Consider the following 57671-nt stretch of genomic DNA (forward strand, 5'->3'; position numbering starts at 1 on the left):
CCGGTGAATCCGCGCCGGTCATTCGTGAATCCGGTGGTGATTTCGCCTCCGTCACCGGCGGGACCCGCATCCTCTCCGACTGGCTGGTGATTGAATGTAGCGTAAACCCTGGTGAAACGTTCCTCGACCGAATGATCGCCATGGTTGAAGGCGCGCAGCGGCGTAAAACGCCGAATGAAATCGCCCTGACGATCCTTTTAATAGCCCTGACCATCGTTTTTCTGCTGGCGACCGCCACGCTGTGGCCGTTTTCCGCCTGGGGTGGTAGCGCGGTCAGCGTCACGGTACTGGTTGCCCTGCTGGTGTGTCTGATCCCCACCACCATCGGCGGGCTACTCTCCGCAATTGGCGTCGCCGGGATGAGCCGCATGCTGGGCGCGAACGTCATCGCCACCAGCGGACGTGCAGTAGAGGCCGCGGGCGACGTGGACGTACTGCTGCTGGACAAAACCGGCACCATTACGCTGGGTAACCGCCAGGCTTCAGATTTCCTGCCCGCCCAGGGCGTGGACGAAAAAACGCTGGCCGACGCCGCGCAGCTTTCATCTCTGGCCGATGAAACCCCTGAAGGCCGCAGTATCGTGATTCTGGCAAAACAGCGCTTTAATCTGCGTATTCGCGACGTGCAATCGCTACACGCCACCTTTGTACCGTTTACCGCCCAAAGTCGGATGAGCGGGATCAACATCGACAACCGCATGATCCGCAAAGGGTCGGTCGATGCTATTCGTCGTCACGTCGAAGCCAACGGCGGCCACTTCCCTGCCGACGTGGAGCAGAAGGTCGAAAACGTCGCACGCCTAGGCGCTACACCGCTGGTGGTTGCCGAAGGCTCCCACGTACTGGGCGTGATTGCCCTGAAAGATATCGTAAAAGGCGGAATCAAAGAACGTTTTGCCCAACTACGCAAAATGGGCATCAAAACGGTGATGATCACCGGCGATAACCGTTTAACCGCCGCCGCGATTGCGGCAGAAGCCGGGGTAGATGACTTCTTAGCTGAAGCCACGCCGGAAGCCAAGCTGGCGCTGATTCGTCAGTATCAGGCGGAAGGTCGTCTGGTAGCGATGACCGGCGACGGAACCAATGACGCCCCGGCGCTGGCGCAAGCCGACGTGGCGGTCGCCATGAACTCCGGGACCCAGGCGGCGAAGGAAGCAGGCAACATGGTGGATCTCGACTCTAACCCCACCAAGCTGATTGAAGTGGTGCACATTGGTAAACAGATGCTGATGACGCGTGGTTCGCTGACCACCTTCAGTATTGCCAACGACGTGGCGAAGTATTTCGCCATTATCCCGGCCGCGTTCGCCGCCACCTACCCGCAGCTCAATGCACTTAACGTGATGGGGCTGCATTCGCCGGATTCGGCGATCCTCAGCGCGGTTATCTTTAATGCGCTGGTTATCGTCTTTCTGATCCCGCTGGCGCTTAAAGGCGTGAGCTACAAACCGTTATCCGCATCCGCAATGCTGCGCCGTAATTTGTGGATCTATGGTCTGGGTGGTCTGGTTGTGCCGTTTATCGGTATCAAAGCAATTGATTTACTGCTGACCCTGCTGGGTCTGGTGTGAGGTTTCAGATGAGTGGATTACGTCCTGCATTATCAACATTGATTTTCCTGATGCTTATCACCGGCGGGGCTTACCCGTTGTTGACCACCGCGTTGGGGCTGTGGTGGTTTCCCCACCAGGCTAACGGCTCGCTTCTACGCGAAGGTCAGGTCGTTCGCGGCTCTGCGCTCATTGGGCAACATTTTACCGCGGCCGGTTATTTTCAGGGACGTCCGTCTGCTACAGCAGAAATGCCCTATAATCCAATGGCTTCAGGCGGCAGTAACCTGGCAGCCAGCAACCCGGAACTGGATAAACAGTTGCAAAGCCGGATAGCCGCGCTGCGTGCAGCTAACCCGCAGGCAAATGCTGTCGTTCCGGTAGAGCTGGTAACGGCTTCTGCCAGCGGGCTGGACAACAACCTGACACCCGCCGCGGTGGCCTGGCAAATCCCCCGCGTGGCGCAGGCTCGCAACCTCAGCATTGAAGAGGTCACGCGCCTGGTTGCACAATACACGCAAAAGCCGTTGGTCAGTTTTATCGGCCAGCCGGTGGTGAACCTGGTGGAACTTAATTTAGCGCTGGATAAGCACTGAGAAAAAGGACATGCATAACGAACCCTTACGCCCCGACCCCGATCGCCTGCTGGAGCAGACCGCTGCCCCGCACCGCGGAAAACTGAAAATTTTCTTCGGCGCGTGTGCAGGCGTCGGTAAAACCTGGGCCATGCTGGCAGAGGCCCAGCGGCTGCGGGCGCAGGGGTTAGATGTGCTGATTGGCGTGGTGGAAACCCACGGACGCAAAGAGACCGCCGCGCTACTGGACGGTCTCAGCATCCTACCGCTAAAGAGACAGGCGCGCCATGGTCGTCATATCAGCGAGTTCGATCTCGACGCGGCGCTGGCCCGCCGTCCGGCGCTCATTTTGATGGATGAACTGGCGCACAGTAATGCGCCTGGCTCACGCCACCCTAAGCGTTGGCAAGATATTGAAGAACTGCTCGAAGCCGGCATTGACGTTTTTACTACCGTCAACGTGCAGCATCTGGAAAGCCTCAATGATGTGGTCAGCGGCGTCACCGGCATTCAGGTTCGCGAAACCGTCCCCGATCCTTTTTTCGATGCCGCCGACGATGTGGTGCTTGTCGATCTTCCCCCCGACGATTTGCGCCAACGCCTGAACGAAGGCAAGGTCTATATCGCCGGTCAGGCGGAAAGAGCCATCGAGCATTTCTTTCGCAAAGGGAACTTGATCGCGCTACGTGAGCTGGCCCTGCGCCGCACGGCCGATCGGGTTGACGATCAGATGCGTGCCTGGCGAGGGCGTCCGGGGGAAGAAAAAGTCTGGCATACCCGTGACGCCATTTTACTGTGCATTGGACACAATACCGGCAGCGAAAAGCTGGTGCGTGCTGCCGCGCGTCTGGCAGCGCGCCTCGGCAGCGTCTGGCATGCAGTGTATGTCGAAACGCCAGCGCTGCACCAACTGCCCGAAAAACAGCGCCGGGCAATCCTAAGCGCTCTGCGGTTAGCCCAGGAGCTGGGTGCAGAAACCGCCACCCTTTCCGATCCCGCTGAAGACAAGGCGGTAATCCGCTACGCTCGTGAGCATAATCTGGGAAAAATTGTCCTCGGACGTCCGACTACACGACGCTGGTGGCGCAGTGATTCCTTTGCTGACAAACTGGCCCATCGCGCACCGGATCTCGACCTGATGATTGTTGCGCTCGATGAGCCACCTTCGCGCCCTGTGCTACAAACTGCAGATAACCGCACCTTTAAGGATAAATGGCGGGTACAAATTCAGGGTTGTGTGGTTGCCGTCGCGCTGTGCGCCATCATTACGTTGATTGCCATGCAGTGGTTGATGGCCTTTGACGCCGCCAACCTGGTGATGATCTATTTATTGGGCGTGGTGGTTATCGCCCTCTTTTACGGACGCTGGCCGTCGGTGCTGGCAACTTTTATTAACGTCGCCAGCTTCGATCTCTTCTTTATTGCTCCGCGTGGCACGCTGGCCGTTTCCGACGTCCAGTACCTGCTCACCTTCGCCGTGATGCTAACGGTAGGGCTGGTAATCGGTAATCTGACCGCCGGAGTGCGTTATCAGGCGCGGGTGGCCCGTTATCGTGAACAACGTACGCGCCATTTGTATGAGATGTCGAAAGCGCTGGCCGTCGGACGGAGTCAGCAAGATATCGCAGCCACCAGCGAACAGTTTATTGCCTCAACGTTCCAGGCCCGCAGCCAGGTTTTACTACCCGGTGAGAACGGTAAGCTGGCCCCTCTCACCCATCAACAGGGCATGACGCCGTGGGATGATGCCATTGCCCAATGGAGCTTTGATAAAGGGCAACCGGCTGGCGCAGGTACTGACACGTTGCCAGGTGTGCCGTATCAAATTTTACCGTTAAAAAGTGCTGACAAAACGCATGGGCTGCTGGTTGTGGAACCAGGAAATTTACGCCAGTTGATGATCCCCGAACAGCAACGCCTGCTGGAAACTTTTACTTTACTGGTCGCCAGTGCGCTGGAGCGTCTGACGCTGACTGCCAGCGAAGAGCAAGCCCGGTTTGCCAGCGAGCGCGAAAGCATTCGCAACGCGCTGCTCGCCGCCCTTTCCCACGATTTACGTACGCCGCTAACGGTGCTGTTTGGTCAGGCAGAGATCTTAACGTTGGATCTGGCAAGCGAAGGATCGCCGCACGCGCGCCAGGCCAGTGAGATTCGCCAGCACGTCCTGAATACGACCCGACTGGTTAATAACCTGCTGGATATGGCGCGAATTCAGTCTGGCGGCTTTAATCTTAAGAAGGAGTGGTTAACACTGGAAGAGGTGGTCGGCAGCGCCCTGCAGATGCTGGAGCCAGGACTCTCTGCTCCTATTAATTTGTCGCTACCAGCACCGTTGACGCTGATCCACGTCGATGGCCCACTCTTTGAACGGGTGCTGATTAATCTGCTGGAAAACGCCGTTAAATACGCAGGTCCAGCGGCGCAAATCGGTATTGATGCCAGCGTCGATGGCGAGCACCTGCAACTGGACGTCTGGGATAATGGTCCCGGCATTCCATCGGGTATGGAGCAGCGAGTTTTTGACAAGTTTTCCCGGGGAAACAAAGAGTCATCGGTACCGGGCGTTGGGCTGGGGCTGGCAATCTGTCAGGCCATTGTGGACGTGCACGGCGGTACGATTTCCGTCCACAATCGCGCACAGGGAGGAGCATGTTTCCGTGTTACACTGCCCCAGGAAATCCCCCCTGAACTTGAAGATTTTCATGAGGATATGTGACGAACGTACTGATTGTTGAAGATGAACAGGCTATCCGTCGCTTTCTGCGCACCGCGCTGGAAGCCGATGGTCTGCGTGTATATGAAGCGGAAACGCTGCAACGTGGTCTGCTGGAAGCCGCCACGCGAAAACCCGATCTCATCATTCTCGATCTCGGTCTGCCGGACGGTGACGGCATTGATTTTATTCGTGACCTGCGACAATGGAGCGCGATACCGGTAATTGTGCTCTCAGCCCGCAGCGAAGAAAGCGATAAAATCGCTGCCCTGGATGCCGGTGCCGATGACTATCTCAGTAAACCCTTTGGTATTGGCGAGCTACAGGCGCGATTACGCGTGGCATTGCGCCGCCACGCCAGCGGCGCGTCTCCGGAGCCGGTGGTGCATTTTTCCAACGTAAAAGTAGATATCGCCGCCCGGCTCGTACATCGTGGCGATGAAGAGATTCATTTGACGCCGATTGAGTTTCGCCTGTTAGCGGTACTGCTGAATAATGCCGGAAAGGTACTAACGCAACGCCAGTTGCTAAATCAGGTTTGGGGACCAAACGCCGTCGAACACAGTCACTATCTGCGAATTTACATGGGACACCTGCGCCAGAAGCTGGAACAGGACCCGGCGCGTCCGCGTCATTTTCTGACCGAAACCGGGATTGGTTATCGGTTTATGCCGTGAATCTAAGCCGAATAAAAAAAGCCGGATCAGCGCAAAGCTATCCGGCTTTTTAATTCATGCCGGATAGCGTCGCTAGCGTCTTATCCGGTCTACTGTTTACGCGTTTTTCAGCACTTCGCTGACGATCTCAACCGCTTCTTTTTCGATCTGCTTGCGGTGTTCTTCACCGAGGAAGCTCTCGCAATAGATTTTATAAGCGTCTTCGGTGCCGGACGGACGAGCGGCAAACCAGCCGTTGTCAGTCATCACTTTCAGACCGCCGATAGAAGCACCGTTGCCCGGTGCCGCCGTCAGACGTGCGGTGATCGGGTCGCCCGCCAGCGTGCTGGCACTCACCATTTCCGGAGACAGCTTAGACAGCGCCGCTTTCTGCGCGGAGGTCGCACTTGCCTGCAGGCGGTTGTAGCTCGGCGCACCAAAGCGGGCAGCCAGTTCGTTGTAGTGCTCCTGCGGATTTTTACCGGTCACTGCGGTAATTTCTGCCGCCAACAGGCACATGATGATGCCGTCTTTGTCGGTCGACCACGGTGTACCGTCGAAACGCAGGAAAGATGCCCCCGCGCTCTCTTCACCACCAAAGCCAAAGCTGCCGTCGAACAGACCGTCAACAAACCATTTAAAGCCAACCGGCACTTCGACCAGTTTACGCCCTAAATCATTCACCACGCGATCAATCATCGCCGAGGACACCAGCGTCTTACCAACGGCAACGTCTTTGCCCCACTGCGGACGATGCTGGAACAGGTAGTTGATCGCCACCGCCAGATAGTGGTTCGGATTCATCAGCCCTGCCGGGGTGACGATACCGTGACGGTCGTAGTCTGGGTCGTTGGCAAAGGCCAGATCGAACTTGTCGCGCAGCGCCAGCAGGCCCGCCATCGCGCACTCGGAGGAGCAGTCCATGCGGATTGCGCCATCTTTGTCGAGATGCATAAAGCGGAAAGTCTGATCAACGTGATCGTTAACGATAGTCAGGTTCAGGTTGTAGTGCTTAGCAATACGCTTCCAGTATTCGATACCGGAACCGCCCAGCGGATCGACACCCAGCGTCAGACCCGCTTTTTGGATCGCCGCCATGTCGACGATGTCAGCCAGTCCTTCAACAAACGGCTGAACCAGATCCTGCTCTGTTACATGACCAGATGCCAGCGCAGCGTCCAGCGACATGCGCTTCACGCCTTGCAGACCGTCAGCCAGCAGCGCGTTGGCTCTGTCTTCCACCACTTTGGTGACGTTGGTATCTGCCGGACCACCGTTTGGCGGGTTGTATTTAATGCCGCCATCTTCCGGCGGGTTGTGGGACGGCGTGATCACAATGCCGTCAGCCAGCGGGCCGCCTTTTTTATTGTGGACCAGGATAGCATTCGACACAGCAGGGGTTGGCGTAAAGCCGTTATTTTCCTGCACGATGACGTCAACGCCGTTCGCCGCCAGCACTTCCAGTACAGAGATAAAAGCCGGTTCAGACAGCGCGTGGGTATCCTTGCCCACATAGCACGGGCCAGTAATCCCGTTTTTCGCACGTTCTTCAGCAATCGCCTGAGCGATAGCCAGAATATGCGGCTCGTTAAAACTATGACGACCTGCACTGCCGCGATGTCCGGACGTACCGAACTTAACGGCGTGCTCAGCGTTCCCTGCTGTTGGTTTCAGTACATAGTACTGTGCCGTCAGTTGGGCGACGTTAATCAAATCACTCTGTTGCGCAGGTTGACCTGCACGGTTGTGGATTGCCATTGCCTGGTCCTTCTAATGCAAGGATTAAATTGTTCCGCAAACCTTTTCAATCAATTCCGCAGGGAATTGCATTGACTGCATGATGTGTTCAACCATGCTGCATTTACGGCCGGTATTGGTGTTGGTGATCACCCAGTACGGCGTGCCTGGCACGTGTTTCGGTTTGGTTTGATTACCATTTTTCAGCAGCGTCTGTTCATCCGCTGCAAAATAAACGCGCGTACGGCCATGCAACGATTCCGTTGCTTCGGCGAACGCGTTTTGATCCAGTGAATAGAGTGTAGACAGCACCAGCATAAAGCGATTTACTGCTTTCTTCTGTTCCGCGTATTCGTCGGACAGCAGCAGTTCACGCATCGCGCGCACTTTATCTTTTACGGGGTTAACCGGCTTAGCTTCCACGACAGGTTGCACAGCGCGGACTTCTTTGACTACCGGAGTGACAGGCTGTGATGCGGCGGAAAATTTCAACATACGCCGTAAAATGTCGGATGCGCTCTCGCCAATATGCTTGGTGTGGCTGGCAATATAGCTATAGAGTTCATCATCAACTTCAATCGTTTTCATCTTAATCCAGTGCAGTGTTTAGCTGAATACAAGTTGTCGGGGTAAACACACGTAGTGTAAAGGCAAATCCCAACAGCGGATAGCGTCAAGCCTGGTGGCCAGCAAAACTCAGAGTAACCGTAGTTGTTGCAGCCATGTGGCAGAATGGTCAACATGATACCCTAACCCGTGAGTGTGAAAAAAAGAACTTTGCCATGAAATTGAATATCCGAGCGCAATCTGCGCAAAACCTGCACAATAATTCTCCCATCGTCCTGGTTCACGGCCTGTTTGGCAGTCTGGATAACCTGGGGATCCTGGCACGCGATCTGGTGGTCGATCACGATATCATCCAGGTCGATATGCGAAATCATGGCCTCTCCCCTCGTTCCCCTGAGATGAATTATCCGGCCATGGCGCAAGATTTGCTGGATACGCTGGAGGCTCAGCAAATAGAAAAGGCGACCTTTATTGGTCACTCGATGGGGGGGAAAGCCGTCATGGCGTTAACCGCGCTGGCTCCTGATCGTATCGATCGACTGGTGGCCATTGATATTGCGCCGGTCGACTATCATGTTCGCCGTCACGATGCGATCTTTACCGCTATTAATGCCGTAACCGATGCCCAGGCCACTTCGCGTCAGCAGGCGGCCAGCGTCATGCGTCAACATCTGCATGAGGAAGGCGTAATCCAGTTTCTGCTGAAATCTTTCGTCGACGGCGAATGGCGTTTTAACGTTCCCGTGCTGTGGGATCAATATCCTCATATCGTCGGTTGGGAAACCATTCCTGCGTGGGAGCACCCGGCGCTGTTTATCCCTGGCGGCAACTCACCGTATGTTACCGAAGCGTATCGCGAACAACTGCTGGCGCAATTCCCACAGGCTCGGGCGCATGTTATTGCTGGAGCCGGTCATTGGGTGCATGCGGAAAAACCGGAGGCGGTGCTGCGCGCCATCCGTCGTTATCTGAACGAACAGGCTAACTGATTAAAAACTCAGCGTCTGCGCGCGATTACGCGCGTGGGCGTTGGCGTGTCCCCCCTGCTGATGTATTATGGCGCGCTATCCATCCGGGCAGACGCCTGGCTGATTGTTTCCCCGAAGTCACCAAGATCATGGCCAAAGAACAAACGGACCGTACGACATTAGATCTGTTCGCGCAGGAGCGTCGCCCGGGACGACCCAAAACTAATCCGCTCTCGCGTGATGAACAGTTACGTATTAATAAACGTAATCAGCTTAAGCGTGACAAAGTTCGCGGGCTTAAGCGTGTCGAACTGAAACTGAACGCTGATGCCGTTGACGCTCTGAACGAGCTGGCTGAGGCGCGTAACATGAGTCGCAGTGAACTCATCGAAGAGATGCTGATGACCCAACTCAGCACATTGCGCGGTCAGGCATAGTCTGAATTTCTGCTCTAAATCATAAATCGTGTAGCACAGAGTGCAGTCCTGCGTGTTTGCTGTTTCCGCATGCCTGACTGTTCTGCTATGATTGCCCTTATCCGTGGGCAATGCGCCACCACCATTTCAATAAGTTTCAAGAGGTTATTTTACTCATGGCAATCACTGGCATCTTTTTCGGCAGCGACACCGGTAATACCGAAAACATCGCAAAAATGATTCAAAAACAGCTTGGTAAAGACGTTGCCGATGTTCATGACATTGCAAAAAGCAGCAAAGAAGACCTCGAAGGTTATGACATTCTGCTGCTCGGCATCCCAACCTGGTACTACGGTGAAGCTCAGTGTGACTGGGACGACTTCTTCCCTACCCTCGAAGACATTGATTTTAATGGCAAACTGGTTGCATTGTTCGGCTGCGGCGACCAGGAAGATTACGCAGAATATTTCTGCGATGCGTTAGGGACCATTCGCGACATCATCGAACCGCGCGGCGCAACCATCGTTGGTCACTGGCCGACGGCGGGTTATCACTTTGAAGCGTCTAAAGGCCTGGCTGACGACGACCACTTTGTCGGTCTGGCTATCGATGAAGATCGCCAGCCAGAACTGACAGCAGAACGCGTAGAAAAATGGGTTAAGCAGATCTCTGAAGAGCTGCACCTCGACGAAATCATTAATGCCTGATTTCGTGCGGCGTAGATTTCCATCTGCGCCGCATCAATAGATAAAACCAATCAAAATAATTGCTACAAATTTGTAACTTTTTCGTCTGACCCTGTACAATGGCTGGATGCCAATCGGGTGTTGCACAGTGTGTTTGTCGGCGATACCACGTTTTGATTAACAATATATGCCAGAGACTTGCAGTTTTCATTTAGCCATGGCAGTTCTATAATGATACGCATTATCTCAAGTGCAATTTCTGTCACTTCTGTTAATGAAGTGAATCGTTTAGCTACAGGACAGATTCCGCATGACTGACAACAATACCGCATTAAAGAAGGCTGGCCTGAAAGTAACGCTTCCTCGTTTAAAAATTCTGGAAGTTCTTCAGGAACCGGATAACCATCACGTCAGTGCGGAAGATTTATACAAACGCCTGATCGATATGGGTGAAGAGATTGGTCTGGCGACCGTGTATCGTGTGCTGAACCAGTTTGATGATGCCGGTATCGTGACTCGCCATAATTTTGAAGGTGGTAAATCCGTCTTCGAACTGACTCAACAGCATCACCACGATCACCTCATTTGCCTCGACTGCGGCAAAGTGGTCGAGTTCAGCGATGATTCCATCGAAGCGCGCCAGCGTGAGATTGCGGCTAAACATGGTATTCGTTTAACCAACCATAGTCTCTATCTCTACGGCCACTGCGCTGAAGGCGATTGCCGCGAAGATGAGCATGCCCACGACGGCAAATAATGTAATGCTTTTTGAAAAGCCAACCTTCCGGTTGGCTTTTTTTATGGGCATTACCTGCCCTTTTCCCCTTCCCTCCGCTCCTGTGTTGCTTTAATGTAAAAATCAATTGCCCCTTCCGGAGAGTCGAAATGGAACTTCGCCAGCTACGCTATTTTGTGCGCATTGTAGAAACCGGCAGCTTGGGTAGCGCGGCGCTCGATCTCAATATCGGGGTTTCGGCACTCAGCCAGCAAATGTCGCGTCTGGAAAACGAACTCGCTATTCGCCTGCTGCAGCGCACCTCGCGAGGCGTGACGCCCACCAGCGCCGGGCTGGCTTTTTACTCCCAGGCGCAGCTGGCGCTTCGTCACGCAGACGACGCGATCCTCGCCGCACGCGAGTCCCGGCTTTCCGGGCACGTCAGCGTCGGCATGGCTCCCAGTACCGCTTCCGTTCTCGGAATGCCGTTTATCAACGCCATGCGGGAAAGCTACAGTGATGTCCGTCTGCATGTGGTGGAAAGCCTCTCTGGCAATCTGGAGCGGATGATTAATACCCGCCAGATTGATCTGGCTGTCGTGTTTCAGAAAGAAAAGATCCTGCGCTGGAGCGCCATACCGATTCTCGAAGAGCGGCTGTTTTTGATTGGGACTCATGCCTTACTGGCTGATATTGCCGATGACAATATTGCTCCAGCCCAGCTGGCAAGTATCCCATTGATAATGCCAAGCCCGGGCCACGGTCTGCGCGGCCGGCTGGAAGCGATTTGTCAGGAACACGCGCTGAACATTGAGATCGCCACGGAAATTGATGGTCTGGCGCTACTCATGCGCGCCGTGCGCAGTGGCATTGGTGCCACTCTCCAGCCCGGCGCGGCAATTTCCCATCTAGATAAAGAGACGCTAAGAGTGATCGGCGTTCACAATCCAATACTTAGCCGCCCCAACTTTCTGGTGAGTCTCTCAGACGATGAACTCACCCCGGCAGGCCTCGCGGCCCGCGTGGTGCTGACGAAAGTGATGCATCAACTGGTGGAAGCAGGAAGCTGGCCTGGCGCCACCCTTTACAATAACTAAAGTACCGTTTAGCACCACGTCATAGCGCCCGCACAAGCCGTGCGTATACATTTCAATTACAAATTTAACAAATGGTTAAATGGTAATGGAGTATACGATGGTTGATGTTCTGGTGATTGGTGGTGGCAATGCCGCGTTATGCGCTGCCTTGTCCGCCCGCGAGCAAGGAGCTTCGGTACTCCTGCTCGAAGCGGCTCCCCGTGAATGGCGCGGAGGAAACTCCCAACACACGCGTAATCTGCGCTGTATGCATGATGCGCCGCAGGATGTGCTGGTGGAAAGCTATCCGGAAGAGGAGTTCTGGCAGGATCTGCGCCGCGTCACGGAAGGAAATACCAACGAAGCCCTGGCGCGTCTGGTGATCCGTACCTCTTCCCAATGCCGCGACTGGATGCGCCAGCACGGCGTTAACTTTCAGCCTCCTCTCTCTGGCGCTTTGCACGTGGCGCGGACCAACGCCTTTTTTATGGGCGGCGGAAAAGCCCTGGTGAATGCCTATTACCGCAGCGCAGAAAAGTTGGGCGTGCAAATCCGCTATGACACTCCCGTTCAGGCGCTTGAACTGCACAACGGCGAGTTCGTGGCGGCGCTGTCAGGCAACGAGCGTATCACAGCGAAATCCTGCGTGCTTGCCGCTGGCGGATTCGAATCTAACCGGGAGTGGCTGCGAGAAGCCTGGGGAGAAAATGCCCGCGGCGAGTGGCCTGCGGATAACTTTCTGATTCGCGGCACGCGTTTTAATCAGGGCGTACTGCTCAAATTTATGATGGATGCTGGCGCAGACATTATCGGCGATCCCTCCCAGTCACACTGTGTGGCAATTGATGCCAGAGCGCCATTATATGACGGCGGGATTTGCACCCGCGTGGACTGCGTTTCGCTCGGTATTGTGGTGAACCGGGACGCTGAGCGTTTTTATGATGAAGGTGAAGATTTCTGGCCCAAACGCTACGCCATCTGGGGACGTCTGGTTGCTCAACAGCCAGGACAGATTGGCTACTCCATCATCGACAGTAAAGCTATCGGACACTTCATGCCTCCGGTCTTTCCCGGCACGCAGGCCAATACGCTGGCTGAACTGGCCTTTCAGTTAGGACTGGATGCCGAACGCTTTACCCACACCGTGACAGAGTACAACAACGCCTGCCAGCCAGGTCAGTTCGACCATACCGTTCTGGATAACTGCGCCACTAAAGATTTGCTACCCGAGAAAACGCATTGGGCGCGACCGCTGGATCAACCGCCTTACTACGGCTACGCCCTGCGGCCAGGAATCACCTTCACTTATCTTGGGTTAAAAGTGAACGAACGCGCCGCTGTGCATTTTGCAGGGCTTCCAAGCCGTAACCTGTTCGTCGCCGGAGAGATGATGGCGGGTAACGTGCTGGGCAAGGGTTACACCGCAGGCGTGGGGATGTCGATCGGCACGACCTTTGGCCGCATTGCCGGAAAAGAAGCCGCGCTGGCTGCACATAAGGAGACACGTCATGAAGCAGCTTGAGAAACTGATCATCGAAGCGCAAATTATCACCGAACCGGAAGCTGAAGTTGAACGCGTGATGCAGGTGTGTAACGCCTGCCGCTATTGCGAAGGCTTTTGCGCCGTGTTCCCGGCCATGACTCAGCGTCTGGAATTCGGTAAAGCGGATATCAATTATCTGGCAAACTTGTGCCATAACTGCGGCGCTTGCCTGCACGCGTGTCAGTATGCCCCGCCTCATGAATTTGCCATCAACGTGCCGAAGGCGATGGCGGAAGTCCGGCTCGAAACCTATCAGCATTACGCGCAGCCCGCCGCTTTTGGAGCGCTATATCGTCGCGCAGGCGTAACCGTGACGCTGGCGCTGGTATTCGGTCTGATCCTGTTTTTACTCCTCGCTATAGGCTTGAAAGGTTCACTATTCCATCCTCCGCTGGCCGGGGATTTCTATCAAATTTTCCCGCATAACCTGCTGGCCTGGATGTTTGGTTCGGTCTTTGTTCTGGCGATCGGTTTGCTGATGGCAGGCGTTATCCGCTTCTGGCGCGAGATTTCTCCGGACATGCCGCGTTCCGCCGAGATTGCTGAAGCCTCACACAATGCACTGACGCTGAAGTATCTCGATGGAGGCCATGGCAAAGGTTGTAACGAAGCGGATGATGCTTTCACCCTGATGCGTCGCCGTTTCCACCACTTTACCTTCTATGGTTTTATGCTCTGCTTTGCCGCCACCGTGGTGGCAACGGGCTATCACTACTTTGCAGGCATAGAAGCACCCTACCCGTTCTTCAGCGTTCCGGTCATGCTGGGCACGTTGGGTGGCATTGGCCTGGTTGTCGGCCCGGCTGGCTTGCTATGGCTTAATCTTAAGCGCTCACCGCTACATGGCGACGCACGGCAAAAACCGATGGATCGCGGTTTTATTTTGCTGCTGCTGCTGACCAGTCTGACCGGTCTGGCGCTGCTGGCGGGAAGGGACACTTCATGGATGGCTATTTTACTGGCCATTCATCTCGGTGTGGTCATGGCGCTTTTTCTGACCATTCCTTACGGAAAATTTGCCCACGGATTTTACCGCTGCGCAGCCTTACTCAAGTGGGCGATTGAGAAACGGCGCGGCAAACAGGCGGGGGTCACAGGCGACTAACCCGCAAACTCTTACCTCTATAAATATTATGATAAGACAGTGGAGCAAACCCAATGACACAACAACCATCGCGCGCCGGAACTTTCGGCGCAATACTGCGGGTAACCAGCGGTAATTTTCTCGAACAGTTCGACTTTTTTCTGTTCGGGTTTTACGCCACCTATATTGCAAAGACGTTCTTCCCCGCTGAGAGTGAGTTTGCCGGGCTCATGTTGACCTTTGCGGTTTTCGGTTCGGGTTTTTTAATGCGGCCCGTTGGCGCAATCGTGCTGGGTGCTTATATCGACAGAATTGGTCGCCGCAAAGGACTGATGGTGACGCTGGCGATCATGGGCTGCGGGACCCTGCTGATTGCCCTGGTTCCCGGTTATCAAAGTATTGGCCTGCTGGCTCCTGTGCTGGTATTAGTCGGTCGATTATTGCAGGGATTCTCTGCGGGCGTGGAACTGGGAGGCGTTTCGGTTTATCTTTCTGAAATCGCCACGCCTGGCAATAAAGGTTTCTACACCAGCTGGCAGTCCGCCAGCCAACAGGTTGCCATTGTGGTGGCAGCGCTGATTGGCTACGGCCTGAATGCCACGCTGGGGCACGATGAAATCTCTGAATGGGGCTGGCGCATTCCGTTCTTTATTGGTTGTATGATTATTCCGTTGATCTTCGTCCTGCGCCGCTCGCTTCAGGAAACGGACGCATTTTTACAACGTACACACCGTCCCGACACCAGGGAAATTTTCACCACTATCATCAAAAACTGGCGTCTGATCTCAGCGGGTACACTGCTGGTGGCGATGACCACAACGACGTTTTACTTTATTACCGTCTATACCCCGACCTATGGCAGGGCCGTACTCCATCTGAGCGCTCGCGACAGCCTGGTCGTCACCATGCTGGTCGGTATTTCTAACTTTATCTGGCTGCCGATTGGCGGAGCGATTTCTGACCGAATTGGTCGCCGCCCGGTGTTGATGGGGATTACCGTACTCGCACTGCTCACCACCTGGCCGGTCATGCACTGGCTCACCGCCGCGCCAGATTTTATGCGCATGACGTTGGTTCTGCTTTGGTTCTCGTTCTTTTTTGGTATGTACAATGGGGCAATGGTCGCAGCACTCACCGAGGTGATGCCTGTCTATGTCCGTACGGTGGGTTTTTCACTGGCCTTCAGTCTGGCTACGGCGATTTTTGGCGGTCTGACACCCGTCATATCCACGGCGCTGGTCCAGCTAACCGGAGATAAAAGCTCGCCGGGATGGTGGCTGATGTGCGCGGCACTTTGCGGACTCGCCGCCACGGCAATGTTGTTTGTCCGCCTGAGTCGTCATTATCAACCGGCCGAACAGAAACTCTGACATGCAAACGGGCGGAGAATTCTCCGCCCGTTGTATTTTCATTTTTCGATTTACTGCGCAGTATTCTTACTGCGTATTTCCTGCCAGACCTTGTCACAATCAGCATTGACGGACTGACCGTTACCCGTGCGCGTGGCCTGGATACACTGCTGATAATCCAGCACGCGTACGCTTTCTTCATTGGCAAACTGTTGGTGCTGTTTTTCTTTCTTCAGCACATTCAACACGCTTTGGCAGGCTTCAATTTTCTCCGGCGATCCCTGCGCGGTATTAATACACGCGCTGTAGGCTTCTTTCAGACGGCTGTCCTCTTTCGGCGCAGGAGATTGCGCACACGCCACCAGCCCTGATGCCATAACGGCGATGAGTATCAGTTTTTTCATAGCACTTTCCTCAACGAGGCGGCAGGCACCCGGCCTGCCGCTGTTGGCATTAGAAGATGGTGAACGGAGCAATAACGATGAACTTCACGTCGCGCTCATCCTGGAACATGTTGCCGTAGCCACCGCCCCAGCTCGGAATGTCTGAATGGTTGTCGTACTGAGTGAAGTGCAGCTTAAACATGGTGCCCTTCGCACGACCTTCCTGCAGGGTGTAGACCGCATCCAGGCTGTAAGAAGATTCTTCGATAGTCCGGTTTTTGTCGTAGTATGCATCCGGGTTGAGCTGCCAGGTTGATGGCTTAGCATCCCATGCGTAAACGTAGGACGCGCCTACCGCCCAGCCCGGCAGATTCCAGTTCTTCAGGTCATACATTGCGCCGAAGAAGACTGCCTTTTCACCGTTGGCGTTGAAGTCAGAACGGTTATCCCACCAGACATCCAGACGACCGTTTGAAGAGGCGTAGGTTGGGGTCATACGCTGCAGGAAGTAACCCTGCTGGCCGTCCGCTTTAACCCAGGTCCCTTCCAGACGAAGGTCAACGACTTCTGCCACTTTGTAGCCAAAGGTCAACGCCTGCAACCAGGCAGTGCCATCATAAATATCGTTCACGGTACGATCATCAACCTTGTCGCGTGCACCGTAGAACTGGTAGCTGGTGGTAAATGGGTTACCGCCTAAATCGAATTTGTAGCTGGCTTTTGCGAAGTACTGATCGACGTAACCTTCAGACTGACCAAATGCCGCTTCCAGTAACAGGTTATTTTTGAAGTCATATTTCGCGCCAATTGAGTGCAGGTAATCAACGCTGGTCTTTTTATCAGCCTGATAGAATTTATCGACTTCGGTGTGCCACGGTGCTTTATATTCGTTAGCCCACATATAGGAGAAGCTCAGTGCGCCAGCATCACCGTAATCGAAGTTGGCACCGGCTTCAGCACCCTGATAGGTACCTGGCATAAAGCTCCAATGCGGTGCCAGCAGAGTCTGCCCGGTTGGTTGAATGTAACCGGCGCGCGCCCAGGTTGGGCCGTATTTAAATTTAGCTGCTGCTTTATAAAGGCTAATCCCGCTCTTATCGCCGGAGTAATCCTCGTCATAGCCTTTATTTTTGGAAGAGAATGCGATTTCGTTTGGATGGCCGCTTTCGCTACTTTCGTTCATTTCAATAGCGGTAAATGCCGCGATATCAATACCAAACATATCGGCCGCGTAACCGGACTGGAAGTCGAGGTTAGCGTTCCAGGTGGAGTGAGAAAGGTTGGTTTTATATTTGTCATGATCGGTCACATCTTTACGGTCACGCTCACGCTGCCAGTAATAGATGCCACCTGTTAAGGTTGAGTCATCAATAAATCCTTCGGCGTGTACCTGCGGAGCGACAACAAAACCCGACATTGCTGTGATACCGGCGATAGCCAGCGCCAGCGTACTACGTTTGCCACTAAACGTACGCATATGTTAATCCTCTTTGACGTATAAAATGCTGCCGACAAAAGCGGACAGCGAAAAAACAAAAAATAAAAAAGTAGCGCTAAGAAAACCTCAGTGACTACAATGAATAGACTATTTTTCGCGACGCGAATTATCAATCTCTTTCTGTAACGAGTATGTAATAGTATGAGCAACCGCACATATTTGATTGCTTTCTGTTACATTTTCATTGGAAGATAAAAAAGCGTTGAAAAAATGAAAAAATCGCTTGTTTTCCATGGAGATGAAATCGGTTTCAACCCATTTCATATTGAGGTAAGTTATTTAAACGTAAAAACATTCGCCCAGTCCATTATTACGGACATGTAATTAATTCGCTCCGCAAACGGAGCCTGGAACACGGTTTTTTTGCGAAAAAAAACGCCGCATGAAGCGGCGTTTAGAGAGGATGTGTTGCGGCTTATTCGCCCGCTTTAGCCCACGTGTCACGTAGACCAACGGTACGGTTAAACACCAGCTTGTCAGCCGTTGCATAACGACTGTCCAGGCAGAAGTAACCTTCACGCTCAAACTGGAACGCTTTACCTGCAACCGCTGCCTTCAGCGACGGCTCACCGTAACCCTGCTTAATGACCAGCGATTCCGGGTTAATAACGGACAGGAAGTCTTCCGCCGCGCCTGGATTTGGCACGCTAAACAGACGATCGTACAAGCGGATTTCAATCGGCAGTGCATGGGACGCGCTCACCCAGTGAATAACGCCTTTGACTTTACGACCATCGGCCGGGTCTTTGCTCAGGGTGTCGGCATCGTAGGTGCAGAAAATGGTGGTGATATTCCCTTCCGCATCTTTCTCAACACGTTCGGCCTTGATCACATAAGCATTGCGCAGACGTACTTCTTTGCCCATCACCAGACGCTTGTACTGCTTGTTCGCTTCTTCACGGAAGTCTGCGCTATCGATCCAAATTTCACCGCTAAATGGCACTTCGCGGCTGCCCATTTCCGGTTTGTTCGGATGGTTAGGCATGGTGACCAATTCGCTTTCGCCCTGCGGATAGTTTTCGATAACCAGTTTAACCGGATCGATAACCGCCATCGCGCGCGGGGCGTTTTCGTTCAGATCTTCGCGGATACAGGATTCCAGAGAAGCAATCTCAATGGTGTTGTCTTGCTTGGTCACGCCAATGCGTTTGCAGAACTCACGGATCGCGGCAGCGGTGTAACCGCGACGACGCAGGCCAGAAATCGTCGGCATACGCGGATCGTCCCAGCCTTCAACGTGCTTGTCGGTCACCAGCAGATTCAGCTTACGCTTGGACATCACGGTATATTCCAGATTCAGGCGCGAGAATTCGTACTGACGCGGATGAACCGGAATGGTGATGTTGTCCAGAACCCAGTCGTACAGACGACGGTTATCCTGGAACTCCAGCGTACACAGGGAATGCGTAATGCCTTCCAGCGCATCGCTGATGCAGTGGGTAAAGTCGTACATCGGGTAGATGCACCACTTGTTGCCGGTCTGGTGGTGTTCGGCGAACTTAATACGGTACAGCACCGGATCGCGCATCACGATAAACGGCGACGCCATGTCGATTTTCGCACGCAGGCAGGCTTTACCTTCTTCAAAACCACCGGCACGCATTTTTTCGAACAGCGCCAGGTTCTCTTCGACGCTACGATCGCGGTACGGGCTATTTTTGCCAGGCTGAGTCAGCGTGCCGCGGTATTCACGGATTTCGTCCGCTGACAGTTCGTCAACGTACGCCAGGCCTTTATTAATAAGCTCTACCGCATAGGCGTGAAGCTGATCGAAGTAATCCGAAGAGTAGCGAATGTCGCCAGTCCAGTGGAAACCTAACCATTCAACGTCGTTTTTAATCGACTCAACGTACTCGATATCTTCTTTAACCGGGTTCGTATCATCAAAACGCAGGTTGCACTGGCCCTGGTAATCTTGCGCAATGCCAAAGTTCAGACAAATGGATTTCGCGTGGCCAATGTGCAGATAGCCATTTGGCTCCGGCGGAAAACGGGTATGGATAGTGGTGTGCTTACCACTGGCCAGATCTTCATCGATGATCTGACGAATAAAGTTACTCGGGCGGGCTTCAGCCTCACTCATCGTGGATTCCTCAAAGCGTAAACAACGTATAACGGAGTATGATCTTATAAGCGACGTCAGGAGACAACTATTAGTTGCACAAAAAAGGTGTTTCAACAGGATATATGAGGGCATTTGCTGCAAAAAAAAGCGGCGGAGGAATATCCCCCGCCGCTTAAGGCACTTAACTCACTTTACTCAGGAGCAGTTATTTACCTTTAATCTCATACAGTGGTGTTTGACCGGCAACCACATGACCTTCGGCTTTAATAACCAGAGCGCCGAAATCATCGCTGTTGCTGCACACAACCGGGCTTATCATCGAACGTGCGTTAGCGTTCAGGAACTCCAGATCCATTTCCAGAATCGGTTGGCCTGCAGTAACTTCCGCACCTTCTTCAACCAGACGCTTAAAGCCTTTGCCTTCCAGCGCTACGGTATCGATGCCCATATGGACCACGATTTCCGCGCCTTTAACAGTTTCCAGGCAGAACGCATGGTTAGTGTTGAAGATTTTCACGATGGTGCCCGCAGCCGGAGCAACCACGATTTTATCCGTTGGTTTCACTGCCACGCCGTCGCCTACTGCTTTGCTGGCGAAGGCTTCATCAGGAACCTGTTCCAGCGCAACTACGTCACCAGTAATCGGAGAAACCAGCGCTTCAACGGTGACTGCATTCGCTACAGCCTGCGGTTTTGCTACTGGGGCCGCTGCTGCTGGTGCACTTTCACCAGATGCTGCTGCCACCGGGCCACGCGCGACAACTTTCTTCATTTCGTCGCCGATGGATTCGGCTTTCGCACCCACGATGACCTGGATAGTTTGCTTGTTCAGCTTAACTACTCCAGATGCACCTAAACGCTTACACATCGCATCGTTTACGCGACCGGAGTCGGCAACGGTCAGACGCAGACGAGTGATACAGGCATCAATCGCTTTCAGGTTATCAGTACCGCCAACCGCTGCAATGTAGTTGGTTGCCAGTTGAGCCAAACCTTCTTCAGTGTTGCTGTTGGCTTCTTCAGTAACGATATCGTCTTCTTTATCTTCGCGGCCCGGCGTTTTCAGGTTAAACATACGGATAACCGCGCTGAACAGCACAAAGTAGATAACGAAGAACACCAGCCCCATCACCACCAGCATCCAGACGTTCTTGCTTGCTGCTGGCAGGTTGTACATCAACACGTAGTCGATAGCACCTGCGGAGAAGGAGAAGCCTGCGTGGATCCCCAGCAGTGTTGCAACGAACAGGCTGATACCCGTTAACAGTGCGTGCAGGAGGTACAGCAGTGGAGCCAGGAACATGAACAGGAATTCAAGCGGCTCGGTAACACCGGTCAGGAACGCGGTGATCGCAACGGACAGCAGCATACCGCCAACCATCGGACGACGTGCTTTCGGAGCCGCGAAGTACATCGCCAGCGCCGCACCCGGCAGACCAAACATCATGATTGGGAAGAAGCCAGACATGAACATACCCGCAGTGCCGTCACCCGCGTAGAAGCGGTTGATGTCACCGTGGAATACGGTACCTGCAGCGTTAGTAAATTCGCCAATCTGGAACCAGGCGATGGTGTTCAGCACCTGATGCAGACCGGTTGGGATCAGCAGACGGTTGATGAAACCAAAGATACCGGAACCCAGCGCGCCAGCGCCCACGATCCACTCACCACCCGCATGGATGGCGTTCTGCACCGGCGGCCACACGTAGCCGAAGATAGCAGCCAGCACCAGACAGAAGAAGCCAGTGGCGATCGGCACAAAGCGTTTGCCGCCAAAGAAGCTCAGGAAGTCAGGCAGTTTGATACCAGACCAGCGGTTATACACGGCACCGCCGACCAGACCGGTGATGATACCAGCCAGCACGCCCATATTGATTGCAGGGTTAATGGTAACCATTGCTTTGGTCAATATGAAATAACCGACCGCACCTGCCAGCGCTGCTGCACCTGCGCTGTCTTTTGACCAGCTGGAAGCAACACCGATCGCAAAAATTAACGCGAGGTTATCAAAGATGGCCCCACCCGCTTGCGCGATGAAGGGTACGTTAAGTAAATCTGGTTGGCCGAATCGCAGCAGCAGTGCCGCGACTGGCAGCACAGCGATGGGGAGCTGTAACGCCCTACCCAGCCGCTGGAAAAAACCTAAAATATTCATTTTATTCCCCCTACGAGACCCCGATTAGGCTTCTTTGAAGCCATATTTTTATTGTGCGACCATTCCTGACAGCAAGATTCTGGAACAACGATATTAACCATTCATCTACATTCAGAGTGTGTGAAAAATTAATTCGTATCGCAAATTAAACGCGTGTTTTTTGTGATTCCAGTCACCAAATATCGTTATTAACCCTCCCTTTCACTGGCTAACTACGAAAACTTATTTTATCATTCAAAAAATCGAAACGGATTGATCCTTACCGATGCAAAACCAGGTTACGCTTATTACTGCACAGAGACTCAATCCGCCAACTGCTTACTTTTACTTTTGAGGTGAAGAATGAGACTGATCCCCCTGAATACCGCTGAACAAGTCGGCAAATGGGCTGCTCGCCATATCGTTAACCGTATTAACGCGTTCAAACCAACGGCAGATCGTCCGTTCGTTCTGGGCCTGCCGACTGGCGGTACTCCGCTGACAGCTTATAAAGCATTGGTTGAAATGCACAAAGCGGGCCAGGTGAGCTTCAAGCATGTTGTTACGTTCAACATGGACGAATATGTTGGCCTGCCGAAAGAGCATCCGGAAAGCTACCACAGCTTTATGCACCGCAATTTCTTTGATCACGTTGATATTCCAGCAGAAAACATCAACCTCCTCAATGGTAACGCGCCGGATATTGATGCAGAATGCCGTCAGTATGAAGAAAAAATCCGTTCTTACGGTAAAATCCACCTGTTTATGGGCGGTGTAGGCAACGATGGTCACATCGCGTTCAACGAGCCAGCTTCCTCTTTGGCTTCCCGTACCCGCATCAAAACGCTGACTCACGACACACGTGTTGCTAACTCACGCTTCTTTGACGGCGACGTAAGCCAGGTGCCTAAATATGCGCTGACCGTTGGCGTGGGCACCCTGCTGGATGCTGAAGAAGTGATGATCCTGGTTCTGGGCCACCAGAAAGCACAGGCGCTGCAAGCCGCCGTTGAAGGCAACGTTAACCACATGTGGACCATCAGCTGCCTGCAGTTGCATCCAAAAGCCGTTGTGGTCTGCGATGAGCCTTCCACCATGGAACTGAAAGTGAAGACGCTGAAATACTTCAACGAGTTAGAAGCGGAAAATATTAAAGGTCTGTAATTGATGTCTCCGCCCTGTCGATAAGTTGCAGGGCGGCATTTTTTTGAAATCGGGGGTCGGAATGTATGCTTTAACCCAGGGCCGGATCTTTACCGGTCACGAAATTCTTGATGACCATGCGATTGTTGTCGCCAATGGCCTGATCGACAGCGTTTGCCCACTGGCTGAATTACCGTCAGGGATTGAACAGCGCTCACTGAATGGGGCCATTGTTTCCCCCGGTTTTATTGATGTACAGCTGAACGGCTGCGGCGGTGTGCAGTTTAACGATACGGCAGAAGCCGTAACCGTTGAAACGCTGGAAATCATGCAGAAAGCCAATGAAAAATCTGGCTGCACCAACTATTTGCCAACGCTTATCACCACCAGCGATGACCTGATGAAACAAGGTGTTCGCGTGATGCGTGAATACCTGGCGAAACACCCGAATCAGGCATTAGGACTTCATCTTGAAGGCCCGTGGCTGAACCTGGTGAAAAAAGGTACCCATAATCCGGGATTTGTCCGTCAGCCGGACGCTGCACTGGTTGATTTCCTGTGCGATAATGCGGATGTGATCACCAAAGTCACACTGGCACCAGAAATGGTCCCGGTAGAGGTCATCACCAAACTGGTGAATGCGGGTATCGTGGTTTCTGCGGGTCATTCCAATGCAACGGTAAAAGAAGCAAAAATCGGATTCCGTGCAGGTATTACCTTTGCAACGCATCTGTTCAACGCGATGCCGTACATTACCGGCCGCGAACCCGGTCTGGCGGGCGCTATTTTGGATGAAGCCGATATCTACTGCGGTATCATCGCCGATGGCCTGCACGTTGACTACGTTAACATTCGTAATGCTAAGCGCCTGAAAGGCGACAAGCTGTGCCTGGTTACTGACGCGACCGCGCCAGCAGGTGCAAACATTGAACAGTTCATTTTCGCTGGTAAAACAATATACTACCGCAATGGACTGTGTGTTGATGAGAACGGCACGTTGAGCGGTTCATCATTAACCATGATTGAAGGCGTACGCAATCTGGTCGAGCATGCAAATATCGCCCTCGACGAAGTCTTACGCATGGCAACGCTCTACCCTGCTCGCGCCATCGGCGTCGACAAACAACTCGGCAGCATCGCGCCAGGCAAAGTAGCCAACCTGACTGCGTTCACGCACGACTTTAAAATTATCAAGACCATCGTTAATGGCAACGAGGTCGTTACTGAGTAAGAGAAAGAATGACACCAGGCGGACAAGCTCAAATAGGTAATGTTGATCTCGTAAAACAGCTTAACAGCGCGGCGGTTTATCGCCTGATTGACCAGCATGGGCCAATCTCGCGAATTCAAATTGCCGAGCAAAGCCAGCTTGCCCCCGCCAGCGTAACCAAAATTACACGTCAGTTGATCGAACGCGGGCTGATCAAAGAAGTCGATCAGCAGGCCTCCACCGGGGGCCGCCGCGCTATCTCTATCGTCACAGAAACTCGCAATTTCCACGCCATTGGCGTACGACTGGGTCGCCACGACACAACGCTCACGCTCTATGATATGAGCAGTAAAGTTGTCGCCGAAGAGCATTACCCCCTCCCGGAGCGCACCCAGGAAACGCTGGAATATGCGCTGCTCAACACCATTGCCATCTTTATTGAGAGCTGCCAGCGGAAAATCCGTGAGCTGATCGCAATTTCTGTCATCCTGCCAGGCCTTGTCGATCCTGAAAGCGGCGTCATCCGCTATATGCCACACATTCAGGTCGAAAACTGGGGACTGGTCGAAGCGCTCGAAAAACGCTTCAAAGTCACCTGCTTTGTTGGTCATGATATTCGCAGCCTTGCGCTGGCTGAGCACTATTTCGGGGCAAGCCAGGATTGCGAAGACTCCATTTTGGTGCGAGTGCACCGCGGAACCGGCGCGGGTATCATCTCCAACGGCCGAATTTTCATCGGTCGCAATGGTAACGTCGGCGAGATTGGTCATATTCAGGTAGAGCCGCTGGGTGAGCGCTGTCACTGCGGTAATTTCGGCTGCCTGGAAACCATTGCCGCCAATGCTTCTATTGAACATCGCGTGCAAAACTTACTGAAGCAGGGTTATCCAAGTCGACTCACGCTGGATGATTGCAGCATCAAAGCCATCTGTAAGGCAGCAAATAAAGGCGATAATCTGGCAGCAGAAGTTATTGAGCACGTTGGTCGCCACCTGGGTAAAACTATCGCCATTGCCATCAACCTGTTTAACCCGCAAAAAATCGTCATTGCGGGCGAAATTACCGAGGCGGATAAGGTGCTGCTGCCTGCAATAGAAAGCTGTATCAACACGCAGGCGTTAAAGGCGTTTCGCCATAATTTACCGGTGGTTCGGTCCACGCTGGATCACCGCTCCGCCATTGGCGCCTTTGCGCTGGTGAAGCGCGCAATGCTCAACGGTACACTGCTGCAACGTTTGCTGGAAAACTAATACACGTCATCCTTCGAGCTGCCTCTGCGTTAGCTGCATCTGCTCACCCCGGTCACTTACTTCAGTAAGCTCCAGGGGTTCGCAGACTTGCCGCCTTGATGCAACTCGAATGATGTAGTGTATTTTGTGTATAGTAATGCCTTCTTTTTTTAATGTCGGATTGTCCATGGCCATTAAGAATGTAATTTGTGATATCGACGGCGTGCTGATGCACGACAATGTTGCTGTACCGGGTGCGGCAGAATTTCTGACTGGGATCCTGGAAAAAGGCCTGCCGTTAGTCCTGCTGACTAACTACCCTTCGCAGACCGGGCAAGATCTGGCAAACCGCTTCGCCACCGCGGGTGTGAATGTCCCTGATAGCGTCTTTTATACTTCCGCGATGGCTACCGCTGATTTTCTTCGTCGCCAGGAAGGAAAAAAGGCCTACGTGGTGGGTGAAGGCGCGTTAATACACGAACTGTATAAAGCTGGATTTACCATTACCGACGTGAACCCCGATTTTGTGATTGTTGGCGAGACACGTTCCTATAACTGGGACATGATGCATAAAGCGGCGTATTTTGTCGCCAACGGCGCGCGTTTTATCGCCACTAACCCGGATACCCACGGTCGCGGCTTTTATCCCGCCTGTGGAGCACTCTGTGCCGGTATTGAGAAGATCTCAGGCCGTAAACCGTTTTATGTCGGCAAACCCAGCCCGTGGATTATTCGCGCGGCGCTCAACAAAATGCAGGCGCACTCGGAAGAAACCGTTATCGTTGGTGACAACCTGCGTACCGATATTCTGGCAGGTTTTCAGGCGGGTCTGGAAACTATCCTGGTACTGTCTGGCGTATCCAAGCTTGATGATATTGACAACATGCCGTTCAGACCAAGCTGGATTTACCCGTCCGTTGCTGAAATAGACGTCATTTAATCTCTTTGCCGGATAACAACATCTGCAAGTTATCCGGCTTGAAAAAGACATCCATTCAATAAAATCACCACTTCACTGTTGATTCATCAATAATAGCGCTCATTACATAATCTTTTTTCATCAATCAGCAATGACCATTGCGTTTTTTATTTTCTGACCCGTAATTCGCTTGCGCCCTCTCCAGCTTTGCGGCATTTTCTTTATCAAGCAAACGTAAAAAGCATCACGCAACAGATTAACGGAGAAGGTTATGTGTTCTATTTTTGGCGTATTCGATATTAAAACTGACGCAGTTGAACTGCGTAAAAAAGCCCTGGAACTGTCTCGTCTGATGCGCCACCGCGGCCCGGACTGGTCAGGTATTTACGCCTGTGATAACGCCATTCTGGCGCACGAACGTCTGTCCATCGTCGACGTCAATGCCGGTGCTCAGCCGCTGTACAACATGAAGAAGACACATATCCTGGCGGTTAACGGTGAAATTTATAACCACCAGACACTGCGTGCTGAATACGGCGATCGCTACCAGTTCCAGACCGGTTCCGACTGCGAAGTTATCCTCGCGCTGTATCAGGAAAAAGGACCCGCGTTCCTCGATGACCTGCAAGGCATGTTTGCTTTTGCCCTGTACGACAGCGAGCAGGACGCCTACCTGATCGGTCGCGATCATATCGGGATCATCCCGCTGTATATGGGTTACGACGAGCACGGTAACTTCTACGTTGCGTCTGAGATGAAAGCGCTGGTTCCTGTCTGCCGCACAATCAAAGAATTCCCGGCCGGTAGCTATTTGTGGAGTAAAGACGGTGAAATTCGTCAGTACTACCAGCGCGACTGGTTTGAATACGATGCCGTCAAAGACAACGTTACCGATAAAAACGAGCTGCGCCAGGCGCTGGAAGATGCGGTGAAAAGTCACCTGATGTCAGATGTTCCTTATGGAGTTCTGTTGTCCGGTGGTCTGGATTCATCTGTCATTTCCGCGATAACTAAAAAATACGCGGCACGCCGTGTTGAAGATCAGGAACGTAGCGAAGCCTGGTGGCCACAGCTGCACTCCTTCGCCGTCGGCCTGGAAGGCGCTCCGGATCTGAAAGCTGCGCAAGAGGTGGCGAACCATCTGGGGACCGTGCACCATGAGATCCACTTCACCGTGCAGGAAGGTCTGGATGCGATCCGCGACGTGATTTACCACATCGAAACTTACGATGTCACGACGATTCGCGCCTCGACGCCAATGTACTTAATGTCGCGTAAAATTAAAGCGATGGGTATTAAAATGGTGTTGTCGGGTGAAGGTTCGGACGAGGTGTTTGGCGGCTATCTCTATTTCCACAAAGCGCCAGATGCAAAAGAACTGCACGAAGAAACCGTGCGCAAGCTGCAAGCGCTGCATATGTTCGACTGCGCCCGTGCCAACAAAGCCATGTCGGCCTGGGGTGTAGAAGCTCGCGTGCCCTTCCTGGATAAGAAATTCCTTGATGTGGCGATGCGCATCAACCCGCAGGACAAAATGTGCGGCAACGGTAAAATGGAAAAACACGTTCTGCGCGAATGTTTTGAGTCCTACCTGCCGGCAAGCGTCGCATGGCGTCAGAAAGAGCAGTTCTCTGACGGTGTCGGTTACAGCTGGATTGACACCCTGAAAGAGGTCGCCGCTGAACAAGTTTCAGACCAACAACTGGAAACCGCCAGCTTCCGTTTCCCGTACAACACGCCATCGTCAAAAGAAGCGTATTTGTACCGTGAGATTTTCGAAGAGTTGTTCCCGGTAGCAAGCGCTGCCGAATGCGTGCCTGGCGGGCCGTCTGTTGCCTGTTCTTCTGCTAAGGCGATCGAATGGGATGAGGCGTTTAAAACCATGAACGATCCGTCCGGCCGTGCCGTTGGCGTACACCAGTCCGCTTATAAATAAGTTAATCCTTAGATAAGAGCCCTGCGGGGCTCTTTTTTTATGTTTGTTTTCTGTGCAAAAAAACAATTAATAACTAATAATTGCCGAATATTGCGTCATGCTGTTCGCAACCTAACCAAACAGTCACATTCCAGCTATTTTCAATGAAAAAGGGGTTGACGCTTCAAGGCTCAATACGCATAATGCGCCCCGCAACGCCGATAAGGTTACGCGAAAAAAAGATGGCTACGTAGCTCAGCTGGTTAGAGCACATCACTCATAATGATGGGGTCACAGGTTCGAATCCCGTCGTAGCCACCATCTTTTTTGCGGGAGTGGCGAAATTGGTAGACGCACCAGATTTAGGTTCTGGCGCCGCAAGGTGTGCGAGTTCAAGTCTCGCCTCCCGCACCATTCACCCGTAAGCGTTGCACGGATGGGGTATCGCCAAGCGGTAAGGCACCGGTTTTTGATACCGGCATTCCCTGGTTCGAATCCAGGTACCCCAGCCATTTTTTCTTCGATATAGCGGTTCACCGCAACGGTCATTGGGGTATCGCCAAGCGGTAAGGCACCGGTTTTTGATACCGGCATTCCCTGGTTCGAATCCAGGTACCCCAGCCATCGAAGAAAATGTTAGTATTTGGCTACGTAGCTCAGCTGGTTAGAGCACATCACTCATAATGATGGGGTCACAGGTTCGAATCCCGTCGTAGCCACCATATTAAGGACGTATCGACTCGTTCGGTAAATCCAAAAAATTGTTGGGGTATCGCCAAGCGGTAAGGCTCTGGTTTCTGATACCAGCATTCCGAGGTTCGAATCCTCGTACCCCAGCCAATTTCAAAAAGTCGTCCACTCTGTGGGTGCACCCGTTGGGGTATCGCCAAGCGGTAAGGCTCTGGTTTCTGATACCAGCATTCCGAGGTTCGAATCCTCGTACCCCAGCCATATTAAAAAAGCTCGCTTCGGCGAGCTTTTTGCTTTTCTGCATTTATCGCCTGATGGCGCTCCGCTTATCAGGCCTACGTATTTTCCCCGTAGGCCTGCCTGAATTACAACCCTAACGCATACTTCAGTGCCTGACGTTTCAGTACGCCAGCGCGCTCTGCGGCCATGAGCCCGAGATTACGCATGATGCGCAGCGGCTGCAGGTTATTGCTGAATCCGGCATAGAACAGATCCATACCGCTTTGCATGATGAAATTGTCAGTCATACGGCGATTCTGATAGCGCTTGAGCACCGGCTGACTGGCCCAGGATTCACCGTAGCTGCGCGCGTTCACCAGCACATCAATCAACGCATCGACATCACGAAAGCCCAGATTAACGCCCTGCCCCGCCAGCGGATGAATGGTATGCGCGGCATCACCTACCAGCGCCAGCCCCGGTTGCACATATTGCAGCGCATGACGGCGCGTAAGCGGGAACGCCCCCGCAGCCACTGGCATCACCTTACCGAGTCGCGATGGAAAATGTTTAGCAATCTCCGTCTGCAATTGCGGCATATTCAGCGCTTGCAATTGGCGGATGCGAGCCGGTGAGTCGTACCACACCAACGAGGCCCAGTTATCAAACAGCGGTAAAAACGCGCGCGGGCCGTCAGGCGTAAATTGCTGCCAGGTGCTGTCTCCCGGTGAATTTTCGCATTGCACGGTTATCAACATACAGGACTGCGCGTACTGCCAGGCATGGATACCAATCCCGGCCATTTTTCGCACCTGAGAGTTGGCACCATCGGCGCCGATGACCAGCTTCGCGCTGATGGTTTCGCCGCCTGCCAGCTCAAGCTCATGTCGATCGTTATGTTGATGCAAAGAAATCAGGGACGTCGGTACGCGCAGCGTGACTTTGGGGTGAACTTCCAGCGCCTGCCAGAGCGCCTGTTGCAGGACCGTGTTTTCCACCATATAGCCCAACAGAGGCAGCTTAAGCTCGGCGGCATCAAACATCACATGGGCATTTTCCCACTCCCACGTTTCCAGTCGACGATAAGGATGGCTGCGCATCCCCTGCACCGTATCCCAGACGCCCAGCCCTTTTAGCAACGACACCGACGCGGAACTAATGGCAGAAATTCTGACATCAGGCTGTCCGTCAGCCACAAACGGCGCGGGAACGGCATGCTCGATGACCGTTACCGTAAATCCATGCTGCGCCAGTCCAAGCGCCAGCGCGCCGCCGACCATTCCCCCGCCGACAATGGCAATTTCCGTTGGTTGATTTGTCATGGTCAATTATCCAGTTACATGTATTGTGTAAGTTTACAGGATTTTTTACCCCTTGAGGCTGACATCCGTCATACTGGTCACAACCGCGCCAAAGCAGTACACTATGCGCCCTGCATTTCAGCCACAATTTCGCAAGAGCAAGTCGATGACCAAAAAACTCCATATTAAAACCTGGGGCTGTCAGATGAACGAATACGATTCATCGAAGATGGCCGATCTGCTGGATGCCACTCATGGGTATCAACTGACTGACGTGGCGGAAGAAGCGGATGTGCTGCTGCTGAATACCTGCTCAATCCGTGAGAAGGCTCAGGAAAAAGTGTTCCATCAACTGGGCCGCTGGAAACTGTTAAAAGAGAAAAACCCCAAGCTCATCATTGGGGTCGGTGGCTGTGTTGCGTCTCAGGAAGGCGATCATATTCGCCAGCGCGCGCATTACGTCGATATTATTTTTGGGCCGCAAACGCTGCACCGCCTGCCGGAAATGATCAACAAAGTGCGTGGAAGCACGACCCGTAGCCCGGTGGTTGATATCAGTTTCCCGGAGATCGAAAAGTTCGACCGACTGCCGGAACCGCGTGCTGAAGGTCCAAGCGCGTTTGTGTCCATCATGGAAGGTTGTAATAAATATTGTACTTACTGCGTGGTGCCCTACACCCGCGGTGAGGAAGTCAGCCGTCCGGCGGATGATATTCTGTTTGAAATCGCCCAGCTTGCAGCCCAAGGCGTGCGTGAAGTGAACCTGCTGGGGCAAAACGTGAACGCATGGCGTGGTGAGAACTACGACGGCACGATCGGATCTTTTGCCGATCTGTTACGTCTGGTCGCAGCGATCGACGGCATTGATCGTATCCGCTTCACCACCAGCCATCCGATCGAATTCACCGATGATATCGTTGAAGTTTATCGCGATACGCCAGAGCTGGTGAGCTTCCTGCATTTGCCGGTACAGAGCGGTTCAGACCGCGTACTGAACCTGATGGGGCGTACCCATACCGCGCTGGAATACAAAGCGATCATCCGCAAACTGCGCGCTGCGCGTCCGGATATCCAGATTAGCTCCGACTTCATCGTTGGCTTCCCGGGTGAGACCACGCAGGATTTCGAGCAGACCATGAAGCTGATTGCTGACGTCAATTTTGACATGAGCTACAGCTTTATTTTCTCTGCGCGTCCTGGCACCCCTGCCGCCGATATGATTGACGACGTACCGGAAGAAGAGAAGAAACAGCGTCTGTACATTCTACAGGAGCGTATCAACCAGCAAGCTATGGCCTGGAGCCGCCGTATGGTCGGCACGACCCAGCGCATTCTGGTTGAAGGCACATCGCGTAAGAGCATTATGGAACTGTCAGGCCGTACCGAAAATAACCGTGTGGTGAACTTTGAAGGCACCCCGGATATGGTCGGTAAGTTCGTGGACGTAGAAATTACCGATGTCTGGACTAACTCCCTGCGCGGTAAAGTGGTGCGTACCGAGGACGAAATGGGTCTGCGTATCGCAGAATCCCCTGAATCGGTCATTGCGCGTACCCGCAAAGAAAACGATCTGGGCGTCGGTATTTATCAGCCTTAATCCTGCTGAAAAACGTAAAAAAGGCCCGATACCGCTACACTTATCGGGCCTACAATCCTGGGCTCGCTGACCCGGCGGGTCTTGTAATCTGCCCTATCATCCCCATATTTGCTGCAATGCTTGCGCCTTTCCCCCATGGCGTGAATAATTTCCTTAGATGCCGGTAAATGTTCAGCGTCCGGCGAGACATGCTTAAGAGGAACAGTTTGAACATAGACACTCGCGAAATCACCCTTGAACCCGCAGACAACGCCCGCCTGTTGAGCCTTTGCGGCCCATTTGATGACAACATCAAACAGCTGGAACGTCGCCTCGGCATCGAAATTAACCGCCGTGATAACCACTTTAAACTGACCGGTCGTCCAATTTGCGTCACCGCTGCGGCAGATATTTTACGTAGCCTGTACGTCGATACCGCCCCAATGCGCGGTCAGACGCAGGACATCGAGCCTGAACAAATTCATCTGGCGATCAAAGAAGCGCGTGTGCTTGAGCAAAGCGCAGACAGCGTGCCTGAATTTGGCAAAGCGGTGAACATCAAAACCAAGCGTGGAGTAATTAAGCCGCGCACACCGAACCAGGCACAGTACATTGCGAATATCCTCGACCACGACATCACATTTGGCGTTGGCCCTGCGGGTACGGGTAAAACGTATCTCGCGGTTGCCGCTGCGGTCGATGCGCTTGAGCGTCAGGAGATCCGTCGCATTCTGCTGACCCGTCCGGCAGTGGAAGCGGGCGAAAAACTGGGATTCCTGCCAGGAGATCTCAGCCAGAAAGTCGATCCGTATTTACGACCGCTGTATGACGCGCTTTTCGAAATGCTTGGCTTTGAAAAGGTTGAAAAGCTGATTGAGCGTAACGTCATTGAAGTTGCGCCCCTGGCCTACATGCGCGGTCGTACGTTGAACGATGCGTTCATCATTCTTGATGAAAGCCAGAACACCACCATCGAACAGATGAAAATGTTCCTGACCCGTATCGGCTTTAACTCCAAAGCGGTCATCACTGGCGATATTACCCAGATTGACCTGCCGCGTAGCACCAAATCCGGTCTGCGTCATGCCATTGAAGTGTTGGCTGAAGTCGACGAAATTAGTTTTAATTTCTTCCATAGCGAAGACGTGGTGCGCCACCCGGTGGTTGCCCGTATCGTCACGGCGTATGAAGCCTGGGAAGAAGCAGAACAGAAACGCAAAGCCGAGCAGGCTGCAGAACGCAAGCGCGAAGCTCAGGAGCAGGAACAAAAATGAGTCAGGTTATCCTCGATTTACAGCTGGCATGTGAAGACGAATCCGGTCTGCCAACAGAAAGTCAGTTTCAGGGCTGGCTGGATGCGGTGATCCCGCAGTTTCAGGAAGAGTCTGAAGTGACGATTCGTCTGGTCGATGACGCGGAAAGCCACGACCTGAACCTGACCTATCGCGGGAAAGACAAATCCACCAACGTGCTCTCTTTCCCGTTTGAGGCTCCGCCGGGCATTGAGATGCCGCTGCTGGGCGATTTGATCATCTGCCGTCAGGTGGTTGAGAAAGAAGCGCAGGAGCAAGGCAAACCGCTTGAGGCCCACTGGGCGCACATGGTGGTGCACGGTAGCCTGCATTTACTCGGCTACGACCATATTGAAGACGATGAAGCGGAAGAGATGGAATCCCTCGAAACAGAGATTATGCTTGCTCTGGGCTATGAGGATCCGTACATTGCCGAGAAAGAGTAAGCATTTCGACATCTTGTAGGCCTGATAAGGCCTACAAGGTTTGAAGTACAATGAAGAGATATGCCGTCAACAGCTGAGTAAACGCATGACGCGCTTTGTATTAACTAACATGAGAACCCATACGACGCCATGAGCGACGACAATTCACACAGTAGTGACACCTTAAACAGCAAAAAGGGATTTTTTTCCCTGTTACTGAGCCAACTTTTCCACGGTGAACCGAAAAACCGCGACGAACTGTTGGAGCTGATCCGTGATTCCGGGCAAAACGACCTTATCGATGAAGATACGCGCGATATGCTCGAAGGGGTAATGGATATTGCGGACCAGCGTGTTCGCGACATCATGATCCCTCGCTCCCAGATGATTACCCTGAAACGCAACCAAACTCTGGACGAATGCCTCGATGTCATTATCGAGTCTGCCCACTCGCGTTTCCCGGTAATTAGCGAAGACAAGGATCACATTGAAGGGATTCTGATGGCCAAAGATCTGCTGCCGTTTATGCGTAGCGATGCCGAAGCCTTCAGCATGGAGAAAGTGTTACGCCAGGCGGTTGTCGTCCCTGAAAGCAAGCGGGTTGACCGCATGCTGAAAGAGTTCCGCTCCCAGCGTTATCATATGGCTATCGTCATCGACGAATTTGGCGGTGTCTCAGGTCTGGTGACCATTGAGGACATCCTTGAACTGATTGTCGGTGAAATTGAAGATGAGTACGACGAAGAAGACGATATTGATTTCCGTCAGCTCAGTCGCCACACCTGGACTATTCGTGCACTGGCGCCGATTGAAGACTTCAACGAAGCTTTCGGCACGCATTTCAGCGATGAAGAAGTGGATACCATTGGCGGGTTGGTCATGCAGGCCTTCGGTCATCTGCCCGCGCGTGGAGAGACCATCGACATTGATGGTTACCAGTTCAAAGTGGCAATGGCCGACAGCCGTCGTATTATTCAGGTTCATGTCAGAATTCCGGACGACTCACCCCAGCCCAAACTGGACGAATAAACCCGAAACTGGATCTAAGACTACATGGCATTTGCCCCATTAATTGAACGCCAGCGCATTCGCCTGCTGCTGGCGTTATTATTCGGTGCCTGCGGGACACTGGCTTTCTCACCGTATGACATCTGGCCCGCTGCGATTGTTTCGCTGATGGGTCTGCAGGCTCTCACCTTCAACCGCCGTCCGCTCCAGTCTGCCGCTATCGGCTACTTCTGGGGACTGGGACTGTTTGGCTCAGGCATCAACTGGGTTTACGTCAGTATCGCGCAGTTTGGCGGTATGCCGGGCCCTGTTAACGTCTTCCTCGTGGTTCTACTTGCTGCTTACCTTTCCCTCTATACTGGCCTGTTTGCCGGCGTTTTGGCGCGTCTGTGGCCGAAAACCACCTGGATACGCGTAGCGATTGCCGCGCCGGTAGTCTGGCAAATCACTGAATTTCTACGCGGCTGGGTACTGACCGGTTTTCCGTGGTTGCAATTCGGCTACAGCCAGATCGATGGCCCGTTAAAAGGGCTGGCGCCGGTAATGGGCGTTGAAGCGATTAACTTCCTGCTGATGATGGTTAGCGGCCTGCTGGCACTTGCGCTGGTAACGCGTAACTGGAAGCCGCTGGCTGCCGCCGTGGTGCTTTTCGCTCTGCCCTTCCCGCTACGTTATATTCAGTGGTACACGCTGGAGCCGGAAAAAACCACCCAGGTCTCGATGGTGCAGGGTGACATCCCGCAGTCGCTCAAATGGGATGAAGGCCAGTTACTCAACACCCTGAAGATTTATCTCGACGCCACCCAGCCTGAGATGGGCAAATCACAGCTCATCATCTGGCCAGAATCCGCTATTCCGGACCTGGAAATTAACCAGCAGCGTTTTCTGAGCATGATGGATGACCTGCTGAAATCGAAAAATAGCACGCTGATTACCGGTATTGTAGACGCGCGTCTGAACAAGCAGAATCGTTACGACACCTACAACACCATCATCACACTGGGTAAAGACAGCCCATACAGCTACGACTCCAGCAACCGCTATAACAAAAACCATCTGGTACCGTTTGGCGAGTTTGTCCCGCTGGAATCTATCCTGCGCCCGCTAGCACCATTCTTTGACCTGCCAATGTCTTCGTTCAGCCGCGGTCCTTATGTACAGCCACAGCTGCATGCACACGGCTTTAAGCTGACCGCTGCCATCTGCTACGAAATCATTCTTGGCGAACAGGTACGGGATAACTTCCGCCCGGATACGGACTACCTGCTGACTATCTCTAACGATGCATGGTTTGGTAAATCTATTGGCCCGTGGCAGCACTTCCAGATGGCGCGTATGCGTTCCCTGGAGCTGGCGCGACCTCTGCTGCGTAGCACCAACAACGGTATTACGGCGGTGATTGGTCCGCAGGGCGAAGTTCAGGCGATGATCCCGCAGTTTACCCGTCAGGTGCTGACCACCAGCGTGACGCCAACGACGGGCTTAACCCCTTATGCCCGTACCGGAAACTGGCCGCTCTGGCTGCTAACCGCGCTGTTTGGCTTTGGCGCAGTGGTAATGAGTCTGCGCCAACGTCGTAAGTAAAACAGTGCCCCATCAAATGCAGGCCGGATAAGGCGGTACGCCGCCATCCGGCAGTTGTGCAGCATCGTGCCTGATGGCGCTACGCTTATCAGGCCTACTCCCTCCATCCAAAAGACCATTCTGGCACGTCTATTGCTTTGTTCTACAAGGCAAACGCTGTTTTGGCTGAATGTGCAACCTGGTCGCACCAAAGTTGAGCGCCGGTAGCACCTGAAAAGTGCAACAAGATATTTTTGCCCCCAAATGGTGCGGCGCACTTCGCAAAAATAAACAATAACACAGCAAATTCTTTACATTCATCCAAACTAAATGTTAACAAACACATACAAGACTGCACGTTTTAGTAGCAAACAATAACAACATCACAATGGGTATCAATGCGTCCCTGGCGCAGACGATAAAGGAGTTGGATATGCAATTACGTAAGCTCGCCACTGCCATGCTGGTCATGGGAATGTCCGCCGGTCTGGCGCACGCAGAAGACGCAGCACCAGCGGCAGGCAGCACGCTGGATAAGATCGCCAAAAATGGCGTGATCGTTGTCGGCCACCGTGAATCATCAGTACCGTTTTCTTACTACGATAATCAGCAAAAAGTGGTCGGTTATTCACAGGATTACTCCAACGCGATCGTTGACGCCGTGAAGAAAAAGCTGAACAAGCCTGATCTGCAGGTGAAACTGATCCCGATTACTTCACAAAACCGTATCCCGCTGCTGCAAAACGGCACCTTCGATTTTGAATGTGGATCCACCACCAACAACGTCGAGCGCCAAAAACAAGCCGCTTTCTCTGACACCATTTTCGTTGTCGGCACCCGTCTGCTGGCGAAAAAAGGCGGCGACGTCAAAGATTTCGCCGATCTGAAAGGTAAAGCCGTAGTCGTGACTTCGGGTACCACCTCCGAAGTTCTGCTGCACAAGCTGAATGAAGAACAAAAAATGGATATGCGCATCATCAGCGCGAAAGACCACGGTGACTCTTTCCGTACTCTGGAAAGCGGTCGTGCCGTTGCCTTTATGATGGATGACGCCCTGCTGGCTGGCGAGCGCGCGAAAGCGAAGAAACCAGACAACTGGGAGATCGTCGGCAAGCCACAGTCTCAGGAAGCCTACGGCTGTATGTTGCGCAAAGATGATCCTGAGTTCAAAAAGCTGATGGACGACACTATCGCCAAGGCGCAAACCTCAGGCGAAGCTGAGAAATGGTTTGATAAGTGGTTTAAAAATCCAATTCCGCCGAAGAACCTGAACATGAATTTCGAACTGTCAGACGAGATGAAAGCCCTGTTCAAAGAACCGAATGATAAAGCGCTTAACTAACTAAAATAAATGGGAGGCTTCCCCTCCCTCTCGATTGTTACTCGGCACGGACAGACTATAAGCCTGATGGTCGTTCCCCATCAGGCCTGAAAACCGCAAAACGCCGAATAACAATCTTCGAGGGTAGCGCTGCTACCCTTTTTTTTCTGGAGTAGATTTATGTCTATAGACTGGAACTGGGGTATTTTTTTACAACAAGCCCCGTTCGGCAACACCACCTATCTCGGCTGGCTCTGGAGTGGTTTCCAGGTCACTGTCGCGTTATCCATCACCGCATGGATTATCGCTTTCCTCATAGGCTCTTTATTCGGCATCTTACGTACCGTTCCAAATCGTTTCCTTTCTGGGATCGGCACGCTGTACGTTGAGCTGTTTCGTAACGTTCCGCTCATCGTCCAGTTTTTTACCTGGTATCTGGTTATTCCGGAACTGCTGCCGGAAAACATTGGGATGTGGTTCAAGGCTGAGTTGGATCCCAACATCCAGTTCTTCCTCTCATCAATGCTTTGTCTGGGGCTGTTTACCGCCGCGCGCGTCTGCGAACAGGTTCGCGCCGCAATTCAGTCTCTGCCTCGTGGGCAGAAAAACGCCGCACTAGCGATGGGGCTGACGCTACCGCAGGCCTACCGCTATGTGCTGCTGCCAAACGCTTACCGCGTGATTGTTCCGCCAATGACCTCAGAGATGATGAACCTGGTGAAGAACTCCGCGATCGCCTCCACCATCGGCCTGGTCGATATGGCGGCACAGGCGGGCAAATTGCTGGATTACTCCGCCCACGCATGGGAATCGTTTACCGCTATCACTCTGGCCTACGTCCTGATTAACGCCGTCATCATGCTGGTGATGAATCTTGTTGAACGTAAAATCCGCCTGCCTGGCAATTTGGGAGGCAAATAATGTACGAATTTGACTGGAGTTCTATCATCCCTTCCCTGCCGTATCTGCTGGATGGGTTAATCATCACGCTGAAAATCACCGTTACGGCGGTAGTCATTGGTATTGTCTGGGGAACCATCCTTGCAGTAATGCGCCTGTCCAGCTTCGCGCCGATTGCCTGGTTTGCGAAAGGCTACGTCAACGTATTTCGTTCTATTCCGCTGGTCATGGTGCTGCTGTGGTTCTACCTGATTGTGCCCGGCTTCCTGCAAAACGTACTGGGTCTGTCGCCAAAAACCGATATTCGCCTGATCTCAGCAATGGTCGCGTTTTCGATGTTTGAAGCCGCGTACTATTCCGAGATTATCCGTGCCGGTATCCAGAGTATTTCTCGTGGGCAATCCAGCGCCGCGCTGGCGCTAGGGATGACCCACTGGCAGTCGATGAAGCTCATTATTCTGCCGCAGGCATTCCGCGCGATGGTACCGCTGCTGCTAACCCAGGGCATCGTACTCTTCCAGGATACCTCGCTGGTCTATGTATTAAGTCTGGCAGACTTCTTCCGTACCGCCTCCACCATTGGCGAGCGTGACGGCACACAGGTTGAAATGATCCTGTTTGCTGGCGCCGTTTATTTTGTATTCAGTCTGAGCGCATCGTTGTTGGTCAGCTATTTGAAGAAAAGGACAGTTTAATGATTACCCTGAAAAATGTTTCTAAATGGTATGGTCACTTTCAGGTGCTGACCGACTGCTCCACGGAAGTGAAAAAAGGGGAAGTGGTGGTGGTCTGCGGCCCTTCAGGTTCCGGTAAATCAACGCTTATCAAAACGGTGAACGGGCTGGAGCCGGTACAACAAGGCGTCATCACCGTTGATGGTACAGTGGTGAATGATAAAAAAACCGATCTGGCCAAACTGCGTTCTCGCGTTGGTATGGTGTTCCAGCACTTTGAACTGTTCCCTCACCTGTCGATCATTGAGAACCTGACTCTGGCGCAGGTAAAAGTGCTCAAGCGCGATAAAAAGCCGGCCCGTGATAAAGCGCAAAAGTTACTGGAACGCGTTGGTCTGTCAGCACATGCGGAGAAGTTTCCAGCTCAGCTCTCAGGGGGCCAGCAACAGCGTGTCGCTATCGCCCGGGCGCTGTGCATGGATCCTATCGCCATGCTGTTTGACGAACCAACGTCGGCGCTTGATCCTGAAATGATCAACGAAGTACTGGATGTTATGGTTGAACTGGCCAATGAAGGGATGACCATGATGGTGGTAACCCACGAAATGGGCTTTGCGCGTAAAGTGGCGAACCGGGTGATCTTCATGGATGAAGGGAAAATTGTTGAAGACTCGCCGAAAGAAGAGTTCTTCGCTAATCCGAAATCGGACCGCGCCAAAGACTTCCTCGCGAAAATACTGCACTAATCTTGCTGGCGCGCACCTCCATGTGCGCGCCACCTCACGCTTTATCCCTTCGCCTCTCGAAACACATACAGCCCAGCGTTAACCTTGTCACAAAGTCCCACTTACAAGGAGCAACAATGGCACTTCCTATCCTGTTTGATTGCGATCCGGGTCATGACGACGCTATCGCAATTGTGCTCGCCCTCGCCTCACCAGAACTGGATGTGAAAGCGATAACCTCATCAGCCGGTAACCAGACACCAGACAAAACACTGCGTAACGTGTTGCGCATGTTAACGTTGCTCAACCGTACGGATATACCAGTAGCTGGTGGCGCAGTGAAGCCACTGATGCGCGATCTGATTATCGCCGATAACGTTCACGGCGAGAGTGGGCTGGATGGCCCGGCGCTGCCGGAACCCGCTTTTGCGCCACAAGACTGTACCGCCGTGGAACTGATGGCGAAAACCCTGCGTGAAAGCCCGGAACCGATGACGATTGTCTCCACCGGGCCGCAAACTAACGTCGCATTGCTCCTGAATAGCCATCCTGAGCTGCACGCCAAAATCGCCCGTATCGTAATTATGGGTGGTGCGATGGGCCTCGGAAACTGGACGCCCGCCGCCGAGTTCAATATTTTCGTGGATCCTGAAGCCGCTGAAATCGTATTCCAGTCTGGCATTCCAGTGGTGATGGCTGGTCTGGACGTCACGCATAAAGCGCAAATACATCGCGAAGATACCGAGCGGTTCCGCGCTATCGGCAATCCCATTTCGACGATCGTGGCTGAACTACTCGACTTCTTCTTTGAATATCACAAAGATGAAAAATGGGGATTCATCGGCGCACCACTGCATGATCCATGCACCATTGCCTGGCTGCTGAAACCTGAACTGTTTACCACCGTTGAACGCTGGGTCGGCGTGGAAACTCAGGGTAAATATACCCAGGGAATGACCGTGGTGGATTACTACTTCCTGAGCGGTAATAAGCCAAACGCCACCGTAATGGTAGACGTGGATCGTCAAGGGTTTGTCGATTTGCTGGCAGAACGTTTAAGATATTACGCGTAAAACTGTAGGCCGGATAAGGCGCTTGCGCCACCATCCGGCATATTGCCTGATGGCGATGCTGGCGCATCTTATCAGGCCTACAAATAACTTCTGGCACGCCTAATCATCACGGCTCAAACGGTCGGCGCTGGAACTGATCGTGTCCGCATTTCGGACACAGCGGCAGCACATCCGGGGTGTAAACCGCTAAATGGAAGTGGCACTTCTCACAGACCAGATTACCTAATCCGACCACCTCACCGCTGTGATAAACCCCGTGATGACTGAGATCCTGGAACACCTCGCGCCATTCGAGCTGCGTTTTATCTGTAATATCGGCCAGTTCCTGCCAGATACTCTCCTTGATAACCCGCATAAAGACGCTGTCTGTCTCCTCATCAAGACTTTCTTCATAGCTCAGAGCAAACTCTTCCAGGTCACGTCTGACGGCCCGGGTGAGCTCTTCTACCTCGGTTCGCGTTAACTCCCCGGTCTGCATAACTCGTTGACGCGCCTGCTCCACCAACGCATCAATATCGCGTTCGCCATTACGCAGACGTTCGCTCAGTGAAGCCACCAGTTCACGGTAATATTGAGCAACCTTGTTCATCGCTTCGCCTCCTGGGTCGTTAACTGTCTATAATAATAGACGTTATTTACGCTACGCTTTGCAAGACTGTCCACAGAGTGTGTAAATTCGTGCAAGAATTATCCTTGCGGGAATTCAACGCTGAATGCGCGAAAGGCTGTTTTGGCGCGGGCGTTTGGGCTATGCTATGCGGATCTGAAACACCACATCTAAAGCTACGTTTGTAGCTGTATTGAAAACAGGACCACTGGCTGCCATGCAAGAGCAATACCGCCCGGAAGAGATAGAATCCAAAGTACAGCTTCACTGGGATGAGAAGCGCACATTTGAAGTTACCGAAGACGAGAGCAAAGAGAAGTATTACTGCCTGTCTATGCTTCCCTATCCTTCTGGTCGACTACACATGGGCCACGTACGTAACTACACCATCGGTGACGTGATCGCCCGCTACCAGCGCATGCTGGGCAAAAACGTACTGCAGCCAATTGGCTGGGATGCGTTCGGTCTGCCTGCAGAAGGCGCTGCGGTTAAAAACAATACCGCACCAGCACCGTGGACGTACGACAACATCGCATACATGAAAAACCAGCTCAAAATGCTGGGTTTCGGTTACGACTGGAGCCGTGAGCTGGCGACCTGCACCCCGGAATACTACCGTTGGGAACAGAAATTCTTCACCGAGCTGTACAAAAAAGGCCTGGTGTACAAGAAAACGTCTGCGGTCAACTGGTGCCCGAACGACCAGACCGTACTGGCGAACGAACAGGTTATCGACGGCTGCTGCTGGCGTTGCGATACCAAAGTCGAGCGTAAAGAGATCCCACAGTGGTTCATCAAAATTACCGCTTACGCTGACGAACTGCTGCGTGACCTGGATAACCTGGATCACTGGCCTGACACCGTGAAAACGATGCAGCGCAACTGGATTGGCCGTTCTGAAGGCGTGGAAATCACCTTCGATGTGAACGGTTACGACAACACGCTGACCGTTTACACCACCCGCCCGGACACCTTTATGGGTGCGACCTATCTGGCCGTTGCCGCAGGTCACCCGCTGGCGCAGAAAGCTGCTGCAAATAACCCAGAACTGGCCGCCTTCATTGACGAATGCCGCAACACCAAGGTTGCTGAAGCCGAAATGGCAACCATGGAGAAGAGAGGCGTCGACACGGGCTTTAAAGCTGTTCACCCGCTGACTGGCGAAGAAATCCCCGTTTGGGCAGCAAACTTCGTCCTGATGGAATACGGTACGGGCGCAGTCATGGCCGTTCCGGGCCACGATCAGCGCGATTACGAGTTTGCGACAAAATATGGCCTAACCATCAAGCCAGTAATTCTGACCGCTGAAGGCGCAGAGCCGGATCTGTCCGAACAAGCTCTGACCGAAAAAGGCGTGCTGTTTAACTCCGGCGAGTTTGACGGCCTCGACTTCGAAGCTGCCTTCAACGCCATTGCTGACAAGCTGGTAGCCAAAGGCGTGGGTGAGCGTAAAGTGAACTACCGTCTGCGTGACTGGGGTGTTTCCCGTCAGCGTTACTGGGGTGCGCCAATTCCGATGGTGACGTTGGAAGACGGTACCGTACTGCCGACGCCAGAAGATCAGTTGCCGGTTATTCTGCCGGAAGACGTGGTTATGGACGGCATCACCAGCCCAATCAAAGCCGATCCGGAGTGGGCAAAAACCACCGTTAACGGCATGCCTGCGCTGCGCGAAACCGACACCTTCGATACCTTTATGGAATCCTCCTGGTACTACGCGCGCTACACCTGCCCGCAGTACAACGAAGGGATGCTGGATCCAGAAGCTGCAAACTACTGGCTGCCAGTTGATATCTACATTGGTGGTATTGAACACGCCATCATGCACCTGCTCTACTTCCGCTTCTTCCACAAGCTGATGCGCGATGCGGGCATGGTCAACTCTGACGAACCGGCCAAACAGCTGCTGTGCCAGGGTATGGTGTTGGCTGATGCGTTCTATTACGTTGGTGCAAACGGCGAGCGTAACTGGGTTTCTCCGGTTGATGCCATCGTTGAGCGCGACGAAAAAGGTCGTATCGTCAAAGCTCAGGACGCAGAAGGCCATGAACTGGTCTATACCGGCATGAGCAAAATGTCCAAGTCGAAAAATAACGGTATCGACCCGCAGGTGATGGTTGAGCGTTACGGCGCTGACACGGTACGTCTGTTCATGATGTTCGCATCTCCGGCTGATATGACGCTGGAATGGCAGGAATCCGGCGTTGAAGGGGCGAACCGCTTCCTGAAACGTGTATGGAAGCTGGTTTACGAACATACTTCCAAAGGCGATGTAGCTGCCCTGAATGTTGATGCGTTGAGCGAAGACCAAAAAGCGCTGCGTCGCGACGTACATAAAACCATTGCTAAAGTTACCGATGATATCGGTCGTCGTCAGACCTTTAACACCGCAATTGCGGCGATTATGGAGCTGATGAACAAGCTGGCGAAAGCACCGCAGGAAGACGAACAAGACAGAGCCCTGATGCAGGAAGCGTTACTGGCCGTCGTTCGCATGCTGAACCCGTTCACCCCACATGTTTGTTTCACGATGTGGGAAGCACTGAAAGGCGAAGGCGATATCGACAACGCACCGTGGCCGGTGGCGGACGAAGCCGCAATGGTTGAAGACTCGACGCTGGTTGTAGTTCAGGTGAACGGTAAGGTCCGTGGCAAAATTACCGTTCCGGTAAATGCGACAGAAGAACAGGTTCGTGAACGTGCTGGCCAGGAGCATCTGGTGGCAAAATATCTTGATGGCGTTACCGTACGTAAAGTGATTTATGTACCGGGTAAACTCCTCAATCTGGTCGTTGGCTAAGCGCGGGAGGAAGCGTGCGACTTCTGACAACATTGTTGTTATCTCTGGCGGTGCTTGTCACCGCCGGATGTGGATGGCATCTGCGTAATACTACGCAGGTACCACCCTCAATGAAAACCATGATTCTGGACTCTGGGGATCCAAACGGCCCATTAAGCCGCGCGGTTCGTAATCAGCTGCGTCTGAACGGCGTTACGCTGCTTGAAGACGGCTCAATGCGTAAAGATGTGACGTCCTTACGTCTTGGCGCGATCAGCATTTCGCAGGATACGGCGTCGGTATTCCAGAACGGTCAAACGGCTGAATACCAGATGGTGATGTCCGTAAGTGCTACTGTGCTGATTCCAGGTCATGATATTTATCCAATCAGCGCCAAAGTTTATCGTTCGTTCTTTGACAACCCACAGGCTGCACTGGCGAAGGATAACGAGCAAGAGATGATCGTTAAAGAGATGTATGACAAAGCGGCTGAACAGTTAATTCGTAAGCTGCCAAGCGTACATCTGGCCGATACTCTGTCATCCAATGCTGATGATGATGCTAAGCCAGCGGCGACAAAAGCCGCAGAGCCTGCGTCATCTCCGGCGCGTGTTTCCACCACGCTGGGTAACTGATGCTCAAGTTGTACCCTGAACAACTCCGCGCACAGCTCAATGAGGGGCTGCGCGCGGCGTATTTGCTCTTAGGTAACGATCCTCTCTTGTTGCAGGAAAGCCAGGACGCTATCCGTCAGGCTGCCGCCACACAAGGGTTCGAAGAACACCACGCTTTCACCCTGGACAATAGCACCGACTGGGGAGAGATTTTTTCACTCTGCCAGGCAATGAGCCTGTTTGCCAGCCGTCAAACCCTACTTTTGCAGTTGCCTGAAAATGGCCCCAATGCCGCCATTAACGAACAGCTCGCTTCACTCGTCACACTGCTACATGACGACCTGCTGCTGATCGTTCGCGGCAACAAACTGACTAAAGCGCAGGAAAACGCCGCATGGTATACCGGACTTGCCAATAATGCGGTGCAGGTAAGCTGCCAGACGCCGGAGCAAGCACAGCTTCCTCGTTGGGTCGCCGCCAGAGCGAAGCTTAACAATCTACAACTGGATGACGCAGCCAATCAGCTGTTGTGCTATTGCTATGAAGGTAATCTGTTAGCGCTGGCGCAAGCGCTGGAACGGCTAGCATTGCTTTGGCCTGATGGCAAACTAACGCTGCCTCGCGTGGAGAAAGCCGTTAACGATGCCGCGCACTTTACCCCGTTCCATTGGGTGGATGCGCTACTGATGGGCAAAAGCAAACGCGCGCTGCACATTCTGCAACAGTTACGCCTGGAAGGCAGTGAGCCGGTTATTTTGCTGCGCACGATACAGCGTGAATTACTGCTGTTGGTCAACTTAAAACGGCAGTCAGCCCATACGCCTTTACGCACGTTGTTTGATAAACACCGGGTGTGGCAAAATCGCCGGGGTATGATGGGAGACGCGCTAAACCGGCTGAATCCTGCGCAGTTGCGTCAGGCGGTAACGCTGTTAACTCGTACGGAAATTACGCTTAAACAAGACTATGGTCAGTCAGTGTGGGCGGAACTTGAGGGGCTTTCCCTGTTACTCTGCCATAAATCGCTGGCCGATGTTTTTATTGATGGTTGATATGAAATCATTGCAGGCTCTGTTCGGTGGCACCTTTGATCCGGTGCATTATGGTCATCTTAAACCGGTTGAAATTCTGGCGAATCTGATTGGCCTTTCCCGGGTTATTATCATGCCCAATAATGTGCCGCCGCATCGTGCGCAACCCGAAGCGTCCGGCGAACAACGTCAGCGCATGGTTGAACTGGCCATTGCCGATAAGCCGTTGTTCTCCCTCGATGAACGCGAACTGAAACGCGATACCGCCTCCTACACCGCGCAAACGCTCAAAGAGTGGCGCGAGGAGCAAGGCCCGGAAGTACCGTTAGCGTTTATTATTGGCCAGGACTCACTGCTTACCTTTCCGTCCTGGCATGACTACGACACGATTCTGGGTAACACCCACCTCATTGTCTGCCGACGTCCGGGCTATCCGCTCGAAATGGCGCAGGAAAAGCACCAGCAGTGGCTGGAGGATCATCTGACCCATTCGCCAGATGACCTGCACAACTTGCCTTGCGGGAAAATTTATCTGGCTGAAACGCCGTGGTTTAACATCTCCGCCACGCTCATCCGTGAGCGTCTGGAAAAAGGCGAGCCGTGCGACGACCTGATGCCAGCTGCAGTGCTTGACTATATCAATCAGCAGGGGTTGTACCGCTAAGCACCTTGCGTAGAGCCGCCAACAGGCGGTTATTCTCTTCCTGGCTGCGAACGGCTACCCGATAATAGCGCGCATCCAGCCCCGGATAATTAGCACAACTGCGAATCAAAACATGTTGTTCCAGCATTGCGCGTTGCAGATCAAAATCCGCCCGATCGCAGCGCAATAAGCGATAATTTGCCCTGCCAGGATACACCGTCAGGCCGGGCAGTTCTTTCAACTGCCGATCAAACCTCGCGCCCTCTTGCTCCAGCCACTTCCATGTTGCCTGCTGATATGCGCTGTCGTGTAAAATAATCTCGCCTGCCAGTGCAGCAAATGCGTTAATTGACCACGGCATTTGTCGACGGCGCATCTGTACAACAGCCTGTTCATTACTGTTGACCAGATACCCTAACCGCAGCCCCGGTATCGCATAGAACTTGGTTAGCGAGCGCAGCACCCAAATATGCGGGTTATCCAGAAGCAGCGGAATAAACCCCTGCTCCCCGGCAATAAAATCGATAAACGCTTCATCAAGGATCAGATTGATCCCAAGCAACTCACAACGCGCGGCTATTTCGCGCAGCAGGCGGTTATCGGGCAGCAAGCCAGTGGGATTGTTGGGCGTACAGAGAAACAGGCAGTCCAGCTCTGAGGATAACGCATCGAGGATTGCATCGGTAAGCTGCCAGCCATCGTCTTCGCGCAGCGCAAACTCATGGATCGTACAGTCTCCCCATTGCAGCGCCCGACGGTATTCAGCAAACCCAGGCGTCACGATCATCGCATGGCGTGGTTTAAGTCCTTGCACCAAAGTGAAAATCGACTCAGTCTCGCCGTTTCCGGCAAGTATCCATGAGGCAGGAATCTGATGATGCTCCGCCAGCGCCGCATGCAGTTTAGCGTAATCAACATCCGGGTAACGCTCCGCGCAGTCCAGGTTGTCGACGATCGCGCGTTTTAAACTTGCCGGCATACCCAGCGGATTAATATTCGCGCTAAAATCCAACAATTGTTCAGGCGAGATGCCCAACAGTTCGGCGGCTTCTCGGGTATTGCCACCATGCGCGCTCTTCAATAAAGACATCGTGCCGCTCCACGCAAAAAAAGGTATTTTAGTGAAAAACCTCTGTGCAATCAGGGCAAACATCATGTTTTGTGCGAATAACCTCAAGAGGAAAAAATGAGACTCTGGTTAGTACGTCATGGAGAAACTGAAGCCAATGTCGCTGGTTTATACAGCGGCCACGCCCCCACTCCGCTAACGGAACGGGGTATCGCTCAGGCGCAAACACTGGGTACGCTGTTACGCAATGTGCCTGTCGACAACGTTCTGTGCAGCGAGTTGGAACGTGCCCGCCATACAACGCAGTTGATCTTAGGCGATCGTGAAGTCCCTGTGCGCAACATGCCTGAGCTCAATGAGATGTTTTTTGGTGACTGGGAAATGCGCCATCATCGCGATCTGGCGCGAGAAGACGCCGAAAACTACGCCGTGTGGTGTAACGACTGGCAGAATGCGACGCCAACCAATGGTGAAGGTTTTCAGGCATTTTCCCAGCGTGTGGAACGCTTTATTGCTCAGCTCGCTGATTACAAAACGTGTCAAAACCTGCTGGTGGTGAGCCATCAGGGTGTTCTGAGCGTGTTGATCGCCCGTCTGCTGTCCATGCCGGCTGCAGCAATGTGGCATTTTCGCGTCGAACAAGGTTGCTGGAGCGCAATTGACTTTTGCGACGATTTTGCGGTTCTGAAAGTGCTCAACAGCCGGGCTGTATGGCACGACGGGGAGTGAAAGCCCTGTTTTTTCTGTCGAAGGGCTTCTCTCCCATTGACACCCCATGACAGGCTGTTATTCTCCGCAACCTGACTTTTCCCGCCCTTCAGAGCTTTGCAGAAATTGTTTTACAAAAATGGCGATGCATTCTGCGGCGTGGGGTGGGATGATAGCGCACTTCAAAAGCGCTTTCGGAGACATTTGTCCCGATATCGCCTCTGGTTCAGGTATACTAACAGACGTTTTTAACTCTTTTCACCCAGGGGGAACACTTGCAGGGTAAAGCACTTCAGGATTTTGTAATCGACAAAATTGATGACCTGAAAGGTCAAGACATCATCGCCTTAGACGTTCAGGGCAAATCCAGCATCACTGATTGCATGATTATCTGCACCGGCACGTCCAGCCGTCATGTAATGTCTATCGCAGACCACGTTGTTCAGGAGTCCCGCACTGCTGGTCTGCTGCCGCTCGGCGTAGAAGGCGAGAACGTTGCAGACTGGATCGTCGTTGACCTCGGTGATGTGATTGTCCACGTGATGCAGGAAGAAAGCCGTCGCCTGTATGAACTGGAAAAACTCTGGAGTTAATGCGTGAAGCTGCAACTTGTCGCTGTGGGTACGAAAATGCCTGACTGGGTGCAAACCGGGTTTACGGAGTATCTCCGTCGGTTTCCGAAAGATATGCCCTTTGAGCTGATCGAAATCCCGGCAGGAAAACGCGGCAAGAACGCGGATATTAAACGCATTCTCGACAAAGAGGGTGAGCAGATGCTGGCTGCCGCAGGCAAAAACCGCATCGTCACCCTTGATATCCCTGGTAAACCCTGGGACACGCCGCAGCTGGCGACTGAACTGGAACGCTGGAAACTGGACGGTCGTGACGTCAGTCTGTTGATTGGCGGGCCGGAAGGTCTCTCTCCTGCCTGTAAAGCGGCAGCGGAACAAAGCTGGTCACTCTCTGCGTTAACCCTTCCTCACCCTCTTGTTCGGGTTCTGGTCGCGGAGAGTCTGTACAGGGCGTGGAGCATCACCACCAACCATCCTTATCACCGTGAGTGATCATTGATTCTTGAGTAGATTAAGCAGCGGATGAAACTACAGAATTCTTTTCGCGACTATTCGGCTGAGTCCGCGCTGTTTGTGCGCCGGGCGCTGGTCGCTTTTTTGGGGATTTTGCTGCTCACCGGCGTGCTGATCGCCAACCTTTATAATCTGCAAATCGTTCGCTTTACTGATTATCAGACCCGCTCGAACGAAAACCGCATCAAACTGGTGCCTATCGCCCCCAGTCGCGGCATCATTTATGACCGTAACGGAATTCCGCTCGCTCTTAACCGCACCATTTATCAGATAGAAATGATGCCGGAAAAGGTCGACAACGTTCAGGATACCCTCGACGCGCTGCGTAACGTCGTAGACCTGACGGACGACGACATTGCCGCCTTTAAAAAAGAGCGCGCCCGTTCACACCGCTTCACCTCCATTCCGGTAAAAACTAACCTGAGTGAAGTGCAGGTGGCACGGTTCGCCGTTAATCAATATCGCTTTCCCGGCGTCGAAGTTAAAGGCTATAAACGCCGCTATTACCCCTACGGCTCTGCGCTGACCCACGTCATTGGCTACGTATCGAAGATCAACGATAAAGACGTGGACCGCCTGGACAAAGACGGCAAGCTGGCCAACTACGCGGCGACGCACGACATCGGTAAATTGGGTATTGAACGCTACTATGAAGACGTACTTCACGGCCAGACGGGTTATGAAGAAGTTGAAGTGAACAACCGTGGCCGCGTCATTCGCCAACTGAAAGAAGTGGCGCCGCAGGCCGGGCACGATATCTATCTCACCCTTGACCTGAAACTCCAGCAGTACATCGAAACGCTGCTGGCGGGCAGTCGTGCCGCGGTGGTAGTCACCGACCCGCGTACCGGTGGCGTTCTCGCACTGGTGTCCATGCCGAGCTACGACCCGAACCTGTTTGTCGATGGTATCTCGAGTAAAGATTACTCCGGGTTGCTCAATGACCCGAATACCCCATTGGTTAACCGCGCGACTCAGGGTGTCTACCCCCCTGCTTCGACGGTTAAACCTTACGTCGCGGTTTCTGCATTAAGTGCAGGCGTCATCACCCGCAATACTGGTCTGTTCGATCCGGGTTGGTGGCAATTACCGGGCTCTGAAAAACGTTACCGCGACTGGAAAAAATGGGGGCACGGCCATCTGAACATCACCCGTTCTCTGGAAGAGTCGGCGGATACGTTTTTCTATCAAATCGCCTATGATATGGGGATAGACCGCCTTTCAGAGTGGATGAGCAAGTTTGGCTACGGTCAATATACGGGTATCGATCTTGCCGAAGAGCGCGCCGGAAACATGCCAACCCGCGAGTGGAAGCAAAAACGGTTTAAAAAGCCATGGTACCAGGGTGATACCATTCCGGTCGGCATCGGTCAGGGTTACTGGACAGCAACCCCTATCCAGATGAGTAAGGCGCTGATGATCCTTATCAACGACGGTTTGGTAAAAGTTCCGCATCTGCTGATGAGTACGGCAGAAAACGGCAAGCAAGTGCCGTGGATTCAGCCGCACGAACCACCCGTTGGTGACATTCATTCCGGTTATTGGGAAATCGCAAAAGACGGCATGTACGGTGTAGCCAACCGTCCTAACGGTACTGCACACAAATATTTCGCTGGCGCACCTTACAAAATTGCGGCGAAATCCGGTACTGCACAGGTCTTTGGCCTGAAAGCCAATGAAACCTATAACGCACATAAGATCGCCGAGCGCTTACGTGACCACAAGCTGATGACGGCCTTCGCACCCTATGATAAGCCCCAGGTTGCTGTCGCCATAATTCTTGAGAACGGTGGCGCGGGCCCGGCTGTGGGTACCATTATGCGCCAGATCCTTGACCACATTATGTTGGGCGACAATAACACCAATCTGCCTGCAGAAAACCCCGCGGTTGCAGCAGCGGAGGACCAATAATCGTGACGGATAATCCGAACAAAAAAACATTCTGGGACAAAATCCACATCGATCCCACGATGTTGCTTATTTTGCTGGCGCTGCTGGTTTACAGCTCGCTGGTCATCTGGAGCGCCAGCGGCCAGGATATTGGCATGATGGAGCGCAAGGTCGGTCAGATCGCGATGGGCCTGGTCATCATGGTGGTGATGGCGCAAATCCCGCCCCGAGTTTATGAAGGCTGGGCTCCCTATCTCTACATCTTTTGCATCATTTTGTTGGTGGCAGTAGATGCCTTCGGCGCTATCTCCAAAGGCGCGCAGCGCTGGCTGGATTTGGGGATTGTGCGTTTTCAGCCTTCCGAAATCGCCAAGATTGCCGTGCCGCTGATGGTCGCGCGCTTCATCAACCGTGATGTTTGCCCGCCATCGCTAAAAAATACCGCCATTGCGTTGGTGCTGATATTTATGCCCACCCTGCTGGTGGCCGCCCAGCCAGACCTCGGAACTTCAATTCTGGTCGCCCTTTCCGGCCTGTTTGTTCTGTTCCTTTCTGGTTTGAGCTGGCGTTTAATCGGTGTTGCGGTGGTCCTGGTTGCGGCGTTTATCCCAATACTGTGGTTCTTCCTGATGCATGATTATCAACGTCAGCGCGTCATGATGTTACTCGATCCGGAAACCGATCCGCTGGGTGCGGGTTATCACATCATTCAGTCTAAAATTGCTATTGGCTCCGGCGGTCTACGTGGTAAGGGCTGGCTACACGGTACGCAGTCACAGCTTGAGTTTTTACCCGAACGTCATACAGATTTTATCTTCGCGGTATTAGCGGAAGAACTGGGTCTGGTAGGGATCTTAATTCTGCTGGCGCTGTACATTTTGCTGATTATGCGCGGGTTATGGATCGCTGCCCACGCGCAAACCACCTTTGGTCGCGTCATGGCGGGTGGTTTAATGTTGATATTATTCGTTTATGTCTTCGTAAATATTGGTATGGTGAGCGGTATTCTGCCCGTGGTTGGCGTTCCTCTCCCACTGGTTAGTTACGGAGGCTCGGCACTTATCGTGCTGATGGCTGGGTTCGGGATTGTTATGTCGATCCATACCCATAGAAAAATGTTGTCGAAAAGCGTGTAAGGGGTACGCAATGCGTAAGCAGTGGCTTGGTATCTGCATCGCAGCAGGAATGCTCGCGGCGTGTTCGAGTGATGATGGTCAGCAACAGGGTGCTGTCGCGCCGCAGCCTGCGGTGTGTAATGGTCCGATTGTTGAAATCAGCGGGGCCGATCCGCGCTTTGAACCCCTGAACCCAACGGCGAATCAGGACTATCAGCGTGATGGTAAGAGCTACAAAATCGTCCAGGACCCTTCCCGCTTTAGCCAGGCAGGGCTTGCCGCTATCTATGATGCGGAACCCGGAAGCAACTTAACCGCGTCTGGTGAAGCGTTCGACCCGATGCAGTTAACCGCAGCGCATCCGACGCTGCCAGTCCCAAGCTATGCCAGAATAACTAACCTGGCAAATGGCAGGATGATTGTCGTGCGCATTAACGATCGCGGCCCTTATGGCAACGATCGCGTGATTTCACTTTCACGTGCAGCAGCCGACCGTCTGAATACCTCCAACAATACCAAAGTGCGTATCGACCCGATCATCGTCGCCCAGGATGGTTCCTTGTCCGGGCCGGGAATGGCTTGTACCACGGTAGCGAAACAAACCTATGCCCTGCCCGCGCGTCCTGATTTAAGCGGCGGTGGCAGTATGGGCAGCATGCCTGCGCCATCGGATGCAGGTCAGCCGCAAGGCGATATTCGTCCGATCAGCAATTCCACGTTGAAAAGCGATGATACAACCGGTGCGCCAGTGAACAGCAGTGGATTCCTCGGTGCGCCGACCACGCTCGCAGCAGGCGTACTGGAAGGTAGCGAGCCGACTCCGGCTCCGCAACCGACCACCACCGCACCGGTAACGCCAACCGCACCAGCAGCAACACCAGCCGCCGTCGCTGCACCTGCGCCAGCGGCAGTAGCCAACGGACGCTACGTGGTTCAGGTTGGCGCAGTCAGCGAGCAGTCGCGTGCGCAGCAGTATCAAAAACGTTTAAGCCAGCAATTTGGCGTCCCAGGTCGGGTGGTACAAAACGGCTCAGTCTGGCGTATCCAGATGGGGCCGTTCGCCAGCAAAGCTGAAGCCTCCACATTGCAGCAGCGTCTTCAAGCCGAGGCGCAATTACAGTCCTTCATCACCGGCGTGTAATAACGTAAATCAGGTATCTGAACTGTCAGTTTCTGTAAATGACATTAACAAAGTCACGCGGAAAGTCAGATGCCTGCCCGTTTTGCATTTGCTATAGTAGGGCACTTTTTTTAATTTCATCACGGACGTCGTAGTTCAGACCATGAAGACCACTTTTTCCGCTCGTTTCGTGCAGCGTATGGCGCTCACCGCGGCTCTCTGCGCAGCTTCTCTCTCTGCTGCCCATGCCGATGACCTGAATATTAAAACCATGATCCCAGGTGTTCCGCAGATCGATGCGGAGTCATATATCCTGATTGATTACAATTCAGGCAAAGTTCTGGCAGAACAGAACGCTGACACTCGCCGCGACCCCGCCAGTCTGACCAAAATGATGACCAGCTACGTCATCGGCCAGGCGATGAAAGCCGGGAAATTCAAAGAAACCGATCTGGTCACCGTCGGCAATGACGCATGGGCTACAGGTAACCCGGTCTTTAAAGGTTCATCGTTGATGTTCCTGAAGCCAGGAATGCAGGTTCCTGTTTCTCAGCTTATCCGTGGTATCAACCTGCAATCCGGGAATGACGCGTGCGTGGCAATGGCGGACTTCGCAGCCGGTAGCCAGGATGCTTTCGTCGGTCTGATGAACAGCTATGTGAACGCGCTGGGCCTGAAAAACACCCACTTCCAGACCGTTCATGGTCTCGATGCTGACGGTCAATACAGCTCGGCTCGCGACATGGCGATGATTGGTCAGGCGCTGATTCGCGACGTGCCTAACGAATACTCTATCTATAAAGAAAAAGAGTTCACGTTTAACGGCATCCGTCAGTTAAACCGTAACGGCCTGCTGTGGGATAACAGCCTGAATGTCGACGGTATCAAAACCGGTCATACCGACAAGGCTGGCTATAACCTCGTTGCATCCGCAACCGAAGGTCAGATGCGTCTGATCTCCGCCGTCATGGGTGGCCGCACCTATAAAGGTCGTGAAACCGAAAGTAAAAAACTGCTGACCTGGGGCTTCCGTTTCTTTGAAACCGTGAACCCACTGAAAGTCGGTAAAGAGTTTGCTTCAGAGCCCGCCTGGTTTGGTAATACCGATCGTGCATCGTTAGGCGTAGATAAAGATGTCTACCTGACTATTCCGCGCGGCCGCATGAAAGATCTGAAAGCAAGCTATGTGCTGAACACCACAGAACTGCACGCACCGCTGCAGAAAAACCAGGTTGTCGGCACCATCAACTTCCAGTTGGATGGCAAAACCATTGAGCAGCGCCCGCTGGTAGTCCTGCAGGAAATCCCTGAAGGCAACTTCTTTGGGAAAATCATTGATTACATTAAATTAATGTTCCATCACTGGTTTGGCTAAAAATCGAACACTTGAAAGTGTGATTTACGTCCCCATATACTAGGTATCCAGATAACTCCCACGCACTGTGGGAGTTATTATTTATTGATGTAACGCCGGAGCTGACATGAAAACCAAACTTAACGAACTGCTTGAATTCCCTACTCCATTTACTTACAAAGTAATGGGGCAGGCGTTGCCTGAGCTGGTTGATCAGGTGGTTGAAGTGGTACAGCGCCATGCGCCAGGTGATTACTCTCCGACGGTAAAACCGAGCAGCAAAGGCAACTACCACTCGGTCTCAATCACTATTACTGCTACACACATTGAGCAGGTTGAAACGCTGTACGAAGAATTAGGCAATATCGATATCGTACGCATGGTACTGTAAAAACCTGTTGGTTACCCGCAGCATCCCCGCTCGGGTAACCCCTCCCTCCTGTGATATACTTTTTCCCCTCTTTTATATTCTCTACTCTATGTGAGTATCTACGGAGATGCCGTTTTGTATCAGGATAAAATTCTTGTCCGCCAGCTCGGTCTTCAACCTTACGAGCCAGTTTCTCTGGCCATGCACGAATTCACCGATACCCGCGATGAAAACAGTTATGACGAAATCTGGCTGGTAGAGCATTATCCTGTTTTTACCCAGGGTCAGGCAGGTAAAGCAGAGCACGTACTGATGCCGGGAGATATTCCGGTGATCCAGAGCGATCGTGGCGGTCAGGTGACTTATCACGGGCCGGGCCAGCAGGTCATGTATGTGCTGTTGAACCTGAAGCGTCGTAAACTTGGCGTTCGCGAACTGGTTACGCTGCTGGAGCAAACCGTTGTGAATACCCTTGCGGAAATCGGTATTGACGCCCACCCGCGAGCCGATGCACCAGGCGTATACGTTGGAGAGAAGAAAATCTGCTCTTTGGGGTTACGTATTCGTAAAGGTTGTTCATTTCACGGCTTAGCGCTCAATGTGGATATGGACTTGTCGCCTTTCCTGCGTATCAATCCTTGTGGTTATGCCGGAATGGAAATGGCGAAGGTATCGCAGTGGGATAGCACAGCCACGACCGAGAGCATTCGCCCAAGGCTGCTGGCCAACATTCTGGCGCTGTTGGGTAACCCACCGCACGAGTACATCGCGGACTGAAAATACGCGCATACTTTGCCACGGCATATGTTGTGGCAAATGGCACAAAACAACAACTATTTTACATTTTGCCAGCCTGTCAGGCTGCTTTCTGGCCCGTTTCAATGATATACTGCGTATCACTAATTCAAAAATAGTTGATAAATGCAACATTCCCTTGAATTGAAACGCTTTCCTTCGTAATTCGCAACTGGAACACGCAAGCTATGAGTAAACCCATTGTGATGGAACGCGGTGTTAAATACCGCGATGCCGATAAGATGGCTCTTATCCCGGTAAAAAATGTGGCAACAGAGCGTGAAGCCCTGCTGCGTAAACCGGAATGGATGAAAATAAAACTGCCAGCGGACTCCACTCGCATCCAGGGCATCAAAGCGGCAATGCGCAAAAATGGCCTGCACTCTGTCTGCGAAGAAGCTTCCTGCCCTAACCTGGCTGAATGTTTCAATCACGGAACTGCAACCTTTATGATCCTCGGCGCAATCTGTACCCGCCGTTGCCCATTCTGTGACGTTGCCCATGGCCGTCCGGTTGCTCCTGATGCTAACGAGCCGTTAAAACTTGCTCAGACGATTGCTGACATGGCGCTGCGCTATGTCGTCATTACCTCCGTTGACCGCGACGATCTGCGTGACGGCGGTGCTCAGCACTTTGCTGACTGCATCACCGCTATTCGTGAGAAAAGCCCGTCGATTAAAATCGAAACGCTGGTGCCTGACTTCCGTGGTCGTATGGATCGTGCGCTGGATATCCTCACGGCCACCCCGCCGGATGTGTTTAACCACAACCTCGAAAACGTACCACGTATTTATCGCAATGTTCGTCCAGGTGCTGACTACAACTGGTCACTGAAGCTTCTGGAACGTTTCAAGGAAGCGCACCCGGAGATTCCGACCAAATCAGGTCTGATGGTCGGTCTGGGCGAAACCAATGCGGAAATCATTGAGGTCATGCGTGACCTGCGCAGCCATGGTGTAACCATGTTGACGCTGGGGCAGTATTTACAGCCTAGCCGCCATCACCTGCCGGTTCAACGCTATGTGAGCCCGGATGAGTTCGATGAGATGAAAGCCGAAGCAATGGCCATGGGCTTTACCCATGCAGCCTGCGGTCCATTCGTTCGCTCTTCTTACCATGCTGACATGCAGGCCAAAGGGCTGGAAGTGAAGTAATCGTGTAATACTCACTTACATATCAGCAATAAAAAAACCGGCAAATTGCCGGTTTTTTTTCATGCAGAGTATGCAGTAAGAGCATCATGCTCCTGACATTACTCTTTATGAGAAAGCTTCTCAGCCTGAACGCTACCATCAGCATCTTTCTTAGCATCGGCATTATCGTCGTTCATTGCTTTCTTGAAGCCCTTGATTGCCGTTCCCAGGTCTCCACCCAGTGTACGTAACTTCTTGGTACCAAACAGCAGAACAACCAGTGCGGCAACCACCAGCAGTTTGGTAATACTAATCTCACCCATAGATACCTTCTTGACTTAAACCAGGCTGCATAAAGCGCCATATTAACCTGAGAATATTAACGGCCTTTCGACGCGCGCACACAATAGCAATCTGTAACAAGGTGAATCAAGCCTTGTTTAAAAAAACGTCATAA

Annotated in this window: 53 protein-coding genes and 7 tRNA genes (2 of these 60 running past the window's edge); 49 read left to right on the plus strand and 11 right to left on the minus strand. The window is 52.9% G+C overall.

Annotation, left to right across the window (positions count from 1 at the left end; translation table 11 throughout):
• The 4 genes in view from kdpB to kdpE are tightly spaced (at most 10 nt apart) and all read left to right on the plus strand, a layout consistent with a single transcriptional unit that may run on beyond the window.
• A protein-coding gene (kdpB, locus tag OGY04_RS11765) for a potassium-transporting ATPase subunit KdpB (protein ID WP_048214675.1) crosses the window boundary here: on the plus strand, nucleotides 1-1574 show its 3' portion. The gene continues 475 nt to the left of window position 1, outside the view; only the last 1574 of its 2049 coding nucleotides appear in the window; its start codon lies beyond the left edge, outside the window; it ends in the stop codon at nucleotides 1572-1574.
• Nucleotides 1575-1582: 8 nt separating this feature from the next.
• Nucleotides 1583-2149, plus strand: a complete 567-nt coding sequence (kdpC, locus tag OGY04_RS11770; protein WP_252431163.1) for a potassium-transporting ATPase subunit KdpC — start codon at nucleotides 1583-1585, stop codon at nucleotides 2147-2149.
• A gap of 10 nt (nucleotides 2150-2159) precedes the next feature.
• Complete coding sequence (gene kdpD / locus OGY04_RS11775; protein ID WP_191226261.1) at nucleotides 2160-4844, plus strand: two-component system sensor histidine kinase KdpD; 2685 nt, start codon at nucleotides 2160-2162, stop codon at nucleotides 4842-4844.
• The gene (gene kdpE / locus OGY04_RS11780; RefSeq protein ID WP_048226088.1) at nucleotides 4841-5518 is read left to right on the plus strand and encodes a two-component system response regulator KdpE; all 678 of its coding nucleotides are present in this window, start codon (nucleotides 4841-4843) and stop codon (nucleotides 5516-5518) included. The genes kdpD and kdpE overlap by 4 nt, the downstream gene beginning before the upstream one ends.
• 96 nt (nucleotides 5519-5614) lie before the next feature.
• Here kdpE and pgm read toward each other — a convergent pair whose 3' ends face one another.
• The gene (gene pgm, locus OGY04_RS11785) at nucleotides 5615-7255 is read right to left on the minus strand and encodes a phosphoglucomutase (alpha-D-glucose-1,6-bisphosphate-dependent) (protein WP_008784117.1); all 1641 of its coding nucleotides are present in this window, start codon (nucleotides 7253-7255) and stop codon (nucleotides 5615-5617) included.
• Nucleotides 7256-7279: 24 nt separating this feature from the next.
• A complete protein-coding gene (seqA, locus tag OGY04_RS11790; RefSeq protein WP_048214679.1) occupies nucleotides 7280-7822 on the minus strand; it encodes a replication initiation negative regulator SeqA in 543 nt (180 codons plus the stop codon).
• A 194-nt stretch (nucleotides 7823-8016) separates the two neighbouring features.
• Here seqA and ybfF point away from each other — a divergent pair, with 194 nt between their 5' ends.
• The 9 genes from ybfF to OGY04_RS11835 all read left to right on the plus strand — a co-directional run bounded on the left by ybfF (nucleotide 8017) and on the right by OGY04_RS11835 (nucleotide 15659).
• Nucleotides 8017-8790, plus strand: coding sequence for an esterase (ybfF, locus tag OGY04_RS11795; protein WP_286585320.1), 774 nt, complete (start codon nucleotides 8017-8019; stop codon nucleotides 8788-8790).
• A 128-nt stretch (nucleotides 8791-8918) separates the two neighbouring features.
• Nucleotides 8919-9206, plus strand: coding sequence for a LexA regulated protein (ybfE, locus tag OGY04_RS11800; RefSeq protein WP_003831362.1), 288 nt, complete (start codon nucleotides 8919-8921; stop codon nucleotides 9204-9206).
• Nucleotides 9207-9361: 155 nt separating this feature from the next.
• Complete coding sequence (gene fldA / locus OGY04_RS11805) at nucleotides 9362-9892, plus strand: flavodoxin FldA (protein ID WP_003022839.1); 531 nt, start codon at nucleotides 9362-9364, stop codon at nucleotides 9890-9892.
• Nucleotides 9893-10102: 210 nt separating this feature from the next.
• On the plus strand, nucleotides 10103-10189 hold the full coding sequence (locus OGY04_RS11810) for a ryhB-regulated fur leader peptide (protein ID WP_100247215.1): 87 nt from the start codon (nucleotides 10103-10105) through the stop codon (nucleotides 10187-10189).
• Complete coding sequence (fur, locus tag OGY04_RS11815; protein ID WP_003022836.1) at nucleotides 10182-10628, plus strand: ferric iron uptake transcriptional regulator; 447 nt, start codon at nucleotides 10182-10184, stop codon at nucleotides 10626-10628. Before OGY04_RS11810 ends, fur begins: the two co-directional genes overlap by 8 nt.
• A gap of 128 nt (nucleotides 10629-10756) precedes the next feature.
• Complete coding sequence (gene tcuR / locus OGY04_RS11820; RefSeq protein ID WP_286585321.1) at nucleotides 10757-11683, plus strand: tricarballylate utilization LysR family transcriptional regulator TcuR; 927 nt, start codon at nucleotides 10757-10759, stop codon at nucleotides 11681-11683.
• A gap of 97 nt (nucleotides 11684-11780) precedes the next feature.
• On the plus strand, nucleotides 11781-13184 hold the full coding sequence (gene tcuA, locus OGY04_RS11825) for an FAD-dependent tricarballylate dehydrogenase TcuA (RefSeq protein WP_286585322.1): 1404 nt from the start codon (nucleotides 11781-11783) through the stop codon (nucleotides 13182-13184).
• The gene (tcuB, locus tag OGY04_RS11830) at nucleotides 13171-14310 is read left to right on the plus strand and encodes a tricarballylate utilization 4Fe-4S protein TcuB (RefSeq protein ID WP_286585323.1); all 1140 of its coding nucleotides are present in this window, start codon (nucleotides 13171-13173) and stop codon (nucleotides 14308-14310) included. The genes tcuA and tcuB overlap by 14 nt, the downstream gene beginning before the upstream one ends.
• 53 nt (nucleotides 14311-14363) lie before the next feature.
• A complete protein-coding gene (locus tag OGY04_RS11835) occupies nucleotides 14364-15659 on the plus strand; it encodes an MFS transporter (protein ID WP_048214683.1) in 1296 nt (431 codons plus the stop codon).
• A gap of 50 nt (nucleotides 15660-15709) precedes the next feature.
• On the opposite strand, the gene OGY04_RS11840 is transcribed toward OGY04_RS11835, so the two are convergent.
• The 4 genes from OGY04_RS11840 to nagE form a co-directional block, all read right to left on the minus strand.
• Nucleotides 15710-16042 (minus strand): ChiQ/YbfN family lipoprotein, encoded by a 333-nt coding sequence (locus OGY04_RS11840; protein ID WP_008784106.1) that lies wholly within the window; start codon nucleotides 16040-16042, stop codon nucleotides 15710-15712.
• Between the two features lie 49 nt (nucleotides 16043-16091).
• Nucleotides 16092-17498, minus strand: a complete 1407-nt coding sequence (chiP, locus tag OGY04_RS11845; RefSeq protein WP_008784105.1) for a chitoporin ChiP — start codon at nucleotides 17496-17498, stop codon at nucleotides 16092-16094.
• A gap of 436 nt (nucleotides 17499-17934) precedes the next feature.
• Complete coding sequence (gene glnS, locus OGY04_RS11850) at nucleotides 17935-19602, minus strand: glutamine--tRNA ligase (protein WP_286585324.1); 1668 nt, start codon at nucleotides 19600-19602, stop codon at nucleotides 17935-17937.
• 187 nt (nucleotides 19603-19789) lie between these two features.
• The gene (gene nagE / locus OGY04_RS11855; protein ID WP_048235881.1) at nucleotides 19790-21739 is read right to left on the minus strand and encodes a PTS N-acetyl glucosamine transporter subunit IIABC; all 1950 of its coding nucleotides are present in this window, start codon (nucleotides 21737-21739) and stop codon (nucleotides 19790-19792) included.
• A gap of 342 nt (nucleotides 21740-22081) precedes the next feature.
• Between nagE and nagB the strand changes: the two genes are divergently transcribed.
• The 12 genes from nagB (at nucleotide 22082) to OGY04_RS11915 (ending at nucleotide 29085) form a co-directional block, all read left to right on the plus strand.
• Entirely contained in the window at nucleotides 22082-22882 is an 801-nt protein-coding gene (nagB, locus tag OGY04_RS11860; protein ID WP_003022803.1) for a glucosamine-6-phosphate deaminase, read from the plus strand.
• Between the two features lie 61 nt (nucleotides 22883-22943).
• Entirely contained in the window at nucleotides 22944-24092 is a 1149-nt protein-coding gene (nagA, locus tag OGY04_RS11865; RefSeq protein WP_003831339.1) for an N-acetylglucosamine-6-phosphate deacetylase, read from the plus strand.
• A gap of 8 nt (nucleotides 24093-24100) precedes the next feature.
• Entirely contained in the window at nucleotides 24101-25321 is a 1221-nt protein-coding gene (gene nagC, locus OGY04_RS11870) for a DNA-binding transcriptional regulator NagC (RefSeq protein ID WP_048235883.1), read from the plus strand.
• A 166-nt stretch (nucleotides 25322-25487) separates the two neighbouring features.
• Entirely contained in the window at nucleotides 25488-26240 is a 753-nt protein-coding gene (gene nagD, locus OGY04_RS11875) for a ribonucleotide monophosphatase NagD (RefSeq protein WP_003022792.1), read from the plus strand.
• A gap of 250 nt (nucleotides 26241-26490) precedes the next feature.
• Nucleotides 26491-28155, plus strand: coding sequence for an asparagine synthase B (gene asnB / locus OGY04_RS11880; RefSeq protein WP_003831332.1), 1665 nt, complete (start codon nucleotides 26491-26493; stop codon nucleotides 28153-28155).
• Between the two features lie 223 nt (nucleotides 28156-28378).
• Nucleotides 28379-28455 (plus strand) — tRNA-Met (locus OGY04_RS11885).
• 8 nt (nucleotides 28456-28463) lie between these two features.
• A tRNA-Leu gene (locus OGY04_RS11890) sits at nucleotides 28464-28548 on the plus strand.
• Between the two features lie 23 nt (nucleotides 28549-28571).
• Nucleotides 28572-28646 (plus strand) — tRNA-Gln (locus OGY04_RS11895).
• Nucleotides 28647-28683: 37 nt separating this feature from the next.
• Nucleotides 28684-28758 (plus strand) — tRNA-Gln (locus OGY04_RS11900).
• 21 nt (nucleotides 28759-28779) lie between these two features.
• Nucleotides 28780-28856, plus strand: a tRNA-Met gene (locus OGY04_RS11905).
• A 43-nt stretch (nucleotides 28857-28899) separates the two neighbouring features.
• Nucleotides 28900-28974: transfer RNA gene (locus OGY04_RS11910), tRNA-Gln, on the plus strand.
• Between the two features lie 36 nt (nucleotides 28975-29010).
• Nucleotides 29011-29085, plus strand: a tRNA-Gln gene (locus OGY04_RS11915).
• A 104-nt stretch (nucleotides 29086-29189) separates the two neighbouring features.
• Here the strand turns inward: OGY04_RS11915 and ubiF are convergent.
• Entirely contained in the window at nucleotides 29190-30365 is a 1176-nt protein-coding gene (gene ubiF, locus OGY04_RS11920; RefSeq protein WP_267448487.1) for a 3-demethoxyubiquinol 3-hydroxylase, read from the minus strand.
• 145 nt (nucleotides 30366-30510) lie between these two features.
• Between ubiF and miaB the strand changes: the two genes are divergently transcribed.
• From miaB to rihA, 10 genes are all read left to right on the plus strand, one after another.
• Nucleotides 30511-31941 (plus strand): tRNA (N6-isopentenyl adenosine(37)-C2)-methylthiotransferase MiaB, encoded by a 1431-nt coding sequence (gene miaB / locus OGY04_RS11925; RefSeq protein ID WP_267451960.1) that lies wholly within the window; start codon nucleotides 30511-30513, stop codon nucleotides 31939-31941.
• A gap of 206 nt (nucleotides 31942-32147) precedes the next feature.
• Entirely contained in the window at nucleotides 32148-33194 is a 1047-nt protein-coding gene (locus OGY04_RS11930; protein WP_003022776.1) for a PhoH family protein, read from the plus strand.
• A complete protein-coding gene (gene ybeY, locus OGY04_RS11935) occupies nucleotides 33191-33658 on the plus strand; it encodes an rRNA maturation RNase YbeY (protein ID WP_003831323.1) in 468 nt (155 codons plus the stop codon). The genes OGY04_RS11930 and ybeY overlap by 4 nt, the downstream gene beginning before the upstream one ends.
• A gap of 129 nt (nucleotides 33659-33787) precedes the next feature.
• A complete protein-coding gene (gene corC, locus OGY04_RS11940; RefSeq protein ID WP_003022770.1) occupies nucleotides 33788-34666 on the plus strand; it encodes a CNNM family magnesium/cobalt transport protein CorC in 879 nt (292 codons plus the stop codon).
• A 24-nt stretch (nucleotides 34667-34690) separates the two neighbouring features.
• A complete protein-coding gene (gene lnt / locus OGY04_RS11945) occupies nucleotides 34691-36229 on the plus strand; it encodes an apolipoprotein N-acyltransferase (protein ID WP_071445754.1) in 1539 nt (512 codons plus the stop codon).
• A gap of 412 nt (nucleotides 36230-36641) precedes the next feature.
• Complete coding sequence (gene gltI, locus OGY04_RS11950) at nucleotides 36642-37550, plus strand: glutamate/aspartate ABC transporter substrate-binding protein GltI (protein ID WP_003831318.1); 909 nt, start codon at nucleotides 36642-36644, stop codon at nucleotides 37548-37550.
• A gap of 159 nt (nucleotides 37551-37709) precedes the next feature.
• Nucleotides 37710-38450 carry a glutamate/aspartate ABC transporter permease GltJ gene (gene gltJ / locus OGY04_RS11955; RefSeq protein ID WP_003831316.1) on the plus strand — a complete coding sequence of 247 codons (741 nt, stop codon included), beginning with the start codon at nucleotides 37710-37712 and terminating at the stop codon, nucleotides 38448-38450.
• Complete coding sequence (gene gltK / locus OGY04_RS11960) at nucleotides 38450-39124, plus strand: glutamate/aspartate ABC transporter permease GltK (RefSeq protein ID WP_003831315.1); 675 nt, start codon at nucleotides 38450-38452, stop codon at nucleotides 39122-39124. The genes gltJ and gltK overlap by 1 nt, the downstream gene beginning before the upstream one ends.
• Complete coding sequence (gene gltL / locus OGY04_RS11965; protein WP_003022754.1) at nucleotides 39124-39849, plus strand: glutamate/aspartate ABC transporter ATP-binding protein GltL; 726 nt, start codon at nucleotides 39124-39126, stop codon at nucleotides 39847-39849. The genes gltK and gltL overlap by 1 nt, the downstream gene beginning before the upstream one ends.
• 116 nt (nucleotides 39850-39965) lie before the next feature.
• Entirely contained in the window at nucleotides 39966-40901 is a 936-nt protein-coding gene (rihA, locus tag OGY04_RS11970) for a pyrimidine-specific ribonucleoside hydrolase RihA (protein WP_286585325.1), read from the plus strand.
• A gap of 106 nt (nucleotides 40902-41007) precedes the next feature.
• Here the strand turns inward: rihA and OGY04_RS11975 are convergent, their stop codons facing one another.
• Complete coding sequence (locus tag OGY04_RS11975; protein WP_003022748.1) at nucleotides 41008-41490, minus strand: zinc ribbon-containing protein; 483 nt, start codon at nucleotides 41488-41490, stop codon at nucleotides 41008-41010.
• Nucleotides 41491-41725: 235 nt separating this feature from the next.
• Here OGY04_RS11975 and leuS point away from each other — a divergent pair, with 235 nt between their 5' ends.
• The 4 genes from leuS to nadD are packed head-to-tail and all read left to right on the plus strand — an operon-like array spanning nucleotide 41726 to nucleotide 46596.
• The gene (gene leuS, locus OGY04_RS11980; RefSeq protein WP_125362501.1) at nucleotides 41726-44308 is read left to right on the plus strand and encodes a leucine--tRNA ligase; all 2583 of its coding nucleotides are present in this window, start codon (nucleotides 41726-41728) and stop codon (nucleotides 44306-44308) included.
• Between the two features lie 14 nt (nucleotides 44309-44322).
• On the plus strand, nucleotides 44323-44922 hold the full coding sequence (gene lptE, locus OGY04_RS11985; protein WP_286585326.1) for an LPS assembly lipoprotein LptE: 600 nt from the start codon (nucleotides 44323-44325) through the stop codon (nucleotides 44920-44922).
• A complete protein-coding gene (gene holA, locus OGY04_RS11990) occupies nucleotides 44922-45953 on the plus strand; it encodes a DNA polymerase III subunit delta (protein ID WP_032942687.1) in 1032 nt (343 codons plus the stop codon). The genes lptE and holA overlap by 1 nt, the downstream gene beginning before the upstream one ends.
• Nucleotide 45954: 1 nt before the next feature.
• A complete protein-coding gene (nadD, locus tag OGY04_RS11995) occupies nucleotides 45955-46596 on the plus strand; it encodes a nicotinate-nucleotide adenylyltransferase (protein ID WP_122973951.1) in 642 nt (213 codons plus the stop codon).
• On the opposite strand, the gene cobD is transcribed toward nadD, so the two are convergent.
• On the minus strand, nucleotides 46571-47665 hold the full coding sequence (cobD, locus tag OGY04_RS12000; protein ID WP_286585327.1) for a threonine-phosphate decarboxylase CobD: 1095 nt from the start codon (nucleotides 47663-47665) through the stop codon (nucleotides 46571-46573). The two genes, nadD and cobD, sit on opposite strands and share 26 nt — an antisense overlap.
• 96 nt (nucleotides 47666-47761) lie before the next feature.
• Between cobD and OGY04_RS12005 the strand changes: the two genes are divergently transcribed.
• The 10 genes from OGY04_RS12005 to lipA all read left to right on the plus strand — a co-directional run bounded on the left by OGY04_RS12005 (nucleotide 47762) and on the right by lipA (nucleotide 57235).
• The gene (locus OGY04_RS12005; protein WP_008784086.1) at nucleotides 47762-48373 is read left to right on the plus strand and encodes an adenosylcobalamin/alpha-ribazole phosphatase; all 612 of its coding nucleotides are present in this window, start codon (nucleotides 47762-47764) and stop codon (nucleotides 48371-48373) included.
• Between the two features lie 254 nt (nucleotides 48374-48627).
• Entirely contained in the window at nucleotides 48628-48945 is a 318-nt protein-coding gene (rsfS, locus tag OGY04_RS12010; RefSeq protein ID WP_003022728.1) for a ribosome silencing factor, read from the plus strand.
• A gap of 3 nt (nucleotides 48946-48948) precedes the next feature.
• The gene (gene rlmH / locus OGY04_RS12015) at nucleotides 48949-49416 is read left to right on the plus strand and encodes a 23S rRNA (pseudouridine(1915)-N(3))-methyltransferase RlmH (RefSeq protein WP_003022725.1); all 468 of its coding nucleotides are present in this window, start codon (nucleotides 48949-48951) and stop codon (nucleotides 49414-49416) included.
• Nucleotides 49417-49446: 30 nt separating this feature from the next.
• Complete coding sequence (mrdA, locus tag OGY04_RS12020; protein WP_003831292.1) at nucleotides 49447-51348, plus strand: peptidoglycan DD-transpeptidase MrdA; 1902 nt, start codon at nucleotides 49447-49449, stop codon at nucleotides 51346-51348.
• Between the two features lie 2 nt (nucleotides 51349-51350).
• Entirely contained in the window at nucleotides 51351-52463 is a 1113-nt protein-coding gene (gene mrdB, locus OGY04_RS12025) for a peptidoglycan glycosyltransferase MrdB (protein ID WP_003022718.1), read from the plus strand.
• A gap of 10 nt (nucleotides 52464-52473) precedes the next feature.
• Entirely contained in the window at nucleotides 52474-53583 is a 1110-nt protein-coding gene (rlpA, locus tag OGY04_RS12030; protein WP_286585328.1) for an endolytic peptidoglycan transglycosylase RlpA, read from the plus strand.
• A gap of 142 nt (nucleotides 53584-53725) precedes the next feature.
• The gene (gene dacA / locus OGY04_RS12035; RefSeq protein WP_003022711.1) at nucleotides 53726-54937 is read left to right on the plus strand and encodes a D-alanyl-D-alanine carboxypeptidase DacA; all 1212 of its coding nucleotides are present in this window, start codon (nucleotides 53726-53728) and stop codon (nucleotides 54935-54937) included.
• A 106-nt stretch (nucleotides 54938-55043) separates the two neighbouring features.
• Entirely contained in the window at nucleotides 55044-55307 is a 264-nt protein-coding gene (gene ybeD, locus OGY04_RS12040; protein ID WP_003022706.1) for a DUF493 family protein YbeD, read from the plus strand.
• Between the two features lie 114 nt (nucleotides 55308-55421).
• On the plus strand, nucleotides 55422-56063 hold the full coding sequence (gene lipB, locus OGY04_RS12045) for a lipoyl(octanoyl) transferase LipB (protein WP_003831286.1): 642 nt from the start codon (nucleotides 55422-55424) through the stop codon (nucleotides 56061-56063).
• Nucleotides 56064-56269: 206 nt separating this feature from the next.
• On the plus strand, nucleotides 56270-57235 hold the full coding sequence (lipA, locus tag OGY04_RS12050) for a lipoyl synthase (protein WP_003022702.1): 966 nt from the start codon (nucleotides 56270-56272) through the stop codon (nucleotides 57233-57235).
• Nucleotides 57236-57333: 98 nt separating this feature from the next.
• Here lipA and tatE read toward each other — a convergent pair whose 3' ends face one another.
• Nucleotides 57334-57537 carry a twin-arginine translocase subunit TatE gene (gene tatE / locus OGY04_RS12055; RefSeq protein WP_003022699.1) on the minus strand — a complete coding sequence of 68 codons (204 nt, stop codon included), beginning with the start codon at nucleotides 57535-57537 and terminating at the stop codon, nucleotides 57334-57336.
• A 128-nt stretch (nucleotides 57538-57665) separates the two neighbouring features.
• Nucleotides 57666-57671 carry the final stretch of a deaminated glutathione amidase gene (locus OGY04_RS12060; RefSeq protein WP_008784083.1) on the minus strand. It continues 783 nt past the right edge of the window, so the window shows 6 of its 789 coding nt (coding positions 784-789); the start codon falls outside the window, past its right edge — the gene reads right to left on this strand; its stop codon occupies nucleotides 57666-57668.

Origin of the sequence: Citrobacter sp. Cpo091 (assembly GCF_030332645.1) — a bacterium.
In the GTDB taxonomy this organism is placed as follows: domain Bacteria; phylum Pseudomonadota; class Gammaproteobacteria; order Enterobacterales; family Enterobacteriaceae; genus Citrobacter; species Citrobacter portucalensis.

Bases quoted from the DNA above. Each gene is read 5' to 3' on its own strand.
- kdpD (WP_191226261.1), top strand. From the start codon at position 2,160: ATGCATAACGAACCCTTACGCCCCGACCCCGATCGCCTGCTGGAGCAG.
- OGY04_RS12005 (WP_008784086.1), top strand. From the start codon at position 47,762: ATGAGACTCTGGTTAGTACGTCATGGAGAAACTGAAGCCAATGTCGCT.
- gltL (WP_003022754.1), top strand. From the start codon at position 39,124: ATGATTACCCTGAAAAATGTTTCTAAATGGTATGGTCACTTTCAGGTG.
- OGY04_RS11975 (WP_003022748.1), bottom strand. From the start codon at position 41,490: ATGAACAAGGTTGCTCAATATTACCGTGAACTGGTGGCTTCACTGAGC.
- gltK (WP_003831315.1), top strand. From the start codon at position 38,450: ATGTACGAATTTGACTGGAGTTCTATCATCCCTTCCCTGCCGTATCTG.
- nagA (WP_003831339.1), top strand. From the start codon at position 22,944: ATGTATGCTTTAACCCAGGGCCGGATCTTTACCGGTCACGAAATTCTT.
- leuS (WP_125362501.1), top strand. From the start codon at position 41,726: ATGCAAGAGCAATACCGCCCGGAAGAGATAGAATCCAAAGTACAGCTT.
- nagE (WP_048235881.1), bottom strand. From the start codon at position 21,739: ATGAATATTTTAGGTTTTTTCCAGCGGCTGGGTAGGGCGTTACAGCTC.
- kdpC (WP_252431163.1), top strand. From the start codon at position 1,583: ATGAGTGGATTACGTCCTGCATTATCAACATTGATTTTCCTGATGCTT.
- tatE (WP_003022699.1), bottom strand. From the start codon at position 57,537: ATGGGTGAGATTAGTATTACCAAACTGCTGGTGGTTGCCGCACTGGTT.
- nagB (WP_003022803.1), top strand. From the start codon at position 22,082: ATGAGACTGATCCCCCTGAATACCGCTGAACAAGTCGGCAAATGGGCT.
- nagD (WP_003022792.1), top strand. From the start codon at position 25,488: ATGGCCATTAAGAATGTAATTTGTGATATCGACGGCGTGCTGATGCAC.
- holA (WP_032942687.1), top strand. From the start codon at position 44,922: ATGCTCAAGTTGTACCCTGAACAACTCCGCGCACAGCTCAATGAGGGG.
- corC (WP_003022770.1), top strand. From the start codon at position 33,788: ATGAGCGACGACAATTCACACAGTAGTGACACCTTAAACAGCAAAAAG.
- seqA (WP_048214679.1), bottom strand. From the start codon at position 7,822: ATGAAAACGATTGAAGTTGATGATGAACTCTATAGCTATATTGCCAGC.
- tcuA (WP_286585322.1), top strand. From the start codon at position 11,781: ATGGTTGATGTTCTGGTGATTGGTGGTGGCAATGCCGCGTTATGCGCT.
- fur (WP_003022836.1), top strand. From the start codon at position 10,182: ATGACTGACAACAATACCGCATTAAAGAAGGCTGGCCTGAAAGTAACG.
- ybeD (WP_003022706.1), top strand. From the start codon at position 55,044: ATGAAAACCAAACTTAACGAACTGCTTGAATTCCCTACTCCATTTACT.
- cobD (WP_286585327.1), bottom strand. From the start codon at position 47,665: ATGTCTTTATTGAAGAGCGCGCATGGTGGCAATACCCGAGAAGCCGCC.
- ybfF (WP_286585320.1), top strand. From the start codon at position 8,017: ATGAAATTGAATATCCGAGCGCAATCTGCGCAAAACCTGCACAATAAT.
- ybeY (WP_003831323.1), top strand. From the start codon at position 33,191: ATGAGTCAGGTTATCCTCGATTTACAGCTGGCATGTGAAGACGAATCC.
- rlpA (WP_286585328.1), top strand. From the start codon at position 52,474: ATGCGTAAGCAGTGGCTTGGTATCTGCATCGCAGCAGGAATGCTCGCG.
- fldA (WP_003022839.1), top strand. From the start codon at position 9,362: ATGGCAATCACTGGCATCTTTTTCGGCAGCGACACCGGTAATACCGAA.
- OGY04_RS11835 (WP_048214683.1), top strand. From the start codon at position 14,364: ATGACACAACAACCATCGCGCGCCGGAACTTTCGGCGCAATACTGCGG.
- rihA (WP_286585325.1), top strand. From the start codon at position 39,966: ATGGCACTTCCTATCCTGTTTGATTGCGATCCGGGTCATGACGACGCT.
- glnS (WP_286585324.1), bottom strand. From the start codon at position 19,602: ATGAGTGAGGCTGAAGCCCGCCCGAGTAACTTTATTCGTCAGATCATC.
- chiP (WP_008784105.1), bottom strand. From the start codon at position 17,498: ATGCGTACGTTTAGTGGCAAACGTAGTACGCTGGCGCTGGCTATCGCC.
- nagC (WP_048235883.1), top strand. From the start codon at position 24,101: ATGACACCAGGCGGACAAGCTCAAATAGGTAATGTTGATCTCGTAAAA.
- ybfE (WP_003831362.1), top strand. From the start codon at position 8,919: ATGGCCAAAGAACAAACGGACCGTACGACATTAGATCTGTTCGCGCAG.
- nadD (WP_122973951.1), top strand. From the start codon at position 45,955: ATGAAATCATTGCAGGCTCTGTTCGGTGGCACCTTTGATCCGGTGCAT.
- ubiF (WP_267448487.1), bottom strand. From the start codon at position 30,365: ATGACAAATCAACCAACGGAAATTGCCATTGTCGGCGGGGGAATGGTC.
- OGY04_RS11840 (WP_008784106.1), bottom strand. From the start codon at position 16,042: ATGAAAAAACTGATACTCATCGCCGTTATGGCATCAGGGCTGGTGGCG.
- lipA (WP_003022702.1), top strand. From the start codon at position 56,270: ATGAGTAAACCCATTGTGATGGAACGCGGTGTTAAATACCGCGATGCC.
- miaB (WP_267451960.1), top strand. From the start codon at position 30,511: ATGACCAAAAAACTCCATATTAAAACCTGGGGCTGTCAGATGAACGAA.
- tcuR (WP_286585321.1), top strand. From the start codon at position 10,757: ATGGAACTTCGCCAGCTACGCTATTTTGTGCGCATTGTAGAAACCGGC.
- OGY04_RS11810 (WP_100247215.1), top strand. From the start codon at position 10,103: ATGATACGCATTATCTCAAGTGCAATTTCTGTCACTTCTGTTAATGAA.
- gltJ (WP_003831316.1), top strand. From the start codon at position 37,710: ATGTCTATAGACTGGAACTGGGGTATTTTTTTACAACAAGCCCCGTTC.
- tcuB (WP_286585323.1), top strand. From the start codon at position 13,171: ATGAAGCAGCTTGAGAAACTGATCATCGAAGCGCAAATTATCACCGAA.
- dacA (WP_003022711.1), top strand. From the start codon at position 53,726: ATGAAGACCACTTTTTCCGCTCGTTTCGTGCAGCGTATGGCGCTCACC.
- pgm (WP_008784117.1), bottom strand. From the start codon at position 7,255: ATGGCAATCCACAACCGTGCAGGTCAACCTGCGCAACAGAGTGATTTG.
- lnt (WP_071445754.1), top strand. From the start codon at position 34,691: ATGGCATTTGCCCCATTAATTGAACGCCAGCGCATTCGCCTGCTGCTG.
- mrdA (WP_003831292.1), top strand. From the start codon at position 49,447: ATGAAACTACAGAATTCTTTTCGCGACTATTCGGCTGAGTCCGCGCTG.
- asnB (WP_003831332.1), top strand. From the start codon at position 26,491: ATGTGTTCTATTTTTGGCGTATTCGATATTAAAACTGACGCAGTTGAA.
- gltI (WP_003831318.1), top strand. From the start codon at position 36,642: ATGCAATTACGTAAGCTCGCCACTGCCATGCTGGTCATGGGAATGTCC.